The sequence below is a fragment of the Methylocystis sp. genome (assembly GCF_051062815.1).
In the GTDB taxonomy this organism is placed as follows: Bacteria; Pseudomonadota; Alphaproteobacteria; order Rhizobiales; family Beijerinckiaceae; genus Methylocystis.
Genome location: NZ_JBPFDU010000078.1, coordinates 1 through 56,915, shown reverse-complemented (window position 1 = coordinate 56,915; position 56,915 = coordinate 1). Strand labels below are relative to the sequence as shown.

General features: G+C 61.1%; 51 protein-coding genes and 1 pseudogene. 23 read left to right on the top strand and 29 right to left on the bottom strand.

Annotated elements, in window-relative coordinates:
* Positions 1-102: 102 nt before the first annotated feature.
* Positions 103-624 (bottom strand): ABC transporter permease, encoded by a 522-nt coding sequence (locus tag ACR65W_RS14855; protein ID WP_434500484.1) that lies wholly within the window; start codon positions 622-624, stop codon positions 103-105.
* Between the two features lie 320 nt (positions 625-944).
* Here ACR65W_RS14855 and ppsA point away from each other — a divergent pair, with 320 nt between their 5' ends.
* From ppsA to ACR65W_RS14820, 7 genes are all read left to right on the top strand, one after another.
* Positions 945-3,407 (top strand): phosphoenolpyruvate synthase, encoded by a 2,463-nt coding sequence (gene ppsA / locus ACR65W_RS14850; RefSeq protein WP_434500499.1) that lies wholly within the window; start codon positions 945-947, stop codon positions 3,405-3,407.
* A gap of 104 nt (positions 3,408-3,511) precedes the next feature.
* On the top strand, positions 3,512-4,582 hold the full coding sequence (locus ACR65W_RS14845; protein ID WP_434500483.1) for a sodium:proton exchanger: 1,071 nt from the start codon (positions 3,512-3,514) through the stop codon (positions 4,580-4,582).
* A 166-nt stretch (positions 4,583-4,748) separates the two neighbouring features.
* On the top strand, positions 4,749-5,243 hold the full coding sequence (locus ACR65W_RS14840) for a cupin domain-containing protein (protein ID WP_434500482.1): 495 nt from the start codon (positions 4,749-4,751) through the stop codon (positions 5,241-5,243).
* Between the two features lie 244 nt (positions 5,244-5,487).
* Entirely contained in the window at positions 5,488-5,643 is a 156-nt protein-coding gene (locus ACR65W_RS14835) for a DUF3309 family protein (RefSeq protein ID WP_123177669.1), read from the top strand.
* 48 nt (positions 5,644-5,691) lie between these two features.
* The gene (locus tag ACR65W_RS14830; protein ID WP_434500481.1) at positions 5,692-5,943 is read left to right on the top strand and encodes a hypothetical protein; all 252 of its coding nucleotides are present in this window, start codon (positions 5,692-5,694) and stop codon (positions 5,941-5,943) included.
* Positions 5,944-5,955: 12 nt separating this feature from the next.
* Entirely contained in the window at positions 5,956-6,156 is a 201-nt protein-coding gene (locus ACR65W_RS14825; protein WP_434500480.1) for a hypothetical protein, read from the top strand.
* 196 nt (positions 6,157-6,352) lie between these two features.
* On the top strand, positions 6,353-6,895 hold the full coding sequence (locus ACR65W_RS14820; RefSeq protein WP_434500479.1) for a DUF992 domain-containing protein: 543 nt from the start codon (positions 6,353-6,355) through the stop codon (positions 6,893-6,895).
* Between the two features lie 66 nt (positions 6,896-6,961).
* Here the strand turns inward: ACR65W_RS14820 and ACR65W_RS14815 are convergent, their stop codons facing one another.
* The 3 genes from ACR65W_RS14815 to ACR65W_RS14805 form a co-directional block, all read right to left on the bottom strand.
* Entirely contained in the window at positions 6,962-7,969 is a 1,008-nt protein-coding gene (locus ACR65W_RS14815; protein WP_434500478.1) for a DUF4331 family protein, read from the bottom strand.
* A gap of 110 nt (positions 7,970-8,079) precedes the next feature.
* On the bottom strand, positions 8,080-8,955 hold the full coding sequence (mmsB, locus tag ACR65W_RS14810; protein ID WP_434500477.1) for a 3-hydroxyisobutyrate dehydrogenase: 876 nt from the start codon (positions 8,953-8,955) through the stop codon (positions 8,080-8,082).
* A gap of 2 nt (positions 8,956-8,957) precedes the next feature.
* Positions 8,958-10,454, bottom strand: coding sequence for a CoA-acylating methylmalonate-semialdehyde dehydrogenase (locus ACR65W_RS14805; RefSeq protein WP_434500476.1), 1,497 nt, complete (start codon positions 10,452-10,454; stop codon positions 8,958-8,960).
* Between the two features lie 99 nt (positions 10,455-10,553).
* On the opposite strand from ACR65W_RS14805, the gene phhA reads away from it, so the two are divergent.
* Entirely contained in the window at positions 10,554-11,432 is an 879-nt protein-coding gene (phhA, locus tag ACR65W_RS14800; RefSeq protein WP_434500475.1) for a phenylalanine 4-monooxygenase, read from the top strand.
* On the opposite strand, the gene ACR65W_RS14795 is transcribed toward phhA, so the two are convergent.
* From ACR65W_RS14795 to hppD, 3 genes are read right to left on the bottom strand one after another with little or no spacing between them, the layout of a single operon-like run.
* Positions 11,429-12,448: a fumarylacetoacetate hydrolase family protein gene (locus tag ACR65W_RS14795; protein WP_434500474.1), complete on the bottom strand. Its 1,020-nt coding sequence runs from the start codon at positions 12,446-12,448 to the stop codon at positions 11,429-11,431. The two genes, phhA and ACR65W_RS14795, sit on opposite strands and share 4 nt — an antisense overlap.
* Positions 12,445-13,746, bottom strand: coding sequence for a homogentisate 1,2-dioxygenase (gene hmgA, locus ACR65W_RS14790; protein ID WP_434500473.1), 1,302 nt, complete (start codon positions 13,744-13,746; stop codon positions 12,445-12,447). Before hmgA ends, ACR65W_RS14795 begins: the two co-directional genes overlap by 4 nt.
* 3 nt (positions 13,747-13,749) lie before the next feature.
* Positions 13,750-14,847 (bottom strand): 4-hydroxyphenylpyruvate dioxygenase, encoded by a 1,098-nt coding sequence (gene hppD / locus ACR65W_RS14785; RefSeq protein ID WP_434500472.1) that lies wholly within the window; start codon positions 14,845-14,847, stop codon positions 13,750-13,752.
* Between the two features lie 71 nt (positions 14,848-14,918).
* On the opposite strand from hppD, the gene maiA reads away from it, so the two are divergent.
* Positions 14,919-15,548 carry a maleylacetoacetate isomerase gene (gene maiA, locus ACR65W_RS14780; RefSeq protein ID WP_434500471.1) on the top strand — a complete coding sequence of 210 codons (630 nt, stop codon included), beginning with the start codon at positions 14,919-14,921 and terminating at the stop codon, positions 15,546-15,548.
* A gap of 4 nt (positions 15,549-15,552) precedes the next feature.
* Here maiA and ACR65W_RS14775 read toward each other — a convergent pair whose 3' ends face one another.
* Genes ACR65W_RS14775 through pdhA form a run of 3 tightly spaced genes read right to left on the bottom strand, consistent with a single transcriptional unit; the run spans position 15,553 to position 18,732 of the window.
* Positions 15,553-16,653 (bottom strand): dihydrolipoamide acetyltransferase family protein, encoded by a 1,101-nt coding sequence (locus tag ACR65W_RS14775; protein ID WP_434500470.1) that lies wholly within the window; start codon positions 16,651-16,653, stop codon positions 15,553-15,555.
* Positions 16,650-17,630, bottom strand: a complete 981-nt coding sequence (locus ACR65W_RS14770) for an alpha-ketoacid dehydrogenase subunit beta (protein ID WP_434500469.1) — start codon at positions 17,628-17,630, stop codon at positions 16,650-16,652. The genes ACR65W_RS14775 and ACR65W_RS14770 overlap by 4 nt, the downstream gene beginning before the upstream one ends.
* On the bottom strand, positions 17,623-18,732 hold the full coding sequence (pdhA, locus tag ACR65W_RS14765) for a pyruvate dehydrogenase (acetyl-transferring) E1 component subunit alpha (protein WP_434500468.1): 1,110 nt from the start codon (positions 18,730-18,732) through the stop codon (positions 17,623-17,625). Before pdhA ends, ACR65W_RS14770 begins: the two co-directional genes overlap by 8 nt.
* A gap of 149 nt (positions 18,733-18,881) precedes the next feature.
* Between pdhA and ACR65W_RS14760 the strand changes: the two genes are divergently transcribed.
* A complete protein-coding gene (locus ACR65W_RS14760) occupies positions 18,882-20,003 on the top strand; it encodes a Glu/Leu/Phe/Val family dehydrogenase (RefSeq protein WP_434500467.1) in 1,122 nt (373 codons plus the stop codon).
* Here the strand turns inward: ACR65W_RS14760 and ACR65W_RS14755 are convergent.
* The 9 genes from ACR65W_RS14755 to ACR65W_RS14715 all read right to left on the bottom strand — a co-directional run bounded on the left by ACR65W_RS14755 (position 20,000) and on the right by ACR65W_RS14715 (position 31,738).
* Positions 20,000-21,190: an acetyl-CoA C-acyltransferase gene (locus tag ACR65W_RS14755; RefSeq protein ID WP_434500466.1), complete on the bottom strand. Its 1,191-nt coding sequence runs from the start codon at positions 21,188-21,190 to the stop codon at positions 20,000-20,002. The genes ACR65W_RS14760 and ACR65W_RS14755 overlap by 4 nt on opposite strands.
* A gap of 25 nt (positions 21,191-21,215) precedes the next feature.
* Positions 21,216-22,289, bottom strand: coding sequence for a 3-hydroxyisobutyryl-CoA hydrolase (locus ACR65W_RS14750; RefSeq protein ID WP_434500465.1), 1,074 nt, complete (start codon positions 22,287-22,289; stop codon positions 21,216-21,218).
* Between the two features lie 4 nt (positions 22,290-22,293).
* Positions 22,294-23,445 (bottom strand): acyl-CoA dehydrogenase family protein, encoded by a 1,152-nt coding sequence (locus ACR65W_RS14745; RefSeq protein ID WP_434500464.1) that lies wholly within the window; start codon positions 23,443-23,445, stop codon positions 22,294-22,296.
* 57 nt (positions 23,446-23,502) lie between these two features.
* On the bottom strand, positions 23,503-24,432 hold the full coding sequence (locus ACR65W_RS14740) for a hydroxymethylglutaryl-CoA lyase (protein ID WP_434502777.1): 930 nt from the start codon (positions 24,430-24,432) through the stop codon (positions 23,503-23,505).
* Positions 24,429-26,435, bottom strand: coding sequence for an acetyl/propionyl/methylcrotonyl-CoA carboxylase subunit alpha (locus tag ACR65W_RS14735; protein WP_434498895.1), 2,007 nt, complete (start codon positions 26,433-26,435; stop codon positions 24,429-24,431). The genes ACR65W_RS14740 and ACR65W_RS14735 overlap by 4 nt, the downstream gene beginning before the upstream one ends.
* 1 nt (position 26,436) lies before the next feature.
* The gene (locus ACR65W_RS14730) at positions 26,437-27,225 is read right to left on the bottom strand and encodes an enoyl-CoA hydratase-related protein (RefSeq protein ID WP_434498896.1); all 789 of its coding nucleotides are present in this window, start codon (positions 27,223-27,225) and stop codon (positions 26,437-26,439) included.
* A gap of 10 nt (positions 27,226-27,235) precedes the next feature.
* Positions 27,236-28,843, bottom strand: a complete 1,608-nt coding sequence (locus ACR65W_RS14725; protein ID WP_434498897.1) for a carboxyl transferase domain-containing protein — start codon at positions 28,841-28,843, stop codon at positions 27,236-27,238.
* 15 nt (positions 28,844-28,858) lie between these two features.
* A complete protein-coding gene (locus tag ACR65W_RS14720) occupies positions 28,859-30,028 on the bottom strand; it encodes an isovaleryl-CoA dehydrogenase (protein ID WP_434498898.1) in 1,170 nt (389 codons plus the stop codon).
* Between the two features lie 108 nt (positions 30,029-30,136).
* Positions 30,137-31,738, bottom strand: a complete 1,602-nt coding sequence (locus ACR65W_RS14715; RefSeq protein ID WP_434498899.1) for a phosphoenolpyruvate carboxykinase — start codon at positions 31,736-31,738, stop codon at positions 30,137-30,139.
* A gap of 288 nt (positions 31,739-32,026) precedes the next feature.
* Here ACR65W_RS14715 and ACR65W_RS14710 point away from each other — a divergent pair, with 288 nt between their 5' ends.
* Positions 32,027-32,356 carry a hypothetical protein gene (locus ACR65W_RS14710; RefSeq protein WP_434498900.1) on the top strand — a complete coding sequence of 110 codons (330 nt, stop codon included), beginning with the start codon at positions 32,027-32,029 and terminating at the stop codon, positions 32,354-32,356.
* Between the two features lie 50 nt (positions 32,357-32,406).
* Here the strand turns inward: ACR65W_RS14710 and ACR65W_RS14705 are convergent, their stop codons facing one another.
* Positions 32,407-32,967, bottom strand: a complete 561-nt coding sequence (locus tag ACR65W_RS14705; RefSeq protein ID WP_434498901.1) for a PRC-barrel domain-containing protein — start codon at positions 32,965-32,967, stop codon at positions 32,407-32,409.
* A gap of 286 nt (positions 32,968-33,253) precedes the next feature.
* Here ACR65W_RS14705 and ACR65W_RS14700 point away from each other — a divergent pair, with 286 nt between their 5' ends.
* From ACR65W_RS14700 to ACR65W_RS14685, 4 genes and pseudogenes are all read left to right on the top strand, one after another.
* A complete protein-coding gene (locus ACR65W_RS14700; RefSeq protein ID WP_434498902.1) occupies positions 33,254-34,393 on the top strand; it encodes a glycosyltransferase family 1 protein in 1,140 nt (379 codons plus the stop codon).
* Positions 34,386-35,531 (top strand): UDP-galactopyranose mutase, encoded by a 1,146-nt coding sequence (gene glf, locus ACR65W_RS14695; protein ID WP_434498903.1) that lies wholly within the window; start codon positions 34,386-34,388, stop codon positions 35,529-35,531. Before ACR65W_RS14700 ends, glf begins: the two co-directional genes overlap by 8 nt.
* Before the next feature lie 185 nt (positions 35,532-35,716).
* Positions 35,717-38,455: a glycoside hydrolase family 2 protein gene (locus ACR65W_RS14690; protein ID WP_434498904.1), complete on the top strand. Its 2,739-nt coding sequence runs from the start codon at positions 35,717-35,719 to the stop codon at positions 38,453-38,455.
* A gap of 23 nt (positions 38,456-38,478) precedes the next feature.
* A pseudogene (locus ACR65W_RS14685) lies at positions 38,479-40,302 on the top strand (ABC transporter ATP-binding protein).
* Positions 40,303-40,320: 18 nt separating this feature from the next.
* Here ACR65W_RS14685 and ACR65W_RS14680 read toward each other — a convergent pair.
* From ACR65W_RS14680 to ACR65W_RS14660, 5 genes are all read right to left on the bottom strand, one after another.
* The gene (locus ACR65W_RS14680; protein WP_434498905.1) at positions 40,321-41,535 is read right to left on the bottom strand and encodes a glycoside hydrolase; all 1,215 of its coding nucleotides are present in this window, start codon (positions 41,533-41,535) and stop codon (positions 40,321-40,323) included.
* Positions 41,536-41,568: 33 nt separating this feature from the next.
* A complete protein-coding gene (locus ACR65W_RS14675) occupies positions 41,569-42,864 on the bottom strand; it encodes a family 1 glycosylhydrolase (RefSeq protein ID WP_434498906.1) in 1,296 nt (431 codons plus the stop codon).
* Positions 42,865-43,232: 368 nt separating this feature from the next.
* Positions 43,233-43,526, bottom strand: a complete 294-nt coding sequence (locus ACR65W_RS14670) for an HdeA/HdeB family chaperone (protein WP_434498907.1) — start codon at positions 43,524-43,526, stop codon at positions 43,233-43,235.
* A gap of 17 nt (positions 43,527-43,543) precedes the next feature.
* Complete coding sequence (locus ACR65W_RS14665) at positions 43,544-43,840, bottom strand: HdeA/HdeB family chaperone (RefSeq protein ID WP_434498908.1); 297 nt, start codon at positions 43,838-43,840, stop codon at positions 43,544-43,546.
* 336 nt (positions 43,841-44,176) lie between these two features.
* Positions 44,177-45,316, bottom strand: coding sequence for a HupE/UreJ family protein (locus ACR65W_RS14660; protein ID WP_434498909.1), 1,140 nt, complete (start codon positions 45,314-45,316; stop codon positions 44,177-44,179).
* A gap of 272 nt (positions 45,317-45,588) precedes the next feature.
* Between ACR65W_RS14660 and ACR65W_RS14655 the strand changes: the two genes are divergently transcribed.
* Both ACR65W_RS14655 and ACR65W_RS14650 read left to right on the top strand, forming a co-directional pair.
* The gene (locus tag ACR65W_RS14655; protein ID WP_434498910.1) at positions 45,589-46,131 is read left to right on the top strand and encodes a copper resistance CopC family protein; all 543 of its coding nucleotides are present in this window, start codon (positions 45,589-45,591) and stop codon (positions 46,129-46,131) included.
* 130 nt (positions 46,132-46,261) lie between these two features.
* The gene (locus tag ACR65W_RS14650) at positions 46,262-46,828 is read left to right on the top strand and encodes a hypothetical protein (RefSeq protein WP_434498911.1); all 567 of its coding nucleotides are present in this window, start codon (positions 46,262-46,264) and stop codon (positions 46,826-46,828) included.
* Between the two features lie 33 nt (positions 46,829-46,861).
* Here ACR65W_RS14650 and ACR65W_RS14645 read toward each other — a convergent pair whose 3' ends face one another.
* A complete protein-coding gene (locus ACR65W_RS14645; RefSeq protein WP_434498912.1) occupies positions 46,862-48,076 on the bottom strand; it encodes a PepSY-associated TM helix domain-containing protein in 1,215 nt (404 codons plus the stop codon).
* Positions 48,077-48,751: 675 nt separating this feature from the next.
* Here ACR65W_RS14645 and bufA2 point away from each other — a divergent pair.
* The 4 genes from bufA2 to ACR65W_RS14625 all read left to right on the top strand — a co-directional run bounded on the left by bufA2 (position 48,752) and on the right by ACR65W_RS14625 (position 51,795).
* Positions 48,752-49,009 (top strand): BufA2 family periplasmic bufferin-type metallophore, encoded by a 258-nt coding sequence (bufA2, locus tag ACR65W_RS14640; protein WP_196400661.1) that lies wholly within the window; start codon positions 48,752-48,754, stop codon positions 49,007-49,009.
* A 509-nt stretch (positions 49,010-49,518) separates the two neighbouring features.
* Positions 49,519-50,205 carry a hypothetical protein gene (locus tag ACR65W_RS14635; protein ID WP_434498913.1) on the top strand — a complete coding sequence of 229 codons (687 nt, stop codon included), beginning with the start codon at positions 49,519-49,521 and terminating at the stop codon, positions 50,203-50,205.
* A gap of 177 nt (positions 50,206-50,382) precedes the next feature.
* On the top strand, positions 50,383-51,060 hold the full coding sequence (locus ACR65W_RS14630; protein WP_434498914.1) for a hypothetical protein: 678 nt from the start codon (positions 50,383-50,385) through the stop codon (positions 51,058-51,060).
* 405 nt (positions 51,061-51,465) lie between these two features.
* Entirely contained in the window at positions 51,466-51,795 is a 330-nt protein-coding gene (locus ACR65W_RS14625) for a TIGR02300 family protein (RefSeq protein WP_434498915.1), read from the top strand.
* Positions 51,796-51,817: 22 nt separating this feature from the next.
* Here ACR65W_RS14625 and ACR65W_RS14620 read toward each other — a convergent pair whose 3' ends face one another.
* From ACR65W_RS14620 to ACR65W_RS14610, 3 genes are all read right to left on the bottom strand, one after another.
* A complete protein-coding gene (locus tag ACR65W_RS14620; RefSeq protein ID WP_269750294.1) occupies positions 51,818-51,940 on the bottom strand; it encodes a hypothetical protein in 123 nt (40 codons plus the stop codon).
* 126 nt (positions 51,941-52,066) lie between these two features.
* Entirely contained in the window at positions 52,067-52,249 is a 183-nt protein-coding gene (locus tag ACR65W_RS14615; RefSeq protein WP_123176691.1) for a hypothetical protein, read from the bottom strand.
* Positions 52,250-52,503: 254 nt separating this feature from the next.
* A complete protein-coding gene (locus ACR65W_RS14610; RefSeq protein ID WP_434498916.1) occupies positions 52,504-54,690 on the bottom strand; it encodes a glycosyltransferase family 2 protein in 2,187 nt (728 codons plus the stop codon).
* Between the two features lie 346 nt (positions 54,691-55,036).
* On the opposite strand from ACR65W_RS14610, the gene ACR65W_RS14605 reads away from it, so the two are divergent.
* Both ACR65W_RS14605 and ACR65W_RS14600 read left to right on the top strand, forming a co-directional pair.
* On the top strand, positions 55,037-55,444 hold the full coding sequence (locus ACR65W_RS14605) for a recombinase family protein (RefSeq protein ID WP_434502875.1): 408 nt from the start codon (positions 55,037-55,039) through the stop codon (positions 55,442-55,444).
* A 782-nt stretch (positions 55,445-56,226) separates the two neighbouring features.
* Positions 56,227-56,915: ParB N-terminal domain-containing protein (locus tag ACR65W_RS14600; protein ID WP_434502775.1), on the top strand; the 689-nt coding region annotated here is incomplete at its 3' end.

The window sequence follows — 56,915 nt, the reverse complement described above, 5'->3', positions numbered from 1 at the left end:
ACCGTTCGTCGCGCCGATTTGCTCGGCCCCTTGCGCGAAGCGCGTCAGGCCTCGGGCCGGATCAGCTTGCGCCGCGCGCGGCCTTGGACGGCTTCTGGGATTTCAGGCCGCAGGCTTCGCTTGTTCGGCGACCTTGACCGGAAGCTGCGTCCGAATCGCCTCGACGATCCTTTGAACGGAGGCGTCGGCCTCACTGGCGCGCTTCTCCGCCGCGACCGCCCGCTGCTCCATCGCCGCCAGTTCGGCCTGCCTCGCCGCGAGCTGCGACTGCACCCCATCGAGATCTTTCCGCGTCTGAATGAGGGCCGCGGAGAGTTCGGCGGCTTCCGACTCCGATTTGCGCAACGCGGCTTCGGCGCGATCGCCGCGATCTTCGGCGCGCTCCAGCTTCTCTCTCACCGCATTGGCGGCGCTATGCGCGCGCGCCACCGCCTGAGCGGACTGCTTTTCGAGCTCCTTGATCGCCGCGGCGGCCTGGGACACGAGGTCCAGCGCCGCCGTAGCGTCGTCAGTGGCGCGCAGCCGCTGACGGACAGGAAAGTTTGGCGCCGGCGGCGCCAGCGGCCTGTTGTCCCCTCTCGGGATGATTTCGTCCATCACCTGATCCAGATCCAGCGAATCCATTTGCGCCTCCCGCCTTCGCACGAACTGGGTTGGGCCAGCCGTCCAGTCAGATTCCTATTATGGCCCAGAATCCGGCCAAATCTCGACCATTAGGTCAAGTTTTAACCATAACCAGCAGGGTAAGCGTTTTTCCTAGGACAGATCGGCCTCCAGGGACCAATGCTTAAGCTAATAAGAGCGCCGATGCGACTGAAAACGTGCCTTGTTCACACAAATTCTGTGTAAGCGCTCAATATCACCGCGCAGCTGTAATAATTATGGCGCAATAGCCCCAGGACCTCACGCTCGCTCCCTTACCAAAAGAGCTCGTCATGAATAAAATGGCCGACTCCACCAACTCCAAAGAGACAAAGCCGGCGCATTCGGCCTCCGGGCAGTTTATTCGTTTTTTCAACGAGGTGGACATCGCCGACGTGCCGCTGGTGGGCGGCAAGAACGCCTCGCTTGGCGAAATGTACCGGGAGCTGACGGCCAAGGGCATCCTGGTGCCCAATGGCTTCGCCGTCACCGCCGAAGCCTATCGCTATACGCTCGATGCAGCGGGCGTCTGGACCGCGCTTAGAGAGGCGCTCGACGGATTGAACCCGTCTGACGTCGATGATCTCGCCAAGCGCGCCGCGCGCGCCCGCGACATCGTTTATGGCGCGCCGACGCCTCCGGATGTCGAAGCCGAAATTCGCAGCGCCCTAGCCCGCCTCACCGACGAATACGGAGCCGATTTGACGGTCGCCGTGCGCTCGTCGGCGACAGCGGAAGATTTGCCGAGCGCAAGTTTCGCCGGACAACATGACACCTATCTCAATGTGCGCGGCCCCGCCGCCGTTCTCGACGCGATCCGTCATTGCTTTGCGAGCCTGTTCACCGACCGCGCCATCCGCTATCGCATCGACAACGGATTCGATCACTTCAAAGTGTTCAACTCCGTCGGCGTGATGAAAATGGTGCGCTCGGATTTGGCGGCGTCCGGCGTCGTCTTCACGATCGACACCGAAAGCGGATTCGAGGACGTTGTCTTCCTCACCGGCGCCTACGGCCTCGGCGAAAACGTGGTGCAGGGCGCCGTCGACCCGGACGAATTCTACGTCTTCAAGCCCACCTATCGGCAGGGCAAGCGCGCTATTTTGAAGCGCGCGCTGGGGGCAAAAAAAATCAGGATGGTCTTTTCGGACCGGGGCCGGACGACGACGCGCAATATCCCCACCGACGCCAAGGAAAGAGAGAAATTCTGCATCTCCGACGAAGAGGCGCTGACGCTCGCCGGCCAGGCGATTGAGATCGAGGACCACTATAGCGCCAAAGCCGACGCGCGCCGCCCCATGGACATCGAATGGGCCAAGGATGGTCTCGACGGCCAGCTCTACATCGTTCAGGCCCGCCCGGAAACCGTCGCGTCCCGCCGCGACCGGAACATCGCTGAAATCTACAAGGTGACGAAGCACGGCGCGGTGAAAGTCGAAGGACGCGCAGTGGGCGCAAAGATCGCCAGCGGCAAGGCGCGCGTGATCGAGCGCGCCAGTGAGCTTTCAACATTCGTACCTGGCGAGATCCTCGTCGCCGATACGACGTCGCCAGACTGGGGCACGGTGATGAAATCGGCCGCCGCCATCGTGACGAACCGCGGCGGTCGCACATGCCATGCGGCGATCGTCGCGCGCGAACTTGGCATTCCGGCAATCGTCGGCACGGACGCGGCGACGCGGCTCATTCGCACCGGCGACATGATCTCGGTAAGCTGCGCCGAGGGCGACGTCGGAAAGGTCTACGACGGACCCATCGCCTTCGAGGTGGAGAGCGTCAATCTTTCAACTCTGACGACACCCGCCACGCATGTGATGATGAACGTCGGCAATCCCGATATCGCCTTCGGCCTTGCCGCACTGCCGAACGACGGCGTCGGCCTTGCGCGCATGGAGTTCATCATTGCGGATTCGATCAAGGCGCATCCGATGGCGCTCGTTCACCCGGAGCGGCTCGGAGCGCGTGAACGCGCCGAAATTGCGCGACTGACCGCCAATTATGTAAGCCCCAGCGAATTCTTCGTGAAGCGCTTGTCCGAAGGCGTCGGCACGATCGCAGCGGCGTTTTATCCAAAGCCTGTCGTCGTGCGCATGTCCGACTTCAAGAGCAATGAATATGCCTCATTGCTCGGTGGAGAGGTTTTCGAAACGCAGGAAGCCAATCCCATGATTGGCTTTCGCGGCGCGTCGCGCTATGCGCACCCTGCTTACCGGGAAGGTTTTGCGCTCGAATGCGCCGCGATGACCCGCGTGCGCGACGAGATGGGTCTGACCAACATCAAGCTGATGATTCCCTTCTGCCGCCGGATTGAAGAAGCGGAAAAGGTCATCTCGCTGATGCGCGAGCTCGGTCTCGAACGCGGCAAGAACGGGCTCGAGATCTACGTCATGTGCGAAATTCCAAACAACGTCATGCTTATCGATCAATTCTCCAAACATTTCGACGGTTTTTCGATCGGCTCGAACGATCTGACGCAACTGACTCTTGGCGTCGACCGCGACTCCGAAATCGTCGCCTTCGACTTCGACGAACGCGATGAAGGCGTCAAGGAGATCATTCGATTGGCGGTCGAGGGCGCGAAGCGAAACGGACGACACTGCGGGATCTGCGGCCAGGCGCCCTCGGATTATCCTGAAATCGCTGAGTTCCTCGTGCGCTTGGGAATCGACTCGATCAGCCTCAATCCCGACTCGGTTTTGCAGACCACAAGACGCATCGTCGACCTGGAGAAGCGTCTCGGTCGAGAGCCGAGACAGATGGATTGACCGGCCCAGCGCGTCTTCAGATTCATTGAGATTGCAGTCACGCTCCGGCGTCCGCGCAAGGCGTCGATCGACTGTGGCGCGCGTCGCCGAATAAAGGAAAGCAAATGAGCGCAGCCGCCAACCGGAAAGTCCTCGCGACGATGGCTCCAGCGGCCGGACTTGTGGGAGTCGCCGCGGCTCTGCATTTCACCGAAGCCGGACCCATCGTAAACTTCATCGCCTCGGCATTGGCCCTGGCGAGCGTCGCGCATGTGATTGGCGAAGCCACCGATCAGCTTGGCAATCACCTCTCGCCGGCGGCGACGGGCATTGTTCAGTCGGCGGTCGGCAATCTCCCAGAACTGTTCGTCTGCATCTTCGCGCTCCGGGCCGGGCTGCTGACCGTCGTGCAGGCTTCGCTGATCGGCTCCATTCTGTCGAACGCGCTTCTTGTCCTGGGCCTCGCTTTTATCAGCGGCGGGTGGAGGGTCGGCGTCCTTCACTTCGAAAGTCAGACCCCGCGAATGATCGCGACGCTGCTTCTGCTGGCGGTGTCGGCGCTGGTGTTGCCGACGCTCGCTCAGGAGCTGCATCTGCCGAGCGGCGCGCATGAGCAGGAACTCGCCGTCGTCTGCGCGGTCGTGCTTCTTTTCGTTTTTGTTGTGCTCACCCATGCGATGCTCAGTCAGGGGCAGCGCGCGCTGCCGGCTGAGACCCATGCGCGCGCGCATGCATGGTCGCTCGGCGTCGCGATCGGCGTTCTCGCGGCGTGCGGCGGCGCCGCCGCCTTCGTCTCCGACTGGTTTGTCGACGCGCTCGGTCCAGCGATCGAAACGCTGGGCGTCAGCGAAGCCTTCTCGGGCCTCGTGATCGTCGCCATCGCCGGCAACGCCGTCGAAAACGTCGTTGGAATTCGGCTCGCGGCTCAGGGCAAGGCCGATCTCGCGGTCAGCGTTATTCTGAACTCGGCGCTTCAGGTCGCCGTCGCGCTTATTCCGATTCTGGTGCTCGTCAGCTTTGCGATGGGCGGCGCGGCGACGTTCACGCTCGCCATTCCGCCGATTCTTGCGGCGGCCCTGTTTCTTTCAGTGCTGGTGGTCACTGTGGTCACCGTCGACGGCCGCGCAGACATGGTCGACGGGGCGGCGCTTGTTGGTCTTTACGTCATTATCGCGGCGATCTTCTGGTGGGGTTAGCCCGTCCCTGGCGACAACGTGACCTCTTCTCAATTCTACGCTTTTTCCGGCCGTGAAGGGATGAGCGCAGTCGCTCTCGCCCTATATCTCTCGCCCTGAAGGCGCCGCGGAGCCGACGCGGCCTAGCGTCGTGCGGGAAGGCAGATCGCGGCGGTGGGAGGGACTCATGAAAGCAAGAATAGCGATCCTCGTCGCTGGCGTCCTCGCCTGCGGCGGAGTGGCCCAGGGCGGCGCAGTCGAAGCGCATCGCGTATTTCTTCCGCAGAACATGAAATGGGAGCTGGCGCCGAGCTCGCTGCCGGGCGGCGCCGAAATGGCGGTGCTGTACGGGGATCCAAGCCGAGAAGGCGACTTCGTCGTCAGGATCAAAGCGCCGAAAGGCTACCGGCTTCCGCCGCATACGCATCCAAAGGTGGAACTTGTGACGATCATCTCCGGCGCATTCAGTTTCGGTCGAGGGCAGGCGGCCGACCGCGCCACGGTCGAAAAACTACCGGCGGGAAGCTTCATTTCAATGCCTGCCGGCGTGCTGCATTATGTTTTCGTCGACGAGGACTCAGTGCTCCAGATCAATGCAACCGGTCCTTGGCAGATCGACTATTACGATCCGAAAGACGACCCGCGGCTGAATATTGCGCCTGCGGGAGCGCCTATGCGCTAAGCGGAAAACGCTTCAAAGAAAACGGCTCGCGCCTTTACATCCGAGGTCGCGAGCCGTTCCGTGTAGGGCTACCGCTGGCAGCGGCCGCCTCTCGGTGAAAACCTAGGCCCAGCGCAACTGAAAGCAAGCCCGGCCGTTGCGCCGTTGTCCGCGCCCAGAGCTCGCGAGGAACATTATTCGAGCGTGAGAGTTGCGCTTTGAAACTGTCGCGCAAGTGGCGCGCGCGGACAAGCGGAGTTCAGCCATGCTCTCGACCGTCCTCATCGTCGTTCTGCTGTTGTTGCTTATCGGCGCCCTGCCGACTTGGCCCTATAGCTCTCAATGGGGATATGGCCCCGGCGGCATTGTCGGCGCCCTGCTCGCAATCGTGCTCGTGATGGCGCTCATCGGCAGGCTGTAGCCATTCGGAGCCGGCGCGGCGTAGCGATGGCTTGCGCGGGGTTGCGCAATGACCGAGACGAGAACGGCGCCATTTGAGCGCAGTCGGCGGGTTTATTTGCTGGGAATATACCTTACGTCTCGAGACGGCCGACAACTCGCCGGCGATGTCATCGCGCGCATTGATCAGCGCGACTATCGCATTGCGCACGCTGATGCGAAGGCTCAACTCGCCGCGACGCAAGCGACCGCGAAGAATCTCGAGGCGCAAATCGCTGCGCAGCACGCGCAGATCAGCGCTTCGATTCCATCCAATATCTAGTTTCAGGAGGCGTTGCGGCGCGCCACTGAACATTTTCTCGCGCTCGGCGGAACGGCGTCGGAGGCGCGGCGGCAGGTGCAAACGCAGGCGTCCCATCTTGCCTATATCGATGTTTTCCACGCCCTGACGCTCGTCGCAGCGACGATCATCCCGCTCGCCTGGTGTTTGCGCCGCGTCCGGCTCGGCGCTTCGAACTCCGCGCCAGCGCATTGAGCCGTGCTCGACTGGCTTCTCGGCGCCGGATCGCTCCGGCGCGAAGCCGCGCCCCGTTCGGCTCGGGCGCGATCCGCTGTGCGCAAATATTCTTGTGACTGCCCAAGGGATTCCCGGCGGGGTTACTTTTTGTATTTTTCGCCATTAAAGTCCCGCCGCGCGGCTAAGTTCCGCACCCATCGATTGGAGTTCGATAATGTCTCATTCCTCGCTCGGCCGCGCGATTTGCGCGATGTCTTTCATCGCGCTGTCGTCCAGCGTCGCCACGGCTCAATCCGTGCAAGTCGGCACCCTTCTCTGCCATGTCTCCGGCGGCGTCGGCATGATCATCATGGAGAATCAGGCGCTCGACTGCGTGTACACGGACGCTAAAGGCAGCCCGCCCCAGCATTACATCGGCAGGCTGACCAATGTCGGCGCCAATATCGGCATCAGCGGTCCGGGTCAGATGATTTGGACGGTTCTCGCGGCCACGAACAGCGTGGAGCCTGGCGCGCTAGCCGGAGACTATGTCGGCGCGGAAGGGTCGGTCGCAGTCGGCGCCGGCGCCGGCGGCGCGGTCCTTGTTGGCGGCTCGAACAAGACCATCTCGCTGCAGCCCGTGTCCGTCTCCCTTGGCACCGGCCTCAATGTTTCCGCCGGCATCGGCAATGTCAGCCTGCAATATATGCCGGTGACCCCCCCGCCGCCGCCGCCCGCGCCGGCCGCCAAGCCGAAGAAAACCCGCGCGCATCGGTAATCTCCGACGACGCAACGAACCGCAAACGGGCGCGCCGCAAGCGCGCCCGTTTTTCTGCGCCGCCGATTATTTCGAGTGCGGCGTCCCGAGGTAGGGGAACTCCACCAGAGTGTCGGTGTGCGGCTGCAGCCCATCCGGCGGGATGTCGCCCTTCGAGAGAAACGACAGCCGAAAATTGATGACGTCGTCGGCGAAGGTGCGGCCATTGGGATAGCCCGCGGGCTTAGTGGGATCGAAGCTCAGCATATCGGGCAGGATGCCATGCGCGTCGATGGCCGTGATTGCTTCATCCCTCGTGTAGTCGCCGGTATGGCCCATCAGATGGATGAACAGCTCGAGCCAGCGCTCCCGATCGTTCACCGGTTCGCTGGCGTTATATTCTTCCTTTGTTTCGTCGGTATTGAAGAAGCTGCTGACCGACGGATGGCCGGCGCGATCGGCATGAATCAGCTTGCCGTCCTCACGCACGCTGCACCGCCCCCAGATTCTGACCGCCGGATTGCCGCCGAGAGCGCTCGTCGGCATCTCGACGACCGTCGAAAGCACATTGGCTTCGGTGTTTGAATCCTTGCCCGTCCAGGGAGACTTGCCGCCCAGATGCGGCGCCGTGAAATTTCTGCCGCCGGACGTGTCGTACAGCGCCAGAATGCCGTCGTAATCGAAAAAGAACGCGTCGCTGCGAACGCCTGTAAAGAAGGTGAAATCGCCTGATCGCACGATGTTCGGCTTGGGCCCGAAGGAGACTTCGGCGCCAGAGACGATCTTCTCGCCTACGGCTTGGGGAGAATGCGACTCTGCCCCGCGCGCCAGGTAAACGTCGAAGGTCTGCTTGCCGTTCTGCTTGGGCGAAAACACATAGCTGATCGCAATGTCCGTCAGGCAATCGCCGTCATTGTCGATGTTGAGCCGGTAGATGGCGTCGGGATGAAATTCATCGCAAGCGGGATTGGCGTTGAGGATGATCGCCGACCGAGTCGGATCGCTTGGAGACTGGAAGGCATAGAGATCGCAGAGATCCAACCTTTGATCGCCAAGCGGCGGGCCGAGACTGAGGCCGGTAAAATGATTCGACACGTGTCGCCTCCGTTAAAAAGGTCGAGAGAATGTGCGGCTGATCTGTTTTGAGCGCCTGCCGGCGCACGCTATGTCGTGTTTGTTTCAACATCAAGATTGTTTGAAATTGTTTATTCGCCGCGAATGAGTCTGATGATGCTCGAAAAATCGGCGCCGCCCTGGCCCGCAGCCTGATGCAGCGCGTAGAGCTGCGTCGCCGCGGCCCCGAGCGGCGAGGCCGCGCCAACCTGCGCGGCGGCTTCCTGCGCGAGTCGCAAATCTTTCAGCATCAGGGCGGTCATGAAGCCCGGCCTGTAGTCATTGTTCGCAGGCGAAGCAGGCGTCATCTCCGGCACTGGGCAATAGGTGGTGAGCGACCAGGATTGGCCCGAGGAGATCGACGCCGCGTCGAACAGCGCCCTGTGCGAGAGGCCGAGCTTTTCGGCGAGCACGAAGGCCTCCGCAGTCGCGATCATCGTGGCGCCGAGCATGAGATTGTTGCAGATTTTCGCCGCCTGCCCCATGCCGGTGCCGCCGCAATGAAGCACATGCGCGCCCATATGTTCGAGGAGCGGCTTCGCCGCCGCGAACGCCTCCTGCTCGCCGCCGCACATGAAGGTCAGCGTCGCCGCTTTCGCGCCGGCGACGCCGCCCGACACCGGCGCGTCGACCGAGCGCGCGCCGCTCTCCTGCGCGAGTCGATGCGCGGCGCGTGCGCTTTCGACGTCGATCGTGGAGCAGTCGATGAGAAGCTTGCCGCGCGCGTCGGGGACGATTTCATGCCAGACGGCAAGCGTCTGATCGCCGCTTTGCAGCATGGTGATCGCAACGTCAGCGCCGTCGATCGCATCGCGCAAGGTATTGGCGGCGGCGACGCCCTCCTGGGCGGCGGCTTCGACCAGCGAGGCGTTGAGATCGAATCCTCGCGTCTCAACGCCGGCGCGCGCCAGCGCCGCCGCCATCGGACGGCCCATGTTGCCCAGACCGATGAAGGCCGCTCGCATCATGGCTACGACAAGGTCGGCATGACGAAACTCGCGCCGGTCCTGACGCCGCCCGGCCAGCGCGATGCGACCGTCTTCGTCTTTGTATAGAAGCGAATCGCGTCCGGCCCATGCTGATTGAGATCGCCGAACATCGAGCGCTTCCAACCGCCGAAGGTGTAATAGGCCAGCGGCGTCGGGATCGGCACATTGACGCCGACCATGCCGACTTCGACGCGCGATGCGAATTCGCGCGCCGCGTCGCCGTCGCGGGTATAGATCGCGACGCCATTGCCATATTCGTGATCATTGGCCAGCGACAGCGCCTCGTCGAAGCCGCGCGCGCGCACGACGCAGAGCACCGGACCGAAGATTTCCTCCTTGTAGATCCGCATCTCCGGCCGCACCTCGTCAAACAGACATCCGGCCATGTAGAAGCCGTTCTCATAGCCTTGCATTTTGAAGCCGCGTCCGTCGACACGGAGTTTGGCGCCCTCCCCGACGCCAAGCGCGACGTAATCCTTGACCCGCTCCAGATGCGCGCGGGTGATCAGCGGACCGAAATCGGCTGAAGGATCGGTCGAAGGCCCGACGCGCAGATTTTCAACCCGCGGCTCAAGCCGCGCGACCAGCGCGTCGGCGGTTTCTTTCCCGACCGGCACGGCGACCGAGATCGCCATGCACCGCTCGCCGCCCGACCCATAGGCGGCGCCGACCAGGGCGTCGACCGCCTGATCCATGTCGGCGTCAGGCATGATCACCATGTGGTTTTTCGCGCCGCCGAAACACTGCATGCGTTTTCCGTGGGCGGCGCCATGCGAGTAGACATATTCGGCGACCGGCGTCGAACCGACGAAGCCGATGGCCTTGACGTCAGGGTCTTCGAGCAGCGCGTCGACCGCTTCCTTGTCGCCGTTGACGACATTGAGCACGCCGGGCGGCAGGCCGGCTTCGAGCATCAGTTCGGCCAGAAACAAGGGCGCGCCGGGATCGCGTTCGGAGGGCTTCAGAATGAAGGAATTGCCGCAGGCGATCGCCGGGGCGAATTTCCACATCGGAATCATCACCGGAAAATTGAAAGGCGTAATGCCGGCGACGACGCCGAGCGGCTGGCGCATCGAATAGACGTCGAGGCCGGCCGCCGCGGAATCGGTAAACTCGCCCTTCATCACATGCGGAACGCCGATGCAAAATTCCGCGACCTCGACGCCGCGCTGGATCTCGCCCCGCGCATCGGCGAGCGTCTTTCCGTGCTCGCGCGCGAGAATCGCCGCAAGCCTCTCCTTCTCGCGCCCGACGAGATCGACGAATTTCATCAGCACGCGGGCTCTGCGCTGCGGATTGACCGCCGCCCATTCTCGCTGCGCCGCGGCGGCGTCGACGATCGCCTCACGCACCTCGTCGCGGCTGGCGAGCGGCACGCGCGAGATCGCCGCGCCCGTCATCGGCTCATAGGCCTCACTGAAACGGCCGGACTTTCCCTTGACCCGGCGCCCGCCGATAAAATGCGAAAGCTCTTCCATGTTCGCTCATCTAAGGCGCGTCCGGCCGATGTCATCTCGCAAGACGGGATCGCGCGCCTATATGTTGGAGAGAGACGCCTTCCACGACGGACACCCGCGATGGGACTGCAGCTCACGAGCGAAAGCAAGAATCGATACGCGCAGGCGCCGCGACAGGCGGACTGGACGATAGACCAGAATTGGGCCTCCTACAGCGACGAGGAGCACGATCGCTGGAACAGGCTGTTCGCCCGCCAGGCGAAGCTCTTGCCCGGCCGGGCCTGCGACGAGTTCCTGGAGGCGAAGCAACAGCTCGAACTGTCGCGCTCCGGCATCCCGGATTTCGCCGATCTGAGCCGCCGACTGGGGGCGATGACCGGCTGGAGCGTCGTTCCGGTGGCCGGGCTGATTCCCGATGACGCCTTCTTCGATCATCTCGCCAATCGGCGCTTTCCGGCCGGCGCGTTCATTCGCCCGGAGGCGGAGCTTGAATATCTGCAGGAGCCCGACGTTTTCCACGACGTCTTCGGCCATGTTCCGCTCCTCGCCAATCCGACCTATGCGCGCTTTCTCCAAGCCTATGGCGAGGGCGGCCGACGCGCGCTCGCGCGCGGGCAGCTTCACAATCTCGCGCGGCTCTACTGGTACACGATCGAGTTCGGCCTGATCGAGACGGCGAAAGGGCTGCGCATTTTTGGGGCTGGGATCATGTCCTCGCCTTCGGAGACGATCTTTTCGCTGGAAGACTCGTCGCCAAACCGCGTCGCCTTCGACCTCGAACGCGTCATGCGAACGAATTACATCATCAGCGATTTCCAGCAGACGTACTTCGTCATCGAAAGCTTCGAGAAGCTTCTCGCCGACGGCTACCAGGATTTTGATCCGATCTATGATCGGCTGCGCGACGCTTCCGACCTCGCGGCGCATGAGCTGGCGCCGGGAGACCGCATCATTTCGCGCGGAGATTTCCATTATTTCCGCGCCAAACGAAGCGCTTAAGGCCGAGGCCCTGAGTTGGCCACCTGTTGCTCTATGGCGCCGAAAATCGAGCGCCCGTCAGCGGCGCGCATCTCGATGCGCACCACATCGCCAGCCTTCAGGAACGGCGTGCGCGGCGCGCCCTCGATGAGTTTCTCGACCACGCGCTGCTCGGCGATGCAGGAGTAGCCATCTCCGCCCTGCGCGATCGGTCTGCCAGGACCGCCGTCGGCGTCCCGGTTGGAGATGGTGCCGGAACCGATGATCGTTCCGGCGCTAAGCGCGCGCGTGCGCGCCGCATGTGCGATGAGGCGCGGAAAGTCGAAGGTCATATCCTTTCCGGCGTCCGGCCGGCCGAGCGGCGCGCCATTGACGAAGGACAGAAGCGGCAGCGACAGCCGTCCGCCGTCCCAAGCGTCGCCAAGCTCGTCAGGCGTCACGGCGACCGGAGAAAAGGCCGAAGCGGGCTTGGACTGGAAAAAGCCAAAACCTTTCGCGAGCTCTGGAGGGACCAGCCCGCGCAGGGTTACGTCATTGACCAGCATGACGAGCTTGATGTGGTCGCGCGCCTCATTTGGCGTCACGCCCATCGGCACATCATCCGTGACGATGGCGACTTCCGCTTCGAGATCGAGGTCGTACCCCTCATCCAGCAAGGGAATGGCGTCTCGCGGGCCAAGGAAGACGTCGGAGCCTCCCTGATACATCAGCGGGTCGCTCCAAAAGCTCTCCGGCATTTCGGCGCCGCGGGACTTGCGAACAAGCGCGACGTGATTGACGTATGCCGAGCCGTCCGCCCACTGATAGGCGCGCGGCAGCGGCGAGGCGCAATCCTGCTCGCGAAAGGGAAAGCTCTCGCGAAGTCCGCATTCGAGCCGCGCCGCCAGCGCCCGCAGCTCCGGCGCGACGGCGTCCCAGTCTTCAATCGCCGACTGAAGAGTGGGCGCGACGAAGCCCGCCGCGACAGCCCGCGTGAGATCGCGCGAGACGAGGATGAGGGCGCCGTCCCGCCGGCTCTTCAGGGATGCGAGCTTCACGGTCCATTGCCGGTGAAATAACGGCGCAGGCCCGACCAGCACTCCGCGTAATCCTGCTGCAGGGTTTCAAGCGACATGGCGAAAGAGGTCGGATAGAGCGGCAGTCGAGACTCGAACATGAAGGCGAGAGCGTCGTCGATCTTCGCCGGACCAAGGTCCGCCTCAGAGGCCTGTTCGAAAGCCTCCGCGTCCGGACCATGCGGCAACATGGCGTTGTGCAGCGACATGCCGCCGGGCTCGAAGCCGGACGGCTTCGCGTCGTAGCGTCCGTAAATCAAACCCATGAACTCGCTCATAATGTTCAAATGATACCAGGGAGGCCGGAACGTATGTTCCGCGACTTGCCAACGCGGCGGAAAAATCGCGAAGTCGACGTTGCCCACGCCGGTTTCGTCTGAAGGAGAGGTCAGCACCGTAAAAATTGATGGATCGGGATGATCGAAGAGCAAGGCGCCGACCGGACAGAATTTGCGCAGATCATATTTATAGGGCGCGTAATTTCCATGCCAGGCGACGACGTCGAGCGGCGAATAATCGAGGTCACAGCGATAGAAGCGGCCGCCCCATTTGACGCGGAGGCGGCAAGGCTTTTCCGTGTCTTCGAACGCGGCGGTCGGCGAAAAGAAGTCGCGCGAATTGGCGAGTCCATTCGCGCCGATGACGCCGCGATAAGGCAATGTGAACGGCGCGCCATAGTTTTCGCAGACATAGCCGCGAGACGGGCCCGCCGAGAGTTCAACCCGAAATTTCACGCCGCGCGGAACGACGCATATCTCACCGGGAGAGCACTCGATGAGGCCGAACTCCGTGAAGAAGCGCAGGTCGCCGAGCTGCGGGACAATCAGCAATTCGCCGTCGGCGTCGTAGAAATAGTCGTCGGACATCGACTGTCCGGCGAGATAGACATGCGCCGCCATGCCGACTCTCAGGCTGCAATCGCCCGCCGTCACAATGGTGCGAATTCCTTCGATGAAGGAGCCTGCATCGTCTGGGACGTCGCTTGCGTCCCAGCGCAGCTGCCCGAGCGGCGCGTCGACATCGCGGCAGGGCGCGGTTTTCCAGTGGCTCTGCTCGATGTCCTTGGGGTTGCGGACGTGCAGGACGGAAGGTCGTATGCGGTAGAGCCAGGAGCGCCGGTTGAGATGGTTCGGCGCGGTGAAGGCGGAGCCGGACAATTGTTCGGCGTAAAGGCCGTAAGGGCATTGCTGCGGCGAGTTCTGGCCCATCGGCAACGCGCCCGGCAGAGCTTCGCTCTCAAAATCGTTGCCGAAGCCGTGCAAATAGCGCGTGGGGGACATTGCCTAGCCTGCCGCCCGGTTCAAAACGCCGCGTCGGATCTGATCCTCTTCGATCGATTCAAATAGCGCCCGGAAATTTCCTTCGCCGAAACCTTCATCGCCCTTGCGCTGAATGAATTCGAAGAAAATAGGTCCAATGACCGTCTTGGAGAAAATCTGCAGCAACAGACGACGCGCGCCCGTCGTCAGGCCGTCGATCAGAATGCCAAGCTCCTTGAGCCGCTGCGTCGGCTCTCCGTGCCCCGGCAGCCTTTGCTCGAGGGCTTCGTAATAGGCGTCCGGCGGCGCCGGCATGAAATCGAGCCCGTTGTTGCGCATCGCGACGACGGTCTCGTAAATATCCCGGCACGCGCAGGCGATGTGCTGAATCCCTTCGCCCCTGTAGGCGTCCAAGAATTCCTCAATCTGGCTTTTTTCGTCGGCGCTTTCGTTGATCGGGATGCGAATCTTGCCGCAGGGGCTCGTCATGGCGCGAGAGCGCAAGCCTGTCATCTTGCCTTCGATGTCGAAGTAGCGAATCTCACGAAAATTGAAGATGCGCTCATACCATGCCGCAAGCGCGTCCATGCGGCCGCGCCGAACATTGTGAGTCAGATGGTCGATATTGGTCAGCCCCACGCCTGGGGGATTCGGATCGCGCTCTCCTATCCACCGGAAGTCGATGTCCCAGATCGAACCCTGATCGCCATATCGGTCGACAAGATAGATGAGCGAACCTCCGACCCCCTCGATGGCGGGAATGTTCAGCTCCATCGGGCCAACGCCGAAGGCGACAGGCTTGGCGCCCAGAGAAACGGCGCGGCGCATCGCTTTTGCGGCGTCGACGACGCGGAAGCCGATGCAGCAAACCGACGGCCCGTGCGCTTTCTGGAATTCGGCGGCGAAGCTGTGAGGCTCCGCGTTCAGCACATAATTCACTTCCCCCTGCCGATACAGCGTCACGTCCTTGGAGCGATGACGCGCGACGGCGACGAAGCCCATCTTCTCGAACAGCGAGGCGAGTTGCGCGGGATCTGGATGAGCGAATTCGACAAATTCGAATCCGTCTGTTCCCATCGGGTTTTCGGCGGGCGTTCCAGCGCCGCCAAGCGTCGAGTCCATGAGCAGGCCCTATATACAGCTTTGGCTGACCTGCTATTTAAATATTGCGTTCCCGATCCGGTTAAAGGCCCATGATCCTTTACGACTATTATCGCTCGTCAGCCGCCTATCGCGTGCGGATCGCCATCGCGCTCAAAGGGCTCGTCGTGGAACGCCGCCGGGTCCATCTCTTGCGCGGCGAACAGCGTGATCCCGGCTATCGCGCCAAAAGCCCGTTGGCCATCGTGCCGACCCTCCAACTTGATGACGGTCGGCTCATTACCCAGTCACTGGCGATCATCGAATATCTCGAAGCGCTGAAGCCTGAGCCGCCGCTCTTGCCAAGAGACGCCGTTCTGGCGGCGCAGGCGCGGGCTGCGGCGTTGACGATCGCCTGCGAGATTCATCCGCTCGCCAATCTGCGGGTGATCGAGGCGCTGCAAGGGGAATTCGGCGCGAGGGACGATCAGATCGCCGCTTGGCGCAAGCGCTGGATCGCAGAGGGTCTGACAGCGGTCGAGGCGCTCATCGCGCCTGGCCCCTTCGCCTTTGGCGCAGCGCCTTCGCTCGCTGACATTTGCCTCGTTCCGCAGGTCTATAACGCGCGACGCTTCGACGTTTCACTCGACGCCTGCCCGCGCATCCTTGCCGTCGAGGCGGCGTGCGCCGCGCACCCTGCTTTCATGCAAGCGCGTCCAGAGGCGCAGCCGGACGCCGAATGAGATTTTAGGACGCGAGCGTCAGATCGGCGATCACAGCCCCCAGGAAGCGGCCTGCTTCGCCGCCGGTGACGACGCGGTGATCGAAGGTCAGGCTTAGCGGCAGTATACGATGCACGGCGGGCGCGCCGTCAACGGCGACCACCTCGTCTCTGATCCGGCCGGCGCCGAGGATCGCGACCGTGGGCGGCAGCACAATCGGGGCGGCGTAGCGCCCGGCGATCATGCCGAAGTTCGAAAGCGTAATGGTCGCGCCGCGCAACTCCTCGGGCGGGATTCGCCGCGCCGCAGCGTCCTGCCGCAGGCGGTCCAGACCCTTGCGCAAGTCCTGCGCCTCACGATTGCCGACGTCGCGCAAGACAGGCACGAACAGGCCCTCTTCCGACAGATCCACGGCGACGCCAAGGTCGATCTTCTTCATCACGCGACGCGCGAAGGCGTGAGGCTCGAACCAGGCGTTGAGCGCAGGCTCCGCCTTGCAGGCCTGGGCAAGAGCGCGGATCAGGCGGATGGTCGTATCGGCTCCTGAAGCCCACGCGTGGATGTCTGCGTCGTCGACGATCGTGGCCGCCGCGACTTCCGCCTGCGCCTGCGCCATGTTGTGGGCCATGGCGCGGCGCACACCCCGCAGCGGCTCGGCGGCTTCCGTCTCGCTCAGAATGCGCGCGACGCGCTCGATGTCCTGCGTCGTAATCAACCCGTCCGCGCCGGAGGGCGTCACCATGGCGAGATCGACGTTAAGCTTTCGCGCGAGCGCTCTTACCGCAGGCGTCGCCCGCACCGCTCCGCCGACGTGGCCGACTGAGATCGGCTGGTCGCGGACGACGCCGGACCCCTGCTGAACAGCGCCGACCACTGACCCCGTGTCCTCTCCCGCGCCCTCGAAACCCACCAGCGGCGCGCCGATGCGGATCACGTCACCCGCGGAGGCGAACAGCCGCTCGATGCGGCCTCCCTGTGGCGATGGGATTTCGACGACCGCCTTGGCGGTTTCAACCGCCACGAGCGGCTGATCGACTTTAACGTCCTCGCCGGCGGCGACGCGCCATTCGACGAGTTCGGCCTCCTGCAACCCCTCTCCGAGATCGGGAAGACGAAAGATGTTCATGACGCCTCCATCACTTGCCGAACGCCGTCGACGATGCGGTCCACGCTTGGAATATATTGCTTCTCCAGCTTCGCCAGCGGCACGACCACGTCATAGCCGGTGACCCGCTTGATGGGCGCCAACAGCGAGTAAAGCGCGCGCTCAGCGAGTTCGGCGGCGACCTCGGCGCCAAAGCCCGCCGTGCGCGGCGCCTCGTGAACGATGACGCAGCGTCCGGTCTTTTCGACGGAGCGCAGGATCGTTTCCACGTCGAGAGGCTTCAAGGTCGCGACGTCGATCACTTCGATCATAACGCCCTCTTCTTCGAGCTTTTCGGCGGCGGCGAGCGTTTCGGGCACCATCGCGCCCCAGGTGACGACCGTCGCGTCGGCGCCTTCGCGCAGGATGAAACAAGCGTCGAGCGGCAGCTCCACGCCGTCGTCCTCGACCTCCTGACGGAAGAGACGATAGAGGCGCGTGGGCTCGAGAAAGATCACCGGATCGGGATCGCGCACAGACGCCAGAAGCAGCCCATAGGCTCGGGCGGGGGATGACGGCGCGACGACGCGAAGCCCCGGCATGTGCGCGAACATCGCCTCTGGACTTTCGGAATGATGCTCGGGCGCGTGAATGCCGGCGCCGCAAGGCGAGCGAAGCACCATTGGACAGGTCAGCCGCCCGCGCGTGCGATTGCGCATACGAGACGCGTGATTGATGATCTGGTCGATCGTCGGATAAATGAACCCGGAAAACTGGATTTCGGCGACAGGCTTCAGCCCCATCGCCGCCATGCCGACCGCAACGCCGGCGATGCCCCCTTCCGCCAAGGGCGTGTCGATGACGCGCTCGCGACCGAAGCGCGCCTGCAAGCCGTTCGTGGCGCGGAACACGCCGCCATTGACGCCGATGTCCTCGCCAAGCAGGAGGACATCCTTGTCTTCGCTCATTGCGCGCGCGAGCGCGAGATTGACCGCTTCGACAAGAGTGATTTCAGCCATGACCGTTTCCGTTGCCATTTGCGCTGCGCTGGGCAAATCGGCGCGCTTCCTCGCGTTGCCACTGCAGGGTATCCGGGAGCTTTGCGTAGAGATGCTCGAACATGGCGTCGCAGTTCAGCGGCGAGGCGTGCAAATAGGCCGCAACCTCGCGATCGACCTCTTCCGCACATTCTTTATGAAGCTCCGCCTCCTGCTCTTTCGACCAGGCGCCTTCGCTCACGAGGTAGGCGCGTAGCCGAGCGATCGGCTCGCGCGTCCACTGCGCGCGCACGACTTCGGGATCGCGATAGCGCGATGCGTCGTCGGCGGTGGTGTGATCTCCAAGGCGATAGGTGAGCGCTTCGATCAGCGTCGGTCCGCCGCCCGATCGCGCCTTGTCGATCGCCCGGCGCACCACTTCGTGAACCGCAATGACGTCATTGCCGTCGACCTGGCGCCCCTCGACGCCGGCGGCGACACCCTTTTGCGCGAGAGTCTCCGCCGCGCTCTCAAGTTCCCGCGGGGTCGATATCGCCCAGCCATTATTATTGATGATGAACACGACAGGCGTTTTCCAAACTCCCGCCATGTTCAACGCTTCGTAAAAAGCGCCATTGGAGGTGCCGCCGTCGCCGATGAACGTGACGACGACGCGATCCTCCTTCCGCGCCATCAACGCATAAGCCGCGCCGACCGCCTGCGGGGCCTGCGTGGCGACGGGGACGCAGTTTGGGAAGTCGCTTCGCGCATTTTTGAAGTCGCTGCCGCGCTCGTCGCCGCCCCAATAGAGCAGACATTCGGACATCGCCATGCCGCGATAGAATTGCGCCGCATGATCTCGATAGGACGGCACAAGCACGTCGCGTTCTTCCATCGCCGCGGCCGCCCCGACGCCGATCGCTTCCTGGCCGAGCGCCGACGCGAAGGTGCCCAGCTGACCGGTGCGTTGAAGACTGATCGCCTTGTTGTCGAAGATTCTGGTTCGCGTCATCGCGCGATAGAATCTGACCAGTCGCTCGATGTCCTTCGCCGACTTGCTGGCCGCCTTGCTGATCTCGCCGCTCGGCGACAACAGCTGAACAAGATCCATGTGGAGATCGAAGCCCATCTCAATGTTTCCCATCGCCCCGCTCCTGATGAGCGAAGTAGCGCGGCGATAGGCGACGTCACGGCTCTGCGACATTTTTTTTGGCGATTTCCCGGCGCCGCAGCGCAGGAAAAGGGGCTCGACTGCGGGCTTGACTGTATGGCCGGTTGTCCAATTTACCGATCATGCCCGCCAAATCGGAAATCGATCCCTTCTCATTTCGAGACGAATTTGGCCCCGCGAAGATCGTCCATATCTGGTCGCCCTCGGTCAAACTACGCGCCGTCGTCGTCATCGATAATGTCGCCGCAGGTCCCGCCATCGGCGGCACGCGCATGGCGCCGGACGTCAGCGTCACGGAGTGCTTCCGACTCGCCCGGGCGATGACCTTGAAGAATGCGGCCTGCGGATTGCCCCATGGCGGCGCAAAATCCGTGATTTTCGGCGATCCCGACATGGCGCAGGCCGACAAAGAACGGCTCATTCGCGTGTTCGCCAAATCCATTGAGCAGCTCGTCGACTATATTCCCGGACCCGACATGGGCACGGACGAGACGGCGATGGCCTGGGTGCATGACGAAATCGGCCGCTCGGTCGGTCTCCCGGCGGAGATTGGCGGCATTCCTCTCGATGAAATCGGAGCCACGGGTTTTGGCGTCATGATCGCCGCGTGCGCAGCGGCGCCCTTCGCCAATGTTTCTCTACGGGGAGCGCGCATCGTCGTGCAGGGGTTTGGCGCCGTGGGCATACATGCTGCGCGGTTTCTGGCCAGCAAAGGCGCACGAATGGTCGGCGTATCCGACAGCCGCGGCGCGATGGCTGACGAGGATGGGCTCGATATCGAGGCGCTCGCCGCGTTGAAGCGCCAGGGCCAGAGCGTCGGCGAGCTGGAGCGCGCGCGCGCCGTCGACCCTGAGTCGCTCATCGCCTTGCCTTGCGAGATCTTCATTCCAGCTGCGCGCCCCGACGTGCTGCGCGCCGACAATGTCGACATGCTCGACTGTAAATTGGTGGTGCAGGGCGCGAATATTCCCGCCACCGCCGAGGCGGAGCGCATGATGTTCGCGCGGGGTATCGTCAGCGTCCCGGATTTCATCGCCAACGCCGGCGGCGTGATCTGCGCGAGCATTGAATACAGCGGCGGCGGCGAAGCGGCGGCCTTCGCGGCGATAGAGGAAAAAATCGGCCGGAACACGCGGCTCACGCTGGAGCGGTCGCGCGCCGAGAGCGTTTCTCCTATCGACGCCGCGATGGAACTTTCGACCGACCGGCTGCGCAAGATCATGCAACTGAGGCGCTGGGGCTAGCCCAGCCGCTCGATCGCCATCGCGGTCGCTTCTCCGCCGCCGATGCAGAGCGCCGCCACGCCCCTTTTTAGGCCCTTAGCCTCAAGAGCGGCAAGAAGCGTGACGATGATTCGTGCGCCAGACGCGCCGATCGGATGGCCAAGCGCGCAGGCGCCGCCACGGACATTGACCTTCTCATGCGGCAAGTCCAGTTCGCGCATCGCCGCCATGGCGACGACGGCGAACGCCTCATTGATCTCAAAGAGGTCGACGTCGTTCGCCGCCCAGCCCACCCGGTCCAGGAGTTTGCGGATCGCTTCGATCGGCATGACGGAAAAGCGGCTCGGCGCGCCCGCGACCGTGACATAGCCGCGAATGATCGCGAGCGGCGTCGCGCCGGCGCGCTCGGCCTCGTCGACGCGCATCAGGGCGAGCGCCGCCGCGCCGTCCGATATCGCGCTGGCGTTGGCGGCGGTGATCGTGCCGTCCTCCCTGAAGGCCGGCTTGAGGCGCGCGATATCCTGCGCCTTGGCCTTGCCGGGCAGCTCGTCGCTGGCGATGGCGCGCGCGTTGGCGCCTTTTCCCAGCGTTATTGGCGCGATCTCCTGCGCGAAAGAGTCGTCGCTCGTTGCGCGTTGCGCGCGCGCCAGCGACGTCGACGCATAGTGGTCCTGCATCTCGCGGGTAAATTGATATTCCGTCGCGCAATCCTCCGCGAAGGAGCCCATCAGCCGACCCTTTTCGTAGGCGTCCTCTAGCCCATCCAGAAACATGTGATCGAGGACCTTGCGGTGCCCCATTCGATAACCGGTGCGCGCGCGATCGAGCAGATAAGGCGCATTGCTCATGCTCTCCATGCCGCCGGCGACCGCGACCCGCGCGCCTCCAACGGCGAGCTGGTCGCTCGCGAGCATCACCGCCTTCATGCCAGAGCCACACATCTTGTTGATGGTGACCGCGCCCGTCGCCTCCGGCAGCCCGGCGCCAAGCGCCGCCTGCCGCGCCGGGGCCTGGCCGAGGCCCGCGGAAAGGACGCAGCCCATGACGACTTCATCTATGTCATTCGGCGCCAGTCCGGCGCGAGTCACGGCCGCCTCGATGGCGTGCGCGCCGAGCTGCGGCGCGGAGACGTCCTTCAATTCTCCCAGAAATGCGCCGATCGGGGTGCGCGCGGCGCCGACGATGGCGACCGGTGCGGCAGCGCTCATGACAATCTCCTCATCGGCTGGCGAGCTAGCCCCTCCAAGCAAAATATGGGGATGAATCCCAGCTTTTGAACGCCGGGAGCTGCGTGTCGTCCCCGGCGAGAATGCCCTCGACGGTCTCGTCGCTCACAGCGTCAAGCCTGTCCGGCGACCATCTCGGGCGCCGGTCCTTGTCGATGATCGCGGCGCGGATGCCTTCATAAAGATCGTGGGTCGCCAACACGCGGCACGCCGCCTTGAATTCATTCGTCAGACACGTCTCGACGTCAGCCGCTCCCGCGGCGCGCAGAAGCAAAGCGCGCGTCACTTTCAGCGCCGTCGGCGACTTCGCCCTGATGTCCTCCGCCGCGCGCAAGGAGAATTCCGATCCTTCGCGCTCGAAGGCGGCGACCACGTCTGCGACGTTCTCATGCGCCGTCGCTGCAGCGAGCAATGGCCTGTGCAGCGAGAGTCGGCCGCTCCCTGGGTGGCGGGCGAGGCGCCGCAACGCAACATCGACGTCTTCGGCGGCGCCTATCGTCACCAGCCTGTCGATCAGCGGCGAAATGTCCTCCACATGAATTAGAACATCCGCAAGACCGGCCTCTATCGCATCCGCCGCCGCCACCGACGTCGCCGAAAGCGCCAGATAGGCGCCGATTTCGCGCGCGCCCGAAAGAAGCCAGGTCGCGCCCACATCAGGAAAGAATCCGATGCCGACCTCCGGCATCGCGACGCGGCTTCGCTCCGTGACCACTCTCCGATTGCCATGCGCAGATATGCCTACGCCGCCACCCATCACGATGCCGTCCATGATCACGACATAGGGTTTGGGAAAGGAGGCGATGCGGGCGTTCAGCTCATATTCCTCGCGCCAAAAGTCGGCGAAAAGCCGTTTTTGCGAGGGCTCCAGCTCATAGAGACTCCTCACGTCGCCGCCGGCGCACAGACCGCGATCGCCGGCGCCCGTGACGAGCACGGCGCAAATGCTCGCGTCGCGCCCAAAGTCGTCAAGCGCGCGCCGGAACTCGCGCACCATCGCCAGCGTCAGCGTGTTAAGCGCCTGTGGTCTGTTGAGGAGGATGCGTCCGAGACGGCCCTCGCGCGAAGCGATGAGATCCATCAGCTCACTTCAGCAATGAGCGCGCGATGATGACGCGCATGATTTCATTCGTTCCTTCGAGAATCTGATGGACGCGCAGATCGCGAACAATCTTCTCGACCCCGTATTCGCTGAGATATCCATAGCCGCCATGCAATTGTAGCGCCTCATTGGCGACCGCGAAGCCGGCGTCGGTCACGACGCGCTTGGCCATCGCGCATAGCGTCGTGGCGTCGGGCGCCTTGACGTCAAGCGCCGCCGCCGCGCGCCAAAGGAATGTGCGCGAGACTTCAAGCTGTGTGGCCATATCCGCGAGCCGAAACTGCAGCGCCTGAAATTCGTCGAGCGCGCGTCCGAACGCCTTGCGGCTCGCCATGTAGCGTAGACTATGGTCGAAGGCCGATTGCGCCCCGCCAAGCGAACAGGCTGCGATGTTCAGACGCCCGCCATCGAGCGCCGCCATGGCGATCTTGAATCCGTCGCCCTCTCGTCCGATGAGATTTTCGGCCGGCACGCGGCAGTCATCGAAGATGACCGCCCGCGTCGGCTGCGCGTTCCATCCCATTTTTCGCTCGAGCGCGCCAAAACTTAGGCCCGGGGCGCCACCCTCGACGACGAAGGCCGATATGCCCTGGGGCCCCGGCTCGCCGGTGCGCGCCATGACCACGTAGAGATGGTCGGCGCCGCCCGCGCCGGCGCCTGAGATGAACTGTTTCGCGCCATTCAAGACGTAGTGATCGCCGCTGCGCCGCGCCTGCGTGCGTAGCGCCGCAGCGTCCGAACCGCTGCCCGATTCCGTCAGGCAGTAGCTCGAGAGAACCTCCATCGTCGCGAGCCTTGGCAGCCATGCGTCGATCTGGCGCTCGGTTCCGAAAGCGTCGATCAGGCCCGCGCACATATTGTGAATCGAGAGATAAGCAGCGATCGTGGGGCAACCCATTGCGAGCGCCTCGAAGATCAGCACGCCATCCAATCGCGTCAGCCCGGCGCCGCCGGACGCCTCTCGCACAAAGATCGCCGCCATGCCGAGCGCCGCCGCTTCGCGCAGCGTGTCGACCGGGAAGACATGCTCGCGGTCCCAATCGAGAGCAAAGGGCGCAAGGCGATCGCGTCCGAAGTCTCGCGCCATCTCACGAATGGCTTCTTGCTCGGCGCTCAATTCGAAATAGGACGACATTCGGCCATTCACCGCAATTGTTGACGTTAATCTGTCGCGGCGAAGCTTTTTGACAAGTCAGCCTCCCAAAGGCGCCTCGGCCCGACCGCCGCACTTGGCGGCATAGGCTTGCGCCACGCGGCTCGCCGGCGCGCGCTTCAATTCGCGGCAGGCGAAGGCCCCCGCCTCCAAAAGGCGGTCGAGCGACACGCCAGTTTCGACGTCCATTCGCTGAAGCATGTAGACGACATCCTCGGTCGCGACATTTCCGGCGGCGCCAGGCGCGAAAGGACATCCGCCAAGGCCGGCGACCGAACTATCGACAACGCTGACGCCGGCTTCGAGGCACGCGAAAATATTAGCGAGCGCCTGTCCGTAGGTGTCGTGAAAATGCACCGCGATTTTGTCGAGCGGCGCGACGCGCGCCACTCTTTCGACCATTCGGCGGGCGGGCAGCGGCGCGCCGACGCCGATCGTATCGCCGAGCGAGACCTCGAAGCATCCCATTTCCAGAAGAGCGGAGGCGACTGACACTACTCGGCCGCTATCGACATCTCCTTCGTAAGGACAGCCCAAGACGCAGGAAATATAGCCGCGGGCCATGATGCCGTATCGCCGGGCTTCCGCGACGACTTTGGCGTATCGCGTGAGACTTTCCTCGATCGAGCAATTGATATTGCGCTTTGAAAACGTCTCCGACGCCGCAGCGAACACGGCGATCTCGTCCGCCCCGGCCGCAAGCGCCGCCGCGAGTCCGCGCAGGTTTGGAACCAGCACGCTCAGCCGCACATTTTGCCTTGGCGTAAGCGCAAGAGTCTCATCCGTGTGCGCCATCTGCGGCACGGCCGTAGGGGAGACGAAACTTCCGGCCTCGATGCGCGATAGCCCCGCGGCCGCAAGACGGCTGATGAGTTCGGCCCGGGTCTGCGGCGACAGCGTCAACGTCTCATTCTGCAGGCCGTCGCGAGGACCGACTTCGACGATGCTGACGCGCGCAGGAAGGCTCATGCCATGTCCTTTCGCAGGATCGTGACGAGTTCCGCGCCCTCGATCGCCATGTCGCCCACTGCGCAGGCGACGCTCTCCACCACGCCGTCATGCGGCGCAGCAAGAGGGATCTCCATTTTCATCGCCTCCAGAACCAAGAGGGTCTCGCCCTTGCTGACGGCGTCGCCAGACTTCACCGCGACTCGCGTGACGGTCGCCGGCATCGGGGCCAGCACGCGCTCATTCAATGGTCCTTCGCCTTGCGATGAGCTCGCCGCTTCCACCCAGTTGATGACATAGTTCCTGCCGCCAAGAATGACGACGACGCCGTCGTCCAGGGCGACTGTTGAGACCTCGTGCTTAACCCCGTCCACCAGCAGCGAGAGGCGACCGCCGACGCTTTGAACCTCCACCGCTGTGACGGCGTCGCCAAAGCTCAGCAGGAACCCGCCGTCCTGCGGCCGCATGATTTTTGCAGCAAGCGTCCGGCCCGCCTGCGTAACCCTGAGTTCATGATCGGCACACTCATAGAGCCGCCATGCGTCCGTTCCGGCCCAGGGCGACCATTCGTCGCCGACCGCTCGACTCGCTTCAAACGCCGCGCGCCGAGCGTTGGCCAGGAAGACCGCACTCGCCGCCGCTAGAAGGACGCGATCCGTATCCGTGCTCGGAGCCGCGGCGCAAGTCAGCATAGCGATAGTGTTCCCGACGTATTCCGTGTCGTAATCTCCGTCCGCCATCCGGTCGCTCTTGGAGATCGCCCGCAGCAGATCGAGGTTTGTGGCGACGCCAACGATCTCGACCTCGTCTAGTCCCCCCTGCAGGCGACGCAACGCCTGCTCGCGGCTTTCGCCAAAGACGATGAGTTTCGCCAGGAGCGAATCATAGTAAGGCGTGACGCGATCGCCGGCGCGAACGCCCGAGTCGATGCGCAAGAAAGGCGCTTCCCGCGGCGCCCGGAAATGGTCGATCTCGCCAACCGACGGCATGAACCCGCGAGCAGGATCTTCCGCGCAGATCCGCGCTTCAATTGCGCAGCCGCTCATCCTCAGATCGTCCTGCGTCAAGGGGAGCGGCGCGCCACAGGCGACGCGCAGCTGCCATTCGACGAGGTCCTGCTTCGAGACCATCTCGGTGACCGGATGTTCGACCTGAAGCCGCGTGTTCATTTCGAGAAAATAGAAGTGGTCTTCTCCGACAAGAAATTCGACCGTGCCTGCGCCGGTGTAGCCCGCCGCATGCGCGGCGCGGATCGCCGCCTCGCTCATCTGCGCGCGTAACGAGGGCGTCAGACCGGGCGCAGGCGTCTCTTCAATGATCTTTTGGTGGCGGCGCTGCATCGAACAGTCGCGCTCAAGGAAAGAAACGACGTTGCCGTGGGAGTCCGCGAAAATCTGGATTTCGACGTGCTTATAGCCGGAGAAATATTTCTCGATGAACAGCGTGTCATCGCCGAAGGCGGCGCGCGCTTCACGCCGCGCGCTTTCGATCGCCGATGACAATTCTCCCGGCGCGCGCACGATGCGCATGCCCCTGCCGCCGCCGCCGGCGGACGCCTTCACGAGCAATGGAAGGCCGATGGCGCGCGCCGCTTCGAACAATTCAGCGTCTTCGCCCCCGGATGACCCCGGCGCCACAGGCACCCCTGCCCGCATCATCGCGGCCTTGGCCTCGCTCTTGGAGCCAAGAAGCCGCATCGCATGGGGCGGAGGCCCGACGAAGATCAGACCGTTCGCCGCACAGGCTTCGGCGAAGTCGGCGTTCTCGGCCAGGAATCCGTAGCCCGGATGTATGGCGTCCGACCCGGAACGATGCGCATTTTCGATGATCTTCCCGATCGACAGATAGCTGTCGCGCGCCGGCGCGGGTCCGAGAAGATAGGCTTCATCCGCCAGTTCGACATGCAGCGCCTGCGCGTCGACTTCGGAATAGACGGCGACCGACGTGACGCCCAATCTTTTCGCGGTTCGCATGATTCGACAAGCGATCTCGCCGCGGTTGGCGATGAGGAGCTTGCGCATCATCTCAATCGGCCGCGATCCAGAGTGGCGCTCGCTTTTCAAGAAAGGCGGAAAGACCTTCCTGCGCCTCCGCGCTCGATCGCCTTGCGGCGAGTCGATGCGCGGCCTCCCGCAAGAGTTCAGCGTCCACCCCGTGGCCGTGGCATTCCGCGAAGAAGCTCTTCACATCCGCCTGCGCGCCAGGCGCGCCGCGCAACACGTCCGCGACGATCGCCGCATGCGCCAAATTGACCTCGAGCCTTGGCGCCACACGGTGGACGAGACCCAACATCTGCGCCTCGGCGGCGGAAAATCGTTCCGCCGTCAAAGCATATCGGCGCAGCTGCCGCACGCCTATGGCCCGGATGAGGAACGGCGCGACGACCGCCGGAAGCAGTCCCAGACGCACCTCATTGAGCGAGAATGACGCGTCGGCGGCGGCGACGACGATATCGCAACACGCAAGCAGGCCGACGCCTCCGCCAACGACGACGCCTTTGGCCAAGGCGATCGTCGGCTTTGACACTGTGTCCAGAGCGTGCAGCATTCGGGCGAGCGCCAAAGCGTCCTGCTCATTGGCGCTCGATGAACGCTGCGTGACGCGGATCATCGAGCCGATGTCGCCGCCGGCGCAAAAATAGTCTCCCGCACCCTCAAGCGTAATGACGCGGACGTCGGCTCGCGCATCCAATTCTATAAGCGCTTCCTTCAGAGAGCCAATAAGCTCATAGTCGAGCGCATTGCGCTTGTCTGGACGGTTCAGCGTCAAAGTCGCGACGCCAATTGCGTCAACCGATTGCAGCAAAGTCGTCATAGAACATGGCTCACATGCGAAACAGGCCAAAGCGCGTTTCTTCGATCGGCGCCCTCAGCGCGAAGGATAGCGCCAAACCGACAATCCGTCTCGTGTCGAGTGGGTCGATGACGCCGTCGTCCCAGAGCCGGGCGCTGGAATAGAGCGGCAGGCTCTGGCGCTCATATTGCTCACGAATCGGGCGCGCGAAGTCTTCTTCCTCTTCTTCCGTGAAAACCTTCTTCTGTTTATCCATGGCCTCGCGCTTGACGCGCGTCAGCACGCTCGCGGCCTGCTCCCCGCCCATGACGCCGATGCGCGCGCCCGGCCACAGCCACAAAAATCGCGGCGAGTAGGCGCGTCCGCACATCGCGTAATTGCCGGCGCCAAAACTGCCGCCGACGATGATCGAAAGCTTCGGCACCGCGGCCGTCGCCACCGCCGTCACCATCTTCGCACCTTCCTTGGCGACGCCGGCGCTTTCGTACTTCGCCCCGACCATGAAGCCCGTCGTATTGTGCAAAAAGAGCAGCGGTATTTTTCGTCGCGTGCAAAGCTCGATGAAATGTGCGCCCTTTTGCGCGCTCTCGGGAAACAAGACGCCGTTATTGGCCACGATCCCGACGGGATAGCCATAGATGTGAGCGAAACCTGTCACGAGCGTCGGGCCATACAGCTTGCGGAATTCTTCGAATTCGCTGGCGTCGACAAGGCGCGCGATCACCTCCCGTATGTCGAACTGCTTGCGGGGGTCCTGCGGCAGCAGACCGTAGATCTCGGCGGGATCGTAGAAAGGCTCCGCGGACTTTCTCACCGGAACTGTTATCGCGCCGGAAGGTCCGAGATTGCCGACGATCTCCCGAGCGATCTGCAGGGCATGCGCGTCATTCTCAGCGCAATGATCGGCAACGCCAGACCGGCGGCAGTGAACGTCGGCGCCGCCGAGCTCCTCGGCGGTCACAATTTCGCCCGTCGCCGCTTTGACGAGTGGCGGACCGGCCAGGAATATCGCACCTTCGTTGCGCACGATAATCGTTTCATCGCTCATCGCCGGAACATAGGCGCCGCCGGCGGTGCACGAACCCATGACGACGGCGATCTGCGCAATGCCGCGCGAAGACATCGTGGCCTGATTAAAGAAGATACGGCCGAAATGATCGCGGTCGGGAAAAACATCCTCCTGGCTCGTCAGATTGGCGCCGCCCGAATCGACGAGATAGAGACAGGGCAAATTGTTCTGAGCGGCAATTTCTTGCGCGCGAAGATGCTTCTTCACTGTCAGAGGAAAATAGACGCCGCCTTTGACCGTCGCATCATTGGCCACGATCATGCATTCGCGGCCGCACACCCGCCCTATGCCGGCGACGACTCCGGCCGCCGCGACACGCCCGTCATACATGCCGTGAGCGGCAAATGGCGCGATTTCGAGAAAGGGCGAGAAGGGATCGACAAGCGCGTCGATGCGCTGACGCGCGAGCATCTTACCGCGCGCGAGATGCCGCTTACGCGCTTGCTCGCCGCCACCCGCTCGAATATCCGCCGCAATCCGCTTCAGCTGGGCGACGCGATCGGCCATCACTTGGTGATTATTCCTGTAATTGGCGTCTTTCGGATTAACAAGGCTATCGAGGCGGGGCATATCTCTAATCCAAAGTCAGGCTGTCTCCTGAAAGAGTTCGCGCCCAATCAACATGCGGCGAATTTCGCTTGTTCCTGCGCCGATCTCGTAAAGCTTGGCGTCGCGCAATAATCTTCCCGTCGGATATTCGTTCATATAACCGTTGCCGCCGAGGCACTGAATGGATTCAAGCGCCATCCATGTCGCGCGCTCGGCGGCGAAAAGTATCGCGCTCGCGGCATCCTTCCTCGTCACGCGGCCGCGATCGCACGCCTTGGCGACCGCATAGACATAGGCGCGCGTGGCCGTGACCGCCGTGTACATGTCGGCGAGCTTGCCCTGCATAAGCTCGAACTCGCCGATCGGCTGACCGAACTGTTTGCGCTCATGAACATAGGGAAGCACGACATCCATGCAGGCTTGCATGATTCCAAGCGGACCGCCCGCAAGCACCGCGCGCTCGTAATCCAGGCCACTCATCAGCACATTGACGCCGCGCTCGGGAAGGCCGAGCACGTTTTCTTCGGGAACCTCGCAGTCCTCGAATACGAGTTCGCAGGTATTCGAGCCGCGCATGCCAAGCTTGTCGAGCTTCGCGCTTGATGAAAATCCGGCAAAGACGCGCTCGACTATAAAGGCGGTGATGCCATGCGGGCCGGCGCCCGGATCAGTTTTGGCGTAAACGATCACGACATCGGCGTCGGGACCGTTCGTCACCCACATCTTGCTTCCATTCAGAACATACCGATCGCCGCGCTTCACCGCGCTAAGCCTCATGTCGGTGACGTCGGAGCCCGCGCCAGGCTCCGACATCGCCAGCGCGCCGACATGCCGACCAGAGACGAGATTCGGTAGATATCGCCGCTTCTGATCGTCCGAGCCGTTACGATGGATCTGGTTCACGCAGAGATTGGAGTGCGCGCCATAGGACAATCCGACCGACGCTGAGGCGCGGCTGATTTCCTCCATCGCCAGCACATGTTCCAGATAACCCATGCCCGCGCCGCCATATTGCTCATGCACGGTCAAACCGAGCGCGCCGAGCGCGCCGAGCTTGGGCCAAAGATCCGGGGGAAAAGCGTTTTGGGCATCGATCTGCTGCGCCTGCGGAGCGATTTCCGCCGTCGCGAAGGCTTCGGTCGCGCTGCGCACGCGGTCGGCCACATCGCCGAGATCGAAGTCAAATGTAGGCGTCCAATGGCGCATGCGCATCCTCCGACGGCGCATCAAGATAGAGCCTATATTTCTCGAATCAGCGAAGTTTCAAGTTGGCGCGCGCTTGCGCGGCCCTGTTTGGCGCGAGGCGCTTGCTGGCTATCCGACGACGCCCGGCTGGGCGTTGAGAACCTGCTGGTCGACGAAGGGGGCAAACCGGCTGAAGTTGGCCTCGAACATTCCGATCAGCCTTTTCGCCATCTGGTTAAAATCTTCGCGCGAAGACCACGTCTGGACAGGATCCAGCATTTTCGAGTCGACGCCCAGCGCAGAAGTCGGCACGCACAGACCAAAGGATGGATCCGTCCGGAAGTCGGCTTGCGCGAGGGAGCCGTCGAGAGCGCTCTGAAGCAAGGCGCGCGTCGCCGCGATCGGCATTCGACGTCCGATTCCGTATGGCCCGCCCGACCAACCGGTGTTCACCAGCCAGCAGTTCGCTTCGCTGGAACAGATGAATTCGCGCAGCAGGTCGGCGTATTCCGTTGGCCGACGTGGCATGAAGGGTGCGCCAAAGCAGGCGGAGAACGTCGCCTGGGGCTCTTTGACGCCACGCTCGGTCCCCGCGACTTTGGCGGTGTAGCCGGACAGAAAATGATACATCGCCTGCGCGGGCGTGAGACGCGCGATCGGCGGCAGCACGCCAAAGGCGTCGCACGTCAGCATCACGATGTTCCGGGGATGGCTCGCGCGACGCGTCTTCGAAGCATTGGAGATGAAGTCGAGCGGATAAGCGATCCGCGTGTTTTCGGTTTTCGAATCGTCGTCGAAGTCGAACCGACCGGCGCCGTGATCGTACGACACATTCTCGAGGATCGCGCCCCGACGATGAGACGCGGCGTAGATATCGGGCTCGGAGTGTTGCGCAAGCCGGATCGCCTTAGCGTAACAGCCGCCTTCAAAGTTAAAGAGACCGTTCTCATCCCAGCCATGCTCGTCGTCGCCAATCAGGCTGCGTGTCGGATCGGCGGAAAGCGTTGTCTTGCCTGTCCCAGAAAGCCCGAAGAACACCGCCGATCCGCCCTCGCCGTCATTGACGGCGCAATGCATCGGCAGCACGCCCTTCGCGGGCAGAACATAGTTGAGATAGGTGAAGATAGACTTCTTGATCTCTCCCGCATATTGGGTGCCGCCGATGAGCACGACGCTTCTTGACAAGTCCATAGCGATCACCGTGCTGGAGCGGCAACCGTGGCGTGAGGGGTCAGCCTGGAATGAAGGCAAGTCCAGAACCGTTAGTTGCGGCTCGAAACCGCTCGCGCTCTCAACCGGAGTGAAGAGATGCCGCGCAAACAGCGAATGCCACGCGCATTCTGTCAAAACACGAATATTTAGCCGATGCGCTGGCGCTGCGCAGGCATAGAGATCCTGAGCGAAAAGCGTCATTCGACGCGCGTGCGTCAGCATGTCTTGGCGCAGTCGGCCAAATTGCTCTGGCGTCATTGAAAGATTGTTGTCCCACCAGATCGTCGGTTCGGTCGAAGCGTTGCAGACGATAAACTTATCATTCGGCGATCGCCCCGTGTGGGCGCCGGTTTCCACGACCAGCCCTCCCGTCGAGGATGCGACTCCCTCCCCGCGTCGGATCGCTTCGCCGTAGAGCTCGCTCGTCCCGCAATTCCGGCGAGCCTGTATGGAGAGGTCGAAATCTTCGATCGCACAACCCCCGACGTCGTCAACTCGCCACATCGCCGTGTTCGCCATCCCGAGATTTCCTCACCGGCTCGCTAACATGCGACGCGAAATGCGTATGACGCGCCAGCTAAACGCAAGCACTTTTTTGGAAATAAAGCGTAAATCATTCAAATCAAGCCGCCGTAGACGTTTCGCTGAAAGGCATGCGGACAGCGACGCCCAAGGCTCAGCAAAGAGGTCTGCCGAACGCATCCGCCCCATCGCGACCTGCGATGTCCTGGCTTTTCCGCCATTGGAACAACGACGACGTCAGCGGGTTAAGGCGAGGCTCGAATGATTTCGAGGATGGAGGCAAGAATGGCGACGCCAGAACTGGAGCGCATCCGACAATCGGACCGCCCGATCAGCGAAACTGCTGCGGTCATGGGCGACAAAGCAATGGCGGCGGCCGACAGAGTCGGGCAACGCATCAATCAGACGATGGAGCAAGCCGGATCGGCGATATCGACGGTGCAGGAGAAGGGCAGCGAAGTCGCCGGACGCGCCGGCGATGTGATCGGCAACTTCAGGCAAGCCATTGAGACGTCGGCGCGTAGTCAGCCAACGACGACGGTGCTCATGGCGGTGGCTGCGGGATTCGTGCTGGGCGCGATGTGGAATTCGGGCGGCAGCTATCCGCGCGACTAGGTTTGGCGGGTTAATGATGGCCGGCGCATGAGCGTCGGCCATGTTCAGTTTCAATCCAGTACGCCGGGGTTCGTTCGCTGCCCCTCAGATGGTAAGGCGCTGGGCCAATCATCGGCTTGAAGCGCCGGTAGGGCGTCGAGTTCCTTCCCAGACATTTTACTGTGCGCAAAACCGCCTGTGAACTCTATGTTCGCCGGATCGACGGCGCGTAGCGTCTCACCGACGCCGCCCGTTCCATATTGCGCGATGACCACATAGGCGAGACCGCGCTGATCGCGTTTCAACATCAGATCAACGATAACGCCGAGTTTTTCGCCGCTCACGTCTATGACATTGGCGCCAACGGCCGCCGACGCGGAAAAAAGCGTGGACGCGTCGCCCGCCTGGCTGCTCTTGTACACGGCCTTGATGCTTCCGTCCTCATGCCTGGCCTGCCTGCCTAACCACCGCCACACCCCGATCAAGTTGATCACTGTAAGGAAAAGGTTGGTGAGCAGGAGATTGCTCTGATGGGTATAGGTCGCCGTCAAGCTCCAGGCGACAGAGCCGATTGCAAACACGACGAAGCCCCAGCCCGTGACGCGCGCGCCGGCGTTGGCGGCCGTCATCATCGCGGCGATCATTGTTGCGGCTGGCGCGATCCAGCCTAACGCCCATTCCCACATAAATGACCGCCAATGGCCCCGAACCAACCGCCGTTCGCCAGCCGCCGTTCGTACGGTCCGCCTAAAACGCGCCGGCAGAGACGCTGTTCCGACAGACGCCCGGCGCGGGGGCGCACTCGCCGTTCCCCGCCAACCCTGTCCAATTGTTCATAATGCCGGAACAAAGTTGCTCAACCCGAGTTTGTTCAGGGAAACCGAAAGGCAAAGAAATCGGCAAGGCTTGAGGTGGGGCATGATGTCAGTTCCAAGTCATCTTTTTTGCTTCTCTCATCTTCGATGGAACTTTGTTTATCAGCGACCACAACATCTCCTCAGTCGAGCAGCTAGAAATCTCGGCGTCTTCTACGTCGAAGAGCCCATATTTTCTAAAGATGGTACGGGCGTAAACATCCAAAGGGATGAAGCCTGCGGCGTCGTTGTCGTGACGCCAATTCTTCCAGAAGGGCTCTCAGCAGACGAAATCACTCACGCGCAACACCGCGTCGTGAGTGAGTTGCTGGCGGAGGTGCGGCCTTCGCGATGGGTCGGTTGGTACTATACGCCCATGGCGCTTCAGTTTACCCGGCATCTCTCTCCCAACCTGCGCGTCTATGACAATATGGATGAGCTTTCCGCGTTCGCTGGAGCGCCGCAAGGGATTCTCGATCTCGAACGAGAGCTGATGGCCAAATGCGATCTCATGTTCGTCGGCGGACAGAGCCTGTACGAATTCAAACGTAAACGACACGACAACATTCACGTTTTTCCCAGCAGCGTCGACACCGCTCACTTCAAGAGCGCGCGAGAGCGCAGCGTTGACCCCGTCGATCAAAGGTCGATTCCGCATCCCCGCATCGGATTCTTTGGCGTGATCGATGAACGCATGGATATGGATATCGTCGCTGGCATCGCAGCGCTGCGGCCGCAGTGGCAATTGGTGATGATCGGCCCCACCGCGAAGATCAGCCCGCAATCTCTGCCGCGCGCCGAAAATATCCATTGGCTGGGGTGCAAGCAGTACCAGGAGCTGCCGAACTATCTTTCGGGATGGGACGTCGGAATCATGCCATTCGCGTTGAATGAAGCGACACGCTTTATCAGCCCGACGAAAACGCCCGAGTTTCTTGCTGCAGGCGTGCCGGTCGTTTCAACGCCCATCACCGATGTCGTTAACCCCTACGGCATGGCCGGGCACGTGGAAATCGCATCGAACGCGGCAGAGTTCGTCGCCAAGATCGATCTGTTGCTTTCGCGGCCGAAGGCGCCCTGGCTCAGTGCGGTCGATGCGCATCTTGCGGAAATGTCGTGGGACAAGACCTGGGCAAGGATGATGCTGCATATCGCGAGCGTCAGCGCCGAGTCCAAGGCAGCGCGGGAGGGTCAACTTGTTTGACTGGCTTATCGTCGGGGCAGGCTTCGCGGGAAGCGTGCTGGCCGAACGGCTCGCGTCGCAGCGCGACGAGCGTGTCCTTCTTATCGATCGCCGGCCGCACATTGGCGGGAACGCCTATGACCGCTACGACGACGCCGGCGTGCTTATGCATCAATACGGCCCGCATATCTTTCATACCAATTCCGAAGCGGTCTTCGAGCATCTTTCTCAGTTCACGCGTTGGCGCCCGTACGAGCACCGCGTACTGGCGAACGTGGACGGCATGCTCGTGCCGATCCCAATCAACTTGGACACGGTGAATCGCCTCTATGGTCTCTCCTTAGATTCCAACCAACTTGCGGAGTGGTTCGCGAGCCGCGCGGAACGTTGTGAGGAGATCAAAACGTCCGAGGATGTCGTCGTCAGCACGGTGGGGCGAGAACTCTACGAGAAATTCTTTCGCGGCTACACCAAAAAGCAGTGGGGCGTGGAGCCGTCGCAGCTGGACAAATCCGTCACGGCGCGGGTGCCCACGCGCCTCAATCGCGACGACCGCTATTTTGGCGATGAGTACCAGTTCATGCCGCTTCACGGCTATACGCGCATGTTCGAACGAATGGTGGACCACCCCAACATAAATGTCATGCTGCAGACCGATTTCGAGGAGCTGCGCAACGAAGTTTTCTATCGGCGACTGATCTTCACCGGGCCGATCGACGAATATTTCAACTTCCGCTTCGGCAAGCTGCCTTATCGGTCCCTCCGCTTCGAACATGTAACGCTCGATAAGCGTCAGCATCAACCCGTGGCCGTCGTCAATTATCCGCAGACTGAAGCCTATACGCGGGTGACGGAATATAAGCATCTCACGGGTCAGGAACATCCTAAGACAAGCTTGACCTATGAGTTCCCCAGCGATGAAGGCGATCCCTATTATCCCGTGCCGCGCGCGGAAAATGCGGAAATTTACAAGCGCTACGAAAAGCTTGCGATCGCGCAGCAAAATGTCTGGTTTGTTGGCCGGCTGGCGACCTATCGCTACTACAATATGGATCAGGTGGTCGGACAGGCGCTCGCGACGTTCCGACGGATCAATAAGGAGATCCCGGCTCGTAACAGCAGCGCGGCCTTCGCTGCTGCGTCAGTCGCCGCTGAATAGGCTCACGTCTTAAATGCGAGCCAACTTTGCGGCGCTGCGCAGTCCGGCTAAGCTTGAGTCGTGAATAAAAATACTGCGCGTTTTGGCGTTCGCTATGTAGAAAATCGTCTGTGGATCGCTCATTGTTATAGTCGACCAACGCATCGATGCTCCGGCGCCGGCACTTTTGGTCGAGGTGAGGTTAGGTGAGCGCAGCGCGCATATCCCTGGACGGGTTGTGGGACTTTAAATATCTCGGCTATGGCGCCAAGCCGGCCGAGACCCGGGCGATTCTGGTCCCGAGCCCCTGGCAAGCTCAGTTCGCCGATCTGCGCATGCGCGGCGGCGTCGCAGTCTATCGCCGAGACGTCGAGATTCCGGAAGAATGGTTGGAGCAGCGCGTCTTCCTGCACTTCGGCGCGGTCTTCCATATCACCCATGTGTTTGTTAACGGCGCATTCGTCGGCAGCCATGTGGGCGGCTTCCTGCCGTTTCATTTCGACATTACGGATCGGATCGTCAACGGAAAGGCCGAGATAAAGGTGAAGGTGGAAAGCCCCACCGACGATCCGTTCGAATTCCCTACGACGCCATTCGCCGAAATGCCGTTCGGCAAGCAGAGCTGGTACGGCCCACTCTCGGGAATATGGCAGTCCGTGTATCTCGAAAGGCGGATCGCCGATCACGTAACCACGGTGCGGGTGCGTTCATCGCTGGCCAGCGGAGAGATCTCGGCGCATGTGCGCTTCGAGAGCCCGCTCACCGACGCCGCTGACGTGACGATTACGGTCGTGGACGCAGAGGATAACGTCGTGGCGCGGTCATGCGCCAAGCTGGCGGCCGGCGTCGAGAACGCCATCGTTTATTCGTTTGTGCCTGCGCCTCGCTGCTGGTCGCCTGACTGCCCCTATCTCTACCGTCTGCAAGTCTCGATGATGCGCCAAGATGTCATCGTCGATCAAACCGAGACGACATTCGGCTTTCGCAGCGTCGAAACCCGCGACGGGAAATTGTATCTCAACGGCAAGCCCTTCTATCTGCGCGCCGCTCTCGATCAGGACTATTATCCCGACACGATCTGCACTCTGCCCTCCGTCGAATTTCTCGAGGACAGATTTTGCAAGGCGAAGCAGCTCGGGCTGAACGCCCTGCGCTGCCACATTAAAGTGCCGGATCCGCGCTATTATGAGGTTGCCGATCGCCTTGGTCTGCTGATTTGGGCGGAGCTGCCAAATGCTGGTGATTCGACCGAACTCTCGCGAGAGCGCAAGGAACTCACGCTGAAGGGCCTTATCGATCGCGACGGAAACCATCCCTCGATCTTTTGCTGGACGCTGATCAACGAGAACTGGGGCGTCGACCTTGTCCATGACGCCTATCACCGCGCATGGCTGAAGAAGCTCTACCTGTGGCTCAAGTCCTACGATCCGTCCCGGCTTGTCGTCGACAACTCCCCCCTGGCGCCAAGCTTTCACGTACAGACCGATCTCGCGGATTTCCATTTCTATGCGGCCATTCCCGATAGTCGGGAGGACTGGGATCAGTTCGTCGAAGAACTCGCCGGAAGGGCCGAATGGCTCTTCAGTCCCGAGGGCGACGCCGTCATTACGGGACAAGAGCCGCTGCTATGCTCGGAATTTGGCAATTGGGGGCTGCCCGACCCTGAGAAATTAAGAGACGCGGCTGGCGCCGAAGCCTGGTGGTTCGAGACAGGCCACGACTGGAGCGAAGGCGTCATGTATGCGCATGGCGTTCGCAACCGATTTCAAGACTGGAGTCTCGACCGCGTGTTCGGGACGTTCGAAAGCTTCGTCGAAGCGACGCAGTGGCAACAGTTTCGGGCGCTGAAATACCAGATCGAGGCCATGCGCCGGAAGCCGCAGATCGCCGGCTACGTCATCACCGAGCTGACCGATTGTCACTGGGAGGCGAACGGCCTTCTCGACATGCGCTCGAATCCGCGCGTTTTTCACAATCTGTTTCACTCGATCAATGCCGATACGGTTGTTCTGCCCACACTCGATCGCCCCGCCTATTGGTCGGGCGACGCCGTTCACCTCTCGCTCTGCGTCGCGCATGGCGGGCCAAATCCGCTGGAGCCGGCGGCTCTCGACATATCGGTCGCCGAGCCGATGACATTGGAAATCCCCTCCATCGCACCCGGCGCGGTGACTGATCTTGGCAAGATTTCGCTGAAGCTGCCGGTCGTCGAGCACTCCTGCCTGCGCCGTCTCACGTTGCGCTTGCGCTCTCTCGATGGACGACTCCTCGCGAGCAATGACGTCGAGATTGCCGTGCATGCGAAGCTTCGACCGCCGGAGCTTTCGCTGTGGTCGTCACAGGATGACATTCGGGATCGGTTGCAGGCGCTTGGCTATGGATTGGCTGAAGGGGCCGAGACGGCGGACGTCGTTGTCGAGACGCAAGCTTCCGCCGCGCTCGCGGCCTATGTGCGCGCCGGCGGCCGAGCGGTTCTCTTGACCGAAACGCCGGGCTCGCTCACGCCATTCTTTCCGCATTGGCAGAACGTCAAGGTGGTTGCGCGCGACGGCACGCTCTGGCGAGGCGACTGGGCGTCCTCCTTCGCCTGGCTTCGACGGCAGGGTCCCTTTGCCGCGATTCCCGGCGGGCCTTTGCTTGATCATGCGTTTGACCGTGTGATCCCGACGCATGTCATCTCCGGCTGCAATCTGCTCGATTTTCAGGCGCGCGTTCACGCGGCGCTGGTTGTCGGATGGATCCATCGTCCGGCTGCAATCGCGGTCGGACGCAACTACGGCACCGGCCGCATCGTGATCGCGACCTTCAAACTGTTCCGTGATCCTCCGGGAGAAGATCCAACCGCCGCGGCTTTGCTTGGCGGTCTGATCGAGGCTGCGGCGCGAAGCGCCGGTCCGGCGCCTGCGATCTCCAAACTCGAACCCGTGGGCTGGGAAGACCTTTAGGCGAGCTGGCGCGTTATAGCGCCATGCATTCTGCGCAAGACATGTCAGACGTCGCGGTTTATCGCCGGGCGCTAACATACTTCCTGCAAGACCGGGTGCGGATCGCCGCGCTTGTCGCGATGATAGCGGTCTCCGTCAGCGTGGGCCTCCTTGAGGCGTGGCCGCTGGCGGTGCTTGTCGATGCCGTGCTTTCCAGCGAGCCGAAAGGCAACTGGATACACAGCTACTTCCTCGCCGTATTGCCGGCGGACAAGCCCGGGCAGATCGCCGGTCTGGTCGCGATCGGACTTGGACTGCAACTCGTCGGATATACGGCCTGGATGGACCGCATGATGATCAACTATTACCTCAATTATCGCGGCACGACGCGGGTGCGGTTTGATCTCTTCACCAAGCTTCAAAATCTTGGCCTCACGTATCACCGCAGCCGACCGCAGGGCGATTCGATCTATCGTCTGACGACGGACGCCTTCGGCCCGTGGGGCATCGTCGACGTCGTCATTGGAACCTCGGTTGCGGCCGTAACGCTCACCGTGATGACCATTATTCTTTTGTCTCGAAACGTCAGTTTAACGCTCGCGGCATTTACCGTCGCCCCCTTCATGATATGGAGCAACTGGCGATTTGGCGTCAAAATCCACAAACACGCACTTGACTCGAAGCAGATCGACGCCGACCTGACCGCGCATATTCAGCAGGCGATGGCGCGTATACCTTTGGCGCAGGCGTTTCGTCGCGAGGCGTTCGAATTCAGACGCTTCTCCGGCGCGGTCGGCAGAAGCGTCGAGGCGCTGCTGAGTTTGAATTGGCAGGAACAGCTCTATCCTCTCGCGCGCGACGGCATTCTCTCCGTGGGCGGAGCGATCATCCTCGGCTATGGAGGCTGGCTCGTTTACCGAGACCAGTTTCTCGTGCCCGTCGCCGACGGAATGACCGTCGGGACGCTGCTCATTTTCATCGACTACTTGCGCAAGCTTTGGGACCCGCTGAAATGGCTCAGCGAGTTCTTCGCCAAAGTGCGCATCTTCGAGGCCGCTTCGCGACGGGTTTTTCGTGTGCTCGACGAACCGGAAGCCGTTGTCGATACGCCGGCGGCGCGTTGGATTTCCAGTAAGCCGCGAACTCTGACGCTCGAGCGCGTGAGTTTCGACTACGGTAGCGGCAAGCAAGTTCTCACTGACGTTTCGGCGACGATACGACCGCGCCAGATGGTGGCCTTCGTCGGAGCGAGCGGCGCCGGCAAAAGCACGCTGTTAAGTCTCATGCTTCGGTTCTACGATCCAACGAGCGGGGCGCTACGCTTGGATGGCGTCGACTTCAGGGATGTACGGCTCGAGTAGCTGAGAGCGCATTTCGCGCTCGTCGCGCAAGACAGCCTCGTGCTGCCGGCGACCATCGCAGAGAATCTCTCCTATGGCCGGCACAACGCAACGCGAGCGGAAATCGAACGAGCGGCCGAAGGCGCGGGCGCCGCCGAATTCATTCACCCTCTGCCTCATGGCTATGAGACCGTGCTGGCCGAGGGCGGCGCCAATCTCTCCGGCGGTCAGCGGCAGCGGATCGCCATCGCGCGCGCGCTGCTGTCCGACGCGCCGTTCCTGGTCCTCGACGAACCAACAAGTGCGCTCGATCCCGAGCAGGAGCGGCGGCTGATAGGAACGCTGCACCGACTAAAGGGATCACGCACAATCATTCTCGTGACGCATCGGCTGGAGTCGGTCATCGATTGCGATTGCATCTTCGTCATGAGCAAAGGACAAATCGTCGAACGCGGCGCGCACGACGCGCTCATCTCTTCAGGCGGCGCTTTCTCAAAAGCGCGCAGACGTGCGGAAGCGGCGGAGTGACGACGCGCGGGATAGCCGTCAACGCGCGGCGTAGCGCTTGCGCCTCGCAAGATTGAACTGTGAGTCGCGGCGACCTTCAGCCTCCTGCTGCGCCTGATGAAGCGCTTCGAGCGGCGCTGCGCCTTGAAGCGCCTCGGCCATCGGTTCGCACAGAAGCCGGCCTGCGGCGGGATCGCGGTGACAGAGCGGATCCCACAGGCCCATGGGCGTCCAGAGATCGCGATCATGCCACTCTGGCATTCCCAAGATCGGATAAAGGCAGGCGCCGCGTAACGGCACGTTCTGCAGCAAGAGCGCGTGGCAGGCGCTGACCACTTCGCACAGCCACGGTCCACGATTGTCCCCGACGTGGCTGGTCTCCGTGATCATGACCTCGCGGCCGTATCGCTGCCAGACGGAGAGAATGAGATCCGAGAGCGGCGCTCGGCGTGGATCATCGTCGTCAAGCGGCGGCACGTTTCCGTCAGCGTTGGGCGCGTCGTTCAACTCCCACTGATTGGTCCAGTAGTAATTGATTCCCACCACGTCCAGATGTTCAGGACTGCCGCCGAGTTCGGGCAGGAGCCTGCCGCACAACATGTCCCAGCTTTGAAACACAAGCCTGTTATTGAAATCATGCGCCTGAGGAGCAAGATCGGGCCTGTCCTTGGGACAGACGACGCGGCACAAGGGATCGACGTTCACGAAGCGCGCATCGGGACAGGCGGCGCGTATCGCATTGATTCCCGCGATTGCGCCGCGCGCGAGCGCGACCTTCAGCTCCCAGCCGCGTCCAGACCCATATGGCGCGAACAGCGCCTTCTCGCCGCCGGCATAGGCCATGAACGAAGGCTCATTGATCGGCGTGAAGACGCAGGGACCATCCATGCGCGCAGCCACGAAGCGCGCCACCGCATAGCAGTAGTCGGCGAAGCGCCGGACGAACGCCTCGGACCAGAGGTCGACGTCCTGAGGGAAACCATAGTGAAAGAGGTCCCATATCACGCCCACGTCATGGCGCTTTGCGGCTTCAATGAACGGTTCGAGCGAGGAGAAGTCGTATCGACCGCGGCAATCGACGAGCGGCCAACGAACGGTCTCACGCGCGGCGTGCAAGCCCAGTCGCGCGATGTCGGCATAGTCTTCGTCGACATTGGCGTCGTGACCTGTCGCGACGACTTGATCGAACCACTCGCCGTGCCGGTTGAAGCCTGTCGACCCCTCGAAACCCGCGAGAAAGAAGCTCTGAAACATGCCTTTACTCCCCGATCGCTCGTGGAGGCTGCGCTACGGCAGCCGTGGCGTTGGCGCGAGCGGACCCACCGCAGCCGCGCCACCGGACGTCAGTCGACGATAGGCGTCGACAAGGGGCGTCTCAACACGGTCCAGCCGCCCCGATGGATCAGGATCGAGATCCCATAGCCCCATTTGCAGAAGATGATCGTGGAGGGGCCGCAGCCCCTGACGATAGGCCCATGTCACGAGCGCGAACATCGGCCACCACGTATAGCCCACCATCGGAACGCCCTTCTCGCGCAGCGTCTTCACCGCCTCGACCGAGTCGGTGAGCCAGGCCTGCCGCTGTCTCACCGAGCCTTTGGTCGCGGTTTCCGAGATCATCATGGGCGCGCCATAACGTTCAAAATACATCTCGCCGATCTTCGTCACGAGTGCGCCAGACGCATAAGGCATTCGAATGCGCAGCCGCTCGAAACGGTCGCGCGACATCCGCTTGAGCGTGAAGATCGGGTAAAGGTTCACGCCAATGACAGAGAGCTCAAGCGGGCGTTCACGAAAGGCGTTCAGCGCGGGTTCCGTGGCGCCCTGTCCGAGAAGCCATGTCCACAGCGGATGACGCGCATCGACGCGCCCGCTGATGAGATCGAGCGCAAGGAACACAATCGCTTGACGCCGTTCCACCTCTTCGGCCAACGCCGGGTCGCTCGACTCGAAAACATCGGTGGCGTCGACATGAAAGGCGACGATATCTGGGTCGACTTCGTGCAGCGCGCGGGTCGTTTCAATGATTCCGCGACAGATCGACAGCATCACCGCAACGAAACTTGGCCAGCTGCGTCCGTAGGGCGGCCACCAGCCCAAACGTCCGCAATACCATGCGGTGATCCGAGGCTCATTCAGCGGCGTGTACCACCTGATCCTCCCCCGGAAGCGTTCAGCAAGGCGGGCAGCGTATTCTGCGACGCGCCTTGGATAGTCCGCGTTGAGGAAGGCGCGCTCCATCCAGTGCGGCAAACCGTAATGCACGAGATCGACGATCGGATCGATGTTAAGTTCGAGCATGCGTTCGAGCGCGGCGTCGACGAAGCTGAAATCCCAGACCTTGGGCTCAGGTTGCACGCGATGCCAGGGCACGCCATAGCGCGCGCAGGGGACCCCCAACCGCGCCATCAGCGCGATGTCCTCTCCCCACCGCCGGTAGTGATCCGTCAACTCATATTCGTCGAGCATGCGCCCGGTTCTCGGATGCGGAGCGGTAATGAACGTGTCTTCAATGCCCGTCGCCCACAGAAAGGCGCCAGGCGCAGTGAGCCGATCGAGTTCCCTTGCGCTCGGAAGCATCATGCGCAGTTCATCGACGCGACGGCGAATGGCTCGCCGGCCCGAGGGTTTCCGCGGTGTGGAACAACAGGCAGCGCTGGCGCGAATCCGATGACGCAGCAGCGTCGTTCATCGCAGGCGTCCTCCGTCTCTTCGCCGTGTATCGTTCGTGAGCCGCCGCATTCGCGCGCTCACGCTCGAGCCTGCAGCGGCGGGCCGGCCCCTACCTTAACCCTAAAGATCGGCGTCGGTTCCGCCGCGCCGGCGCATCACCTTCTGGCTGCGAAGAGAGTCGGAAGCCGACAGACTGCCGCGTTGGAGCTGTGAGCAATGAAATTCATAAACAAACCGCAAAGCGCACGGCCGACTCCTGGCCGTGCGCTCCATTCGGGTCAGCGGGCGTTCTTCTGGATCGCATCCATGAGGGAAGAATTGGGCTTCTTCTTGCAGTAATGCGTGATCTTATCCGTATTGCGTCTCACGTAGCGTGAATCGATCACCGTGATATTGTTCTTGGAGCTGAAATAGCCCCTCATCCAGTTGGCGACAAAGTCCTGGGTGTCTGCATCATATTCGGCGAACTGCTTGCAGGTGATTTCCGACATCTCGATCGTGACCTGCGCGTTGGCCGGAACGGCGAGGGCGACTGCGGCGAGAGCGCCTGCGAAAATAAGTTGGCGATTCATGTGGTTCCCCGTTCCTGTTACTTCTGCTCAAAAGCGCGCTGCAAACCCGCCATGACCGACTCATTCGGATTGGAAGCGCACCAGCTCTTCACGCTGGCGGAATTTTTCCGGAATAAGTTCACGTCGATAAAGGTTCGGCCGCTTTTCTGCGCGAACCACCCACCCATAAACGCCCCGAAGTCTGCTTGATCGCTGGCCGGCATCGCCAACAATTCCCCGCAGGTGATGCGGGTCATGTCGATCTTGACCTGCGCGTTGGACAGCGAAGGCGCGAGCGCTCCCGCCGTGGCAAGCGCAAATATCAGTTTCCTCATAAGATTTCCTCCGATAAAACCAGATTTCCGAAGCGCCGCCTCATCCCGCGGCTTTCGCAGGGCAAAGGGCTCGTCAACGCTGGCGGTTCCGACGATCGCCCGCGCCTAACGCCCCGCCCCGGCGCACTTGAACTAAACATTAAAAAAATGAAAGTCCATCGGCGTGATTTGACCATCCTTAGCCGCTCCGGAGCCTTTCCGTTTTGCAGGCCCGGGCATTTAAGCTTTTCCGGGCATCATCAACCAGTTCGCCCTTGTGGTCAGTTTCACTTTTAAAAACAGTTTTAGGCGAAGCGGTCATTCAATTCAGGCGAACGCAGAGCCTGGATAATTTCCCTAGCCCAGCTCGGAAACGCGCACAAAAAACCAATAAGCGCCAAAGCAGGCGATAATCGCTGAGCAGACCTGAACGAGGAGCGGACTGCGCTGACCGCGCGTGAAAATCTTATCTGTCATAAGAAGTAAGGGGAGAACGATGAGCACGACGCCGATCTGCCCGACTTCGACGCCAATGTTGAAGCTCGCCAGCGCCGGCACGATGGCGCGTTGAGGAACGCCGAGTTCGATCAGACCGCTCGCGAATCCAAAGCCATGGATGAATCCAAACGCGAATGTGTCTCGCCAGCGACCGTCGACCTTGCGCGTAAAGAAGTTCTCAACCGCGACGTAGATGATCGACAGGGCGATTGCGATCTCCACCCAACGGCTCGGCAGATTGACGAGTTGAAGCGCCGCGAGCGACAGCGTCACCGAATGCGACACTGTGAAAGCCGTCACAATCTTGACGACGGGCCAGATGCGCGTCGCCCACAGCATCACAGCGATCAGGAAGCACAGATGATCATAGCCCGTCACGATGTGCTCGACCCCGGCGGACAAAAATTTAGGCGCAAGCTCCCAAGGCGTCAGCAACGGCTTGGAAAGATCGATCATCGGGTCGCCGGGATAGATCATCACCTGCCCGGGCGCCGGCTCCCGGCCCATGCGCTGCGCCTCGGTCAGATTGGATTCATCGCTTTTCTCCCCGATGCTGACGAGTTGTTTGGCACGCGGTCCCTGCGCATCAAGAAGTCTGAACGGATTGTAAAAAATCTGTCCTTGAACCGCGCTGCAGTCCATCCGCAGCACGACTCTTGAGTCATAAGGATTAGTCGGATCATCGCTGACCGAAACGACCGTGCTCGCGCAGGTCCGACCTTCCGCATTCTGCAGATCGACGCCCGCCTGAATGAACTTGCCGATCATGCCTTCGATCACGCCGGGCTCGGTGAGATCGACCTCGTCGCTCTTCGGTTTGTTCTCGGCGAACATGCGCTCGATGTCAGTCCCCAGAAAGCCGACCTCGACGCGATAAAGACCGTGCCCTGCCGGCACGATTCGGCTGCTGGAAATATTCGCCGTATGGGCGCGCGCCGCCGGCGCACTCGCGAAAAACGCCACAACGACAGCGACCGCGCCGCTCAGCAACCACACCATCGGGCGGACTCCCTTGACGCGCCGCGCGCCTGCGGCGTATGCACTTTGCTAAAAAGATGCATATCGAGGGAGAAGCGCAAGCTCAAGTCCATCATCGCGGCAGCCTTGCGCGAGGGGCGCTGAACGTTATGCGATACGATTTTTTGGCGCCGCGGCGGAATGGCGTCGCTGGTCAAGTCTGTGACAAGATGAGCAAATCGGCGTCTCGCGGCCCGACGCATTCTTTGCGCGCGAGCAGGCTCGGAAATGATTATTGAATCGGACTTCGCCCCATGACGAAGAGCGGACAGGCAAGAGTCTCCCGTCGAAAAAGCCCTTCCTGGATGTCGATCGACCGGCATGCGCGCCTGCTATCGCTTGCTGGGGCGATTCTGTCAGTCGGCGCGACGCCTGAACCCGCCACGGCGTACGGAACTGTCTCTGATTCCCCAGGTCACGATCAGCAGCTTAGCCCTACCCCCGCGATCGAACTCACCGGCCCGCCGCGAGAGCCGCAACGCCCGGCGATCATTCTGGCGCATGCGATCGTTGTCCGCACGTCGCCCGCGGAAGGCGGCGTCGGCGCCGAAGACATCGGAAAAGTGGACGTGTGGTACGACGCCGGCATTCGCGACGCCTTCGCCGCATTGGCGGTTGTGAGCGCGTCGGGCGAAAGGGTCGACAAGCGCGACGCGGCGATTGACAGCGCCGATCCAAGTCATGTGTCGGTGAGCGTGAACCGGTTGAATCCCGGCAAATACACCGCTCGCTATCGGGCGCTTTCGGCTGACGGCCATCTCGTCAGCGGCGCTTGGGAGTTCGAGGTGCGCCCTTGATGCGCGTCCTTGAGGCGCGCCGGCAAGAGCAGAGCGCGTATCGAAGGCGCGAGGGCGCGCGATTGGCGGTTATGATCAGAGGATTCGTGCGAAAACCGCTCTTCGGCGTAAGGGAAGGAAACAGAAAGCGATGAGTCCTGGCCGTCTGAACGTACTGGTTTTCGCAGGAATCGTGCTGCTGATTGGCGTCAACGGCGCGGCGTTTTCCTATCGCCTATGGGGTCCGGCCCTCAATCAATATGTGGACGACTTTTGGAAGGCGCATACGCTAAAACCAGCCGTGAAGGCGGGCGATCGCACGATTTCGGAATGTCTTGGGGTCAGCGATTTCTACTCCGTGCACCTCACGACATATTTCCTGCCAGACTCCGAAGAGAGCGCCGGAGGGACGACGGACGATTTGAGCAAATATGCCGAATATTGCGATCGTGTGCCCGGAACGGGAAAGGTGATTTTTTCCGTCACCCTCATGGAAAAAGACGCGAGAAACGAATCCGTCGCGCTTTCCTTCTATCAAGTCGATACGGATGGCGGTCTCAAACAGATCAATGCTCTGCCGTCTCGGCCCCGCTCAAGCGGCTTTGTGACTTTGGACGCGAACGTCGCTCACAAGGGGAAATACCTGCTCAAGCTCGCCTTTGGCGAGGCGAAGAACGCCGAGGACACCATTGAGATGCCGATTTTCGTCGGGCAATGATCAGAGCTTTGCAAAGCGAACCGGCGCGATTGTTCAATATCTCGCACGCCTTCGCGCGCGGCGCTTTTGTCGCCACCGCAAAAAGCCCGTGACATAAAGCGCAAGCGGCGTCAGCCCGATAAAAAGAACGATCGAACGTCCGATCGCGCCGAAAGCTTCGCCCGAATGCAGCGGGAATAGCCATTCCAGAAATTTCTCGCCGGCGGTGAAGCCATTGCGATCTTGCACTTGGAGGACTCGGCCGCTGTACTGGTCGACGCTGACATTTCGGCTTGTTTTGGTTCGGTTGGGTTCATCGTCCGATTGTTTGCCCACGACATAGACGCCGCTCGGCGCGCTTGGCAGAAGAATCCAGTGGAGCCGTCCATCGGGAAAGATTTTATCGGCGGCCGCAACCGCCGCGCCGACGCCGATCGGCGATTGGCCTGGAAGCGGCTTCGATTTTCCATAATCAAGATTAGGATGCACTGGAGAAAACAAGGTCGTCACCGACTGCGTCGCCGGCTTGAAGATCATGGCGACGCCAGTGAATAACATGACCAGCAAAATGGCGGCGCAGTAAATTCCGACGTTCCGATGTATGTCGAAGGCAAGTCTTTCGGCGCTGGCGCCCCATTTGATTTTCAATCCCAGTCGCCAATCGCCATTGAGTGGGAACCACAGATAAAGTCCGACGAGGATGGAGATGAAAACAAGTATGGCGAGCGAACCGAGGACATAGGCGTTGTTGACTCCAAGCAGCAACGTCCAATGGAAGGTCATGAGAAACGGGATGAGAGGCTGCGAAAACGGCCTGTCGCGATGCTGATAAAGGCGCTGCCCTTTGACCTTCGCCGTGTAGGGATCGACGAACAGCTGATATACGTCGGTCTCAAGATCGTCCGTCTCAACCATAAAGGTTATCGCCGCAGCCGAGCCCGGATAGCGCGGCATCGTCAGTCTTTCCGCCTTGCCGTCGGCCGGCATCGCCGCGAAAGCGGCGCCGAGAATGTCGTCCGGCGAGCGGTAAGAAGCCTGCGCGGGCGTATCAACGCGCATGATTGAAGCGTTCAGCACTTCGTCGATATCCTCGCGAAACGCCAGAACCGCGCCGCTGAGCCCGACCAAAACGAACACCGCCCCGACGAAGAGGCCGATGGTTCGATGAAGCTGCAGAAAGACCTTGCGTGCGACTTCGCGCCGGCGCCCGATACGCGACGGCGACGCCGCGCCTCTGTTGGGGCGGGCTTCGATCGTTCTCTCAATCATTGTGTTTACTACGGTCCGCCAGCGCTTTCGCGCCTCCATCGGCATCTAATCCCACCCGTTTCGGGCGACCTTGTCAACTGAAGCTGCGGCGCTCAGGCGACGCCATGTCTGACGTCACGCGCCATCAAATACGGCTGTTGCAGGCGACCGGAGCTTCGGCCTCATGGCGCTGAATGCGGTCAGCGCCGGCGCATCCTTTGCGATGACATCACTTCTTCTCGCGCCGCCGCTCGACGAGCAAATAAACCATGCCGCCAATCGCGACGATTGCCCATGTCGCAACCGCCAGGAGCCATGTTTGTCCGCTCCACATTTCGCCTTCCCGCGAATTGCGCCCTCAACTCGCGCGTGTGCTTGGCTGAAGTTTGCGACGCCTTGCAGCGCCACCGCCTGCGAGCGAATCTGAGGCGACTTTAATGGTCACGCCGGCCTAGTATGAATAATTGCATATAGCATCATACTCGAAATGTCAAGCAATTCAGCTCCGAACACGGGTTTTGTCGAGTGCTCGCCGCAAAATCCAAGCGCGATGCGTCGCAGACGATGGCGCATGTCTCCGACTTCCGCGAAGTTCTCCTTTGGTTGCCATTATCTTCAGGTCATGCTTGCTTTCCACGAGAGGGCGAAGCATGCCGATCGCCTTCGAGAAGAGTCAGAAAGCGAAGAGGGGGACAAATGAAAAATGATGTGTGCAAGGGTGCGACGCTGGCCGTTGCCGCTGTTTCAATCGTTCTCGCTGGCGCTGCGCCGCCCGCAAAGGCGGCCTCGACGGGCAAGGTGCATTGCCTCGGCGTCAACAGCTGTAAGGGCAAGGCCGACTGTCACTCGCCCAAAAACGCGTGCAAGGGCATGAACTCTTGCAAGGGCCAGGGCTGGGTCTTTAAGGAGACGGCCGCGGCCTGCGAAGAAGCAGGCGGTAAGGCTCTCGACTGACCCTCGCCTCATAGGACGGCGCGACTTCGGGTCGACGCGAGTCTCTGAACCTTCGACGAAATTGCCGCGCACGCCGGCGCGCTCGCCTCTTGACCTGGGGCGGACGTTTGGTGGCGTGGTGCCGCGTCATTGCTTTTGCAGCGCGCGCCACTGATCGCCTGAGCGGCACGGAGACGAACATCGAGCCCCCGCGAGGGCGTGTAGCGCCGATCGCCCGTATCGGCGTGTAGCGCCGATCGCCCGTATCGGGTGGAGATCCGCGCGATCGAGCGTCAAGCTTGATCGCGACGGCGCGCATTCCAAAACATTAACTCAGCCCCGACGCGGAAGCCTCGCGGTTCGCGCACCCTCGGGACTTTTTTTTGCGCTTCCAAACTCCAGCGTCGGCCGGGTGGAGCGCGCGGCCAGGCCCAGAGCTAAGTTTGGGCGCTCGGCGGGGATCTTTGCCGGCGGCAAACGGCCGCTAATTAGATCTTGTCTTTTGGGGGCATCGAAGCTGAGAGGCGAACATGTCGATAACGGTCGGCGAATCCACTTTTCCCGAGCGCGCCAGGCAGGGCGGCTTGATCGATGATGTTGGCGGCGTTGCAACCGTCATCCTCGCTATTTTCGGACTCATCGGCCTCGAGGCGCCGATCATGGCCGTGATCGCGACAATTGTGTTCGGCATCACGCTCTTGATCCAGGGCAACGGCATGATGTCTGAGTATGCCAGATGTTCTGTTCTGCTCGGCGGCAAGTCTTCGATCAACGGGTTCGCCGCCAGCAGCCGTTCGGCGGTTATTCTGCTCGGAGCCGGCGGCATCGCTCTAGGCGTGCTTTCGCTGCTGGACTTCGACTCGGCAGTGCTGACGCCAATCGCGTCAATCCTGTTCGGGAGCGCGCTGGTCTTGAGCAGCGTCTCTGTGTGGCATCTTAATGTCGTCAGACGCGCCTCCAAGGGCGAGGAGTCTTCGAGAGACATTCTTGCAAACCAAATGGCTTTTGATTCCGCCGGCATTCAGATCTTCGGCGGCTTCGCCGCAGTCGTGCTCGGCGTTCTGGCCGTGTCCGGGACTAGGAATGACCTTACGTTCAACCTCGTAGCGCTGCTCATTCTCGGCTCCGCGCTCGTGCTGAAGGGAGGCAGCCTGAACGCCATCCTCCTCAGCTTTATGCGTTCAACCACGCGACGGCCGCCGACTCCGCGCGTGTGACGCGCAAGTTGAACCGACCTTGCACGGGCTGCGGCTTGGCTTGCGGTCTCAAAAAGAGCCGCATTTAAGCCTGAGCGGCGTAACGCGCTGTAGATCTTGACTGGATGAATCCCGCGCTATCTGGAATCGCGCGCGCTCTTGCTCGTGTGGAGATATCGCAAGTCTGGAGACACTGTCATGTCCATTACTTCTCGAGAGTCGACATTTCGTGAAACGGCGGCGTATGGGGGCCTAGTCGACGCAATCGGCGGTCTAGCCACCGTTGTTATCGCCATTGTTGGATTATCGGGCGTGAATGCGCCGATGATGGCTTCGGTCGCGACGATCGTCTTCGGCGCCGCCTTGTTGATTCAGGGCGGAACCATGCTGTCGGAATACGCCCAGATTATCTTTCCAGCAGGCTCAAGAACCACGAACGTCGAGGGATTTGGCGGCAGCAGCCTGTCCGTCGTCTTCCTCGCCGGCGCGGCCGGCATCGTTCTTGGCGTGCTTTCGCTGCTCGGCATTGAGCCTGCAACGCTAACGCCGATCGCCGCGATCGCGTTCGGGTCTGCCCTAATTCTGAGTAGCAATGCCGTGTGGCAACTGCATGTGCTCAGCCAAGAGTCGCTGAGGAGCAGAAATCAAGCTGGCGCTGGCGGCAGTGAAATTCTCGCGAGCGAGATGGCCTTTGGCTCAGCAGGCATTCAGGCGCTCTCGGGTTTGGCCGTGATCGTGCTCGGGATTCTCGCGATCGCGGGCGCGGCGAATGATCTGACCCTCAACCTGGTCGCGTTGCTCGCCCTTGGCGCGACGATCGTGTTCACGGGCGGTAGCCTGAGCGCCACCCTGTTGAACTTTATGCGCGCGCCTTAACAGGTCGCGCGAGCGCCGTCTGACGGTGCGAGGATCGCAAACTCGCATCGTCTCTCCGTGGCCGCCGCAATCCGAGCCGGCGGTCTTGGCGTATTGTTGTGTTTTTTTGCACCCGTTCCGACTGTGAACGGCGTTGCATTTTTCGATGTTGATGACCTGGACCCCTGTAGCGGGCCGGCTGCCGCCTTGTATTCCGATGATCGCATCCCCAAATATTAAAAGCGGTTTCTGCGAGCTTCGCGGCGTCATCTCGAAATATTGTCAGCCGATCGTCTCCGCCGTGCTAACACTCCGTAGCCACTGAACTGGCAGAGAGACGCTTGGCGCCGAGTCGTCCCCAGGGGCGATAACAATACACCCTGCCGCGCCAGCGTCCGCAGTCCGAACTTCGAAGGGATAGACTCAATGGCCAAAGCTGAACTTGGCGTGAAGCGCCGATGCCTGACTTGCGCAACTGCTTTTTACGATCTCAATCGCCTGCCCATCGTCTGCCCAAAATGCGCCGCTGCCTTTCAAGTCGTGGAGGTCTTGCGTTCGGCGGCAAGGCGACCGTACTCGGCAGGTTTCGCCAGGCCCACGCCAGTTGCGCCGGTCATCCAACCGGTCGTCGATGATGTTCTCTTGTCAACGGCTGATGAGGAGGAAGACTCAACGGCCGATGAGGAAGAAGAGAGCATTGATGAGGTATTGGAAGAAGTCGACGAAGCGGACGTCGTCGAAACCGCCACCGAATAAGCTGCTGACGTTCTGACGCCGCTTAATCGAGGCTGGGATCGATCCCTGCCAAGGACAAGGCGAAGACGACGATGCACAGGGCGAGCGCAACCGTGACGCCGACAAGCGGCGCGGCAAAGCTTGGGAGTTTTTTAAGGAAGCGCATGAACCTGTTCGCTTGAGAAAGATCGCGATCTAAATGGCGAGCCGTTAAGAGTAGGTTTATTGACCGCTGTCAAGTGGGAAAACGAAGCTCGGCGACCGCCCATCGACAATTTGCCCTATCAACCGTTTATTTGCGCCGTGTTCGACGCCAGGCGTTGAAGATCCAGGCGCCGACGAGCAGCACTAAAAGATAGACGATCGCCGCCAGAGCCAGTTCCGGGAGCTGATCCGCCACCGCTGGCCAAAAAAGGAAGGCGAGGAGAGTGACGACTCCTGCGACAAGGGCAGCCAAGAGCGCATCGTAATGCATCGTCCGCGAAGCCTCCGACCTGAACGCCAGTCCGATGAACTCGGTTCTGGCCCGACGTGGAGTGGATCAATCCCCTTCTGGAAACGTCGCAGCTGAAATCATGCTTGGCGCGCCAAAAACATAGCGGCAATGGCCCGTCAAAAATTATCGACGCCGAGACGCGGTCCGCTGCAAGCAGCCGCTCGCACAAATGCGGTCCAATAAACCCCGCTCCTCCAGTTACCAGATTTCGGTTCCGCATGATCCATGATCAGTCACCAACTCCAGAGTTTGCTGCCAATTTGTGAAAAGAATGGCGCGTGGAGCACCCGTCCCATTGTGAGAAACAGTTCCGCGGCAGGTTTCAGCCACGGCCGTGGAGCGAAACTCTTGTGGTCGGCTCGGCGAAGTCCGGCGTCCCTCACACCATCCACGAGAAATCGGAATTTGTCCTCCCCTATCAATGTGGTGAGCGTTTCCGCTTTCGAATGGAGGGCGTTCTCTAAATGGAGATCAAGCTTTTTGAATTGTGGGAAATCGGGACTGACGACACAAGCTTTCTGCATTAGAACAAGCGCCTCCGTATAGCGATAGACGCCCATTTTGCGCACGAAAAAATCGGCGTTATCGATCAATCGATCGACGACTGCACGCCAAGCGTAGTGCTCGGCCTTAAACGCCTTTTCCGGATCTGCGGCGTGAACTCCAAAAAGCTCAGCGTGATTTGAGAATCCATTTCCACCATGGATCCGATAGATGGTGAGCGGAATATCGATCAGCACGGCGCCGCTCACCAGGCACACCCCCTTATTCAAGTAGGTGTCTCCGTGAAACTTTAGGTTCATGAGATTTTCGTCGCCGAGAAACATCTCCACTGCATCGCGCCGAAAGCAGTTACCCGACGTTGGCGCGTAGACCCAATCGCCCCAAGCGCCCGACTCAACGAGATGGACGCGTTTTTCAATGTCATTGAGCAAAGTGTTTTTCAATGGCCATAAGTCTGCCGTACAGCAATCGATGCGACGAAAAATGTTGCTGCGCAGACCCAGCCCTGAGGCCGCATAGTTGCTCAAATGGCTCCAACAAGCCCTGACAATACGATCCCCCCTTGTTTGCAACATGTCTGAAGAAGTGAATCCTACAGGGATGCGCACGGACAAATGGACGAAGACATGTGTTTCGACAAAGGTGGATAGCAGCAAATCATCGGCGTCGAGAAATACGACGTATTCGCCGCAGCTCGCGGCAAGACCGGTTCTGAAGGCTGCAGTCTGACCGCCGTTCGTTTCATGCCGTATCACCTTTACGGCGGCTTCACGCCGCTCGATGCCGTCGAGCACAGCGCCGCTCTCATCGGTCGAGGCGTCATCAACGATGATGCATTCGATATGAGGGTAGGTTTGCGCCTCAACAGAGGCAACCGCATCAAGTAAAAACTGCGCATAATTGTAATTTGTGATGATAACACTTACCAGGGGCAATTTAAGCTTGCCCGCTCCCGGCAGATTGAGATTCATGGTATTGGGTCCATGCATTGTACGAGTTTCGGAACGATTCATTCGCTGAAAAGCAACCTGCTCAATTTTTTTTCTAAGACGTTGATGGCGGTCCCACTGATGAGCAATCTCGCTTATCTCGCCATTCTCATTGAGGACGCGCCCTTTTTCGTCACAATCCAAACTATCTCCCTGGACATAGTGTAGCGCAGCCACTCGATCGAAGTTCGCCATTCTTTTTGTTGTTCGACACAGGCCCTTATAAAAAAGATAATTATGAATTGCCTGATCAACCCCATGAGCCATACGCTTATCTTCTGTTAAAGCAAGGCTTGCGAGCTGCATATGTATAAGATAGTCAAATATTCCCCGGGCGCGGCCGCAGACAGTGCCTGCACACGAAATATTTTCGCTGGCTAACTCTTCAAGTATTTTGGATCCGAACGTATTCGATATCCATTTCGAATTATAGGCGCAATCGCCGATGGTTATTTCAGAATTCTCGAAATGGTATTCGAGTCCATGACATGGGTTACTAAACAGCTGTTTCTGAAAAATGACATCCCGAACATCCGTCAAAAGAACCTGATCATATACTTTGCCCTCCATCAATTGCTTGCGCAAAAAGTGTAGGAAGTCAAAAAATCTTACCATCGCGACATGCGCGCGTGGGAAGTCGTGTTGGGCGAAAGTGCAGGTTGTTATCGATCTCGAGGTGAGATAGCGCTTTAAAGCTGTTGCGTCGCGATCAATAAAAACGACCGCCTCGGTATTTTCGCGCCTCATCTCTTGAAGCGACTCGACCCATGGCGCAATCGTTTGGGGTTCGTAACCAAGGGCGAGACCCAAAACAAGATCCCCACGCGTTGGCGGGAGTTCGTCTGGCAACGCCTGCTCGAAAGCAACTAGGTCTGAACGGAGCTTGTTGATAGGCTCCGAGGCCAACTCATCGATAATATACCGCATCGTCTCTATACTCGCATCTCAAAGCGGTTACATATGGCGTGCCCATTCAGGCGTGTTCTTCATATTAACTATCGGGGGCTGTCGATTGGCGATTCAGGCGGGACTCGCCTGTCATTCAAATTCAATGGCTGCTGGGACTGAAGTGACCGTTCGGGCATTTCAGTCGAGACTGGTGCAGGCGCCTTGGGCAATCAACAGGTTCTTTCCTACATATTCGCGAGATCGTCGGACCTCGTGACCATGCGTTCGAACAGCCGACCAAGATGAGGCGCGCCGCCAACAGGGCGCTCAACCCGCGCGGTTCGCTGACGAGCGAAACGACTTCAGTGACCTCTGCGCATGGCGCATCCCGCACGCTTTCGCGGGATGTGGACGGCGACGCATCATCGACTTCATTCATACGGAGACGACCGTTGTCAACCCCAATGAGTCCAAGGTCGCGACGCTGATCAATAAAGCCGGCGGGACGTCATCTCGCAATCCCGTCACCAGGGTGAAAAAATCCCGCTATACTTTCCTAAAAAGCCTCTTGACGGCCTACAAAGTCGATCGGCTGACGCGCTCGCACGCCGACTTCGCCAAGATAGTCGATGTGCTCGACGCTCACAAAGCCTCCGTCGTCTCGGTAATGCAGCAATTATACGACCGCGACCGCCTGAAGGCGGAATTCGGCGCCGAATTATGGAAATTCTTGGCTGAGGACGCAGTCTTCCGCGAACCGGTCTCCCCTCCCCCCTCCCTGGCTCAAGAATAAAAACAGGGAAAATTCAGGCTTCACCCCCGTCGTCTGCGACGAAACCCACGTGATTTCAGTGTCATGACGTCGTTTTCCTGCTGCAAAAACAGGGACGCATGTAGCCAGAATCCGGGGACGCGGGCCTGTTATCAGGTGAATTTCTTGTCGTTACCCGGGATCGGGTTGTCGTTAGCCGGGATTCGATTGCCGTTATCTGGATTTCGGTTGCCGTTGAGCGGGATGAGCGCGCCGTTAGGCGGGATATGCGAGTCGCTATCTGGAATGGCGGCGCCGTAGGGCGGGAGGGTGTTGTCGGCCTGCGAAACCGCCTTGCGTATTGCGATCGAACTAGGTGATTCGGGATTTCGACCCCGTCCCCCGGGTCTGGAATGGCCCTCGACGGACCTCTTGAGCGAGGCGCCTGCTGTGCAAGGGCGCCCTAACCGCATCGACGGGCGCAATGCGCTCGAAGCAACGCCAGTATTCTGCAAGCATTCTGACGAGTATAAAGCGCCTTCTGAAACGCGCCGGTTCTTAAACGGCCCTTAAAGGGGCTTTAAAGGGCCTTTGAAGAGGCCCCTCCCCGCCGCGAATTTTGTTGCTACAGAAATAGCCTCCGGTGTGCAAATCTATACGTGAAATACCATTGAATCGGTGTTTAAAGGCGCTTTCCCCAAGCTTATCCCCGTTTGGAATATTGACGAGTGGAATCTGTCTGTGAAAGCCTTTGCGTAATTTGATCGGCGGTCGCGGCGCTAAGCGCCAAGCCGGTCCCGCCAAAATTGCTGTTGAGGCAGACCATGAACGCCACTCCGCCCGCCATCGAATTGCGACCCGTAACCTCTCTCAAGCCTTATGCAAACAACGCGCGGCGTCATTCGCGGAGACAGATCCGGCAAATTGCGGAGAGCATTCGCCGCTTCGGCTTCACTAATCCGGTCCTGATCAGGGACGACGGCGGCATTATCGCCGGCCATGGCAGGGTTATGGCCGCGCAGGAGTTGGGCCTCGAAGCGGTCCCGACGTTGAAATTGTCGCATCTCACGCCCGAGGAAGTCCGCGCCTATGTCATCGCGGACAATAAGCTCGCCCTTAACGCCGGCTGGGACAACGACATGCTGGCGATCGAGTTTCAGGCGCTGATCGACACGGAGTTCGACCTCTCGTTCACCGGCTTCTCTTTGGCGGAGATCGATCTCACCTTCGATCAGGCGCGGGAGGCTTCGGTCGAGACGCCGGATGGACTCGACGTCATCCCAGATTTACCCGAAGCGGCTGTAACACGCTCGGGCGATCTCTGGATCCTGGGAAAACACCGGCTGCTGTGCGGCGACGCGAGGGAGAAGCGTGATTACTCCCGTCTGCTTGGCGCAGAGAAAGCCGATCTGATCTTCACGGATCCGCCCTACAATGTCGAGATCGACGGCAATGTCACCGGGCTCGGACGCCACAGCCACCGGGAATTCGCCATGGCCTCGGGCGAGATGTC

Bases quoted from the DNA above. Each gene is read 5' to 3' on its own strand.
- ACR65W_RS14855 (WP_434500484.1), bottom strand. From the start codon at position 624: ATGGATTCGCTGGATCTGGATCAGGTGATGGACGAAATCATCCCGAGA.
- ppsA (WP_434500499.1), top strand. From the start codon at position 945: ATGGCCGACTCCACCAACTCCAAAGAGACAAAGCCGGCGCATTCGGCC.
- ACR65W_RS14845 (WP_434500483.1), top strand. From the start codon at position 3,512: ATGAGCGCAGCCGCCAACCGGAAAGTCCTCGCGACGATGGCTCCAGCG.
- ACR65W_RS14840 (WP_434500482.1), top strand. From the start codon at position 4,749: ATGAAAGCAAGAATAGCGATCCTCGTCGCTGGCGTCCTCGCCTGCGGC.
- ACR65W_RS14835 (WP_123177669.1), top strand. From the start codon at position 5,488: ATGCTCTCGACCGTCCTCATCGTCGTTCTGCTGTTGTTGCTTATCGGC.
- ACR65W_RS14830 (WP_434500481.1), top strand. From the start codon at position 5,692: ATGACCGAGACGAGAACGGCGCCATTTGAGCGCAGTCGGCGGGTTTAT.
- ACR65W_RS14820 (WP_434500479.1), top strand. From the start codon at position 6,353: ATGTCTCATTCCTCGCTCGGCCGCGCGATTTGCGCGATGTCTTTCATC.
- mmsB (WP_434500477.1), bottom strand. From the start codon at position 8,955: ATGATGCGAGCGGCCTTCATCGGTCTGGGCAACATGGGCCGTCCGATG.
- ACR65W_RS14805 (WP_434500476.1), bottom strand. From the start codon at position 10,454: ATGGAAGAGCTTTCGCATTTTATCGGCGGGCGCCGGGTCAAGGGAAAG.
- phhA (WP_434500475.1), top strand. From the start codon at position 10,554: ATGGGACTGCAGCTCACGAGCGAAAGCAAGAATCGATACGCGCAGGCG.
- hmgA (WP_434500473.1), bottom strand. From the start codon at position 13,746: ATGTCCCCCACGCGCTATTTGCACGGCTTCGGCAACGATTTTGAGAGC.
- hppD (WP_434500472.1), bottom strand. From the start codon at position 14,847: ATGGACTCGACGCTTGGCGGCGCTGGAACGCCCGCCGAAAACCCGATG.
- maiA (WP_434500471.1), top strand. From the start codon at position 14,919: ATGATCCTTTACGACTATTATCGCTCGTCAGCCGCCTATCGCGTGCGG.
- ACR65W_RS14775 (WP_434500470.1), bottom strand. From the start codon at position 16,653: ATGAACATCTTTCGTCTTCCCGATCTCGGAGAGGGGTTGCAGGAGGCC.
- ACR65W_RS14770 (WP_434500469.1), bottom strand. From the start codon at position 17,630: ATGGCTGAAATCACTCTTGTCGAAGCGGTCAATCTCGCGCTCGCGCGC.
- pdhA (WP_434500468.1), bottom strand. From the start codon at position 18,732: ATGGGAAACATTGAGATGGGCTTCGATCTCCACATGGATCTTGTTCAG.
- ACR65W_RS14760 (WP_434500467.1), top strand. From the start codon at position 18,882: ATGCCCGCCAAATCGGAAATCGATCCCTTCTCATTTCGAGACGAATTT.
- ACR65W_RS14755 (WP_434500466.1), bottom strand. From the start codon at position 21,190: ATGAGCGCTGCCGCACCGGTCGCCATCGTCGGCGCCGCGCGCACCCCG.
- ACR65W_RS14750 (WP_434500465.1), bottom strand. From the start codon at position 22,289: ATGGATCTCATCGCTTCGCGCGAGGGCCGTCTCGGACGCATCCTCCTC.
- ACR65W_RS14745 (WP_434500464.1), bottom strand. From the start codon at position 23,445: ATGTCGTCCTATTTCGAATTGAGCGCCGAGCAAGAAGCCATTCGTGAG.
- ACR65W_RS14740 (WP_434502777.1), bottom strand. From the start codon at position 24,432: ATGAGCCTTCCTGCGCGCGTCAGCATCGTCGAAGTCGGTCCTCGCGAC.
- ACR65W_RS14735 (WP_434498895.1), bottom strand. From the start codon at position 26,435: ATGATGCGCAAGCTCCTCATCGCCAACCGCGGCGAGATCGCTTGTCGA.
- ACR65W_RS14730 (WP_434498896.1), bottom strand. From the start codon at position 27,225: ATGACGACTTTGCTGCAATCGGTTGACGCAATTGGCGTCGCGACTTTG.
- ACR65W_RS14725 (WP_434498897.1), bottom strand. From the start codon at position 28,843: ATGCCCCGCCTCGATAGCCTTGTTAATCCGAAAGACGCCAATTACAGG.
- ACR65W_RS14720 (WP_434498898.1), bottom strand. From the start codon at position 30,028: ATGCGCCATTGGACGCCTACATTTGACTTCGATCTCGGCGATGTGGCC.
- ACR65W_RS14715 (WP_434498899.1), bottom strand. From the start codon at position 31,738: ATGGCGAACACGGCGATGTGGCGAGTTGACGACGTCGGGGGTTGTGCG.
- ACR65W_RS14710 (WP_434498900.1), top strand. From the start codon at position 32,027: ATGGCGACGCCAGAACTGGAGCGCATCCGACAATCGGACCGCCCGATC.
- ACR65W_RS14705 (WP_434498901.1), bottom strand. From the start codon at position 32,967: ATGATGACGGCCGCCAACGCCGGCGCGCGCGTCACGGGCTGGGGCTTC.
- ACR65W_RS14700 (WP_434498902.1), top strand. From the start codon at position 33,254: ATGATGTCAGTTCCAAGTCATCTTTTTTGCTTCTCTCATCTTCGATGG.
- ACR65W_RS14680 (WP_434498905.1), bottom strand. From the start codon at position 41,535: ATGTTTCAGAGCTTCTTTCTCGCGGGTTTCGAGGGGTCGACAGGCTTC.
- ACR65W_RS14675 (WP_434498906.1), bottom strand. From the start codon at position 42,864: ATGATGCTTCCGAGCGCAAGGGAACTCGATCGGCTCACTGCGCCTGGC.
- ACR65W_RS14670 (WP_434498907.1), bottom strand. From the start codon at position 43,526: ATGAATCGCCAACTTATTTTCGCAGGCGCTCTCGCCGCAGTCGCCCTC.
- ACR65W_RS14665 (WP_434498908.1), bottom strand. From the start codon at position 43,840: ATGAGGAAACTGATATTTGCGCTTGCCACGGCGGGAGCGCTCGCGCCT.
- ACR65W_RS14660 (WP_434498909.1), bottom strand. From the start codon at position 45,316: ATGGTGTGGTTGCTGAGCGGCGCGGTCGCTGTCGTTGTGGCGTTTTTC.
- ACR65W_RS14655 (WP_434498910.1), top strand. From the start codon at position 45,589: ATGACGAAGAGCGGACAGGCAAGAGTCTCCCGTCGAAAAAGCCCTTCC.
- ACR65W_RS14650 (WP_434498911.1), top strand. From the start codon at position 46,262: ATGAGTCCTGGCCGTCTGAACGTACTGGTTTTCGCAGGAATCGTGCTG.
- ACR65W_RS14645 (WP_434498912.1), bottom strand. From the start codon at position 48,076: ATGATTGAGAGAACGATCGAAGCCCGCCCCAACAGAGGCGCGGCGTCG.
- bufA2 (WP_196400661.1), top strand. From the start codon at position 48,752: ATGAAAAATGATGTGTGCAAGGGTGCGACGCTGGCCGTTGCCGCTGTT.
- ACR65W_RS14635 (WP_434498913.1), top strand. From the start codon at position 49,519: ATGTCGATAACGGTCGGCGAATCCACTTTTCCCGAGCGCGCCAGGCAG.
- ACR65W_RS14630 (WP_434498914.1), top strand. From the start codon at position 50,383: ATGTCCATTACTTCTCGAGAGTCGACATTTCGTGAAACGGCGGCGTAT.
- ACR65W_RS14625 (WP_434498915.1), top strand. From the start codon at position 51,466: ATGGCCAAAGCTGAACTTGGCGTGAAGCGCCGATGCCTGACTTGCGCA.
- ACR65W_RS14620 (WP_269750294.1), bottom strand. From the start codon at position 51,940: ATGCGCTTCCTTAAAAAACTCCCAAGCTTTGCCGCGCCGCTTGTCGGC.
- ACR65W_RS14615 (WP_123176691.1), bottom strand. From the start codon at position 52,249: ATGCATTACGATGCGCTCTTGGCTGCCCTTGTCGCAGGAGTCGTCACT.
- ACR65W_RS14610 (WP_434498916.1), bottom strand. From the start codon at position 54,690: ATGCGGTATATTATCGATGAGTTGGCCTCGGAGCCTATCAACAAGCTC.